This window comes from Streptomyces caelestis, assembly GCF_001279005.1.
Lineage (GTDB): Bacteria > Actinomycetota > Actinomycetes > Streptomycetales > Streptomycetaceae > Streptomyces > Streptomyces heliomycini.
The window spans coordinates 1-47,922 of sequence record NZ_LGCN01000223.1 but is presented as its reverse complement, the minus strand read 5'-3'; the positions used below and the strand labels follow the sequence as shown (position 1 = coordinate 47,922).

46 protein-coding genes are annotated in these 47,922 nt (G+C 73.3%); 15 read left to right on the top strand and 31 right to left on the bottom strand.

Annotated features, from left to right (window positions below):
• Both ADK41_RS27925 and ADK41_RS27920 read left to right on the top strand, forming a co-directional pair.
• Positions 1-265: alpha-1,6-glucosidase domain-containing protein (locus ADK41_RS27925; RefSeq protein ID WP_037805318.1), on the top strand; the 265-nt coding region annotated here is incomplete at its 5' end.
• A 55-nt stretch (positions 266-320) separates the two neighbouring features.
• Entirely contained in the window at positions 321-680 is a 360-nt protein-coding gene (locus ADK41_RS27920) for a 5-carboxymethyl-2-hydroxymuconate Delta-isomerase (protein ID WP_030836578.1), read from the top strand.
• Between the two features lie 3 nt (positions 681-683).
• Here ADK41_RS27920 and ADK41_RS27915 read toward each other — a convergent pair whose 3' ends face one another.
• From ADK41_RS27915 to ADK41_RS27905, 3 genes are all read right to left on the bottom strand, one after another.
• A complete protein-coding gene (locus tag ADK41_RS27915; protein ID WP_030836575.1) occupies positions 684-1,133 on the bottom strand; it encodes a hypothetical protein in 450 nt (149 codons plus the stop codon).
• Positions 1,130-1,825 carry a TetR/AcrR family transcriptional regulator gene (locus ADK41_RS27910; RefSeq protein WP_030836572.1) on the bottom strand — a complete coding sequence of 232 codons (696 nt, stop codon included), beginning with the start codon at positions 1,823-1,825 and terminating at the stop codon, positions 1,130-1,132. Before ADK41_RS27910 ends, ADK41_RS27915 begins: the two co-directional genes overlap by 4 nt.
• Positions 1,826-1,889: 64 nt before the next feature.
• Positions 1,890-3,779 (bottom strand): hypothetical protein, encoded by a 1,890-nt coding sequence (locus tag ADK41_RS27905; protein ID WP_030836569.1) that lies wholly within the window; start codon positions 3,777-3,779, stop codon positions 1,890-1,892.
• Between the two features lie 158 nt (positions 3,780-3,937).
• Between ADK41_RS27905 and ADK41_RS27900 the strand changes: the two genes are divergently transcribed.
• Entirely contained in the window at positions 3,938-4,366 is a 429-nt protein-coding gene (locus tag ADK41_RS27900) for a hypothetical protein (RefSeq protein WP_030836566.1), read from the top strand.
• Between the two features lie 79 nt (positions 4,367-4,445).
• On the opposite strand, the gene ADK41_RS27895 is transcribed toward ADK41_RS27900, so the two are convergent.
• From ADK41_RS27895 to ADK41_RS27860, 8 genes are all read right to left on the bottom strand, one after another.
• Positions 4,446-5,951: a DUF1996 domain-containing protein gene (locus ADK41_RS27895; RefSeq protein WP_030836563.1), complete on the bottom strand. Its 1,506-nt coding sequence runs from the start codon at positions 5,949-5,951 to the stop codon at positions 4,446-4,448.
• A gap of 372 nt (positions 5,952-6,323) precedes the next feature.
• Positions 6,324-6,977 carry a LuxR C-terminal-related transcriptional regulator gene (locus ADK41_RS27890; RefSeq protein WP_030836560.1) on the bottom strand — a complete coding sequence of 218 codons (654 nt, stop codon included), beginning with the start codon at positions 6,975-6,977 and terminating at the stop codon, positions 6,324-6,326.
• The gene (locus ADK41_RS27885) at positions 6,962-8,248 is read right to left on the bottom strand and encodes a sensor histidine kinase (RefSeq protein ID WP_030836557.1); all 1,287 of its coding nucleotides are present in this window, start codon (positions 8,246-8,248) and stop codon (positions 6,962-6,964) included. Before ADK41_RS27885 ends, ADK41_RS27890 begins: the two co-directional genes overlap by 16 nt.
• 69 nt (positions 8,249-8,317) lie before the next feature.
• Positions 8,318-9,325, bottom strand: coding sequence for an NAD-dependent epimerase/dehydratase family protein (locus tag ADK41_RS27880; RefSeq protein ID WP_030836554.1), 1,008 nt, complete (start codon positions 9,323-9,325; stop codon positions 8,318-8,320).
• Between the two features lie 72 nt (positions 9,326-9,397).
• Positions 9,398-9,964, bottom strand: coding sequence for a winged helix-turn-helix domain-containing protein (locus ADK41_RS27875; protein WP_030836551.1), 567 nt, complete (start codon positions 9,962-9,964; stop codon positions 9,398-9,400).
• A gap of 338 nt (positions 9,965-10,302) precedes the next feature.
• Positions 10,303-11,331 (bottom strand): glutamine synthetase, encoded by a 1,029-nt coding sequence (glnII, locus tag ADK41_RS27870; protein WP_030836549.1) that lies wholly within the window; start codon positions 11,329-11,331, stop codon positions 10,303-10,305.
• 272 nt (positions 11,332-11,603) lie between these two features.
• Entirely contained in the window at positions 11,604-12,257 is a 654-nt protein-coding gene (locus ADK41_RS27865) for a hypothetical protein (RefSeq protein WP_030836547.1), read from the bottom strand.
• Between the two features lie 107 nt (positions 12,258-12,364).
• Positions 12,365-12,727, bottom strand: a complete 363-nt coding sequence (locus tag ADK41_RS27860) for an ArsC/Spx/MgsR family protein (RefSeq protein ID WP_030836545.1) — start codon at positions 12,725-12,727, stop codon at positions 12,365-12,367.
• A 232-nt stretch (positions 12,728-12,959) separates the two neighbouring features.
• Between ADK41_RS27860 and ADK41_RS27855 the strand changes: the two genes are divergently transcribed.
• The 6 genes from ADK41_RS27855 to ADK41_RS27830 all read left to right on the top strand — a co-directional run bounded on the left by ADK41_RS27855 (position 12,960) and on the right by ADK41_RS27830 (position 19,301).
• Positions 12,960-13,274, top strand: a complete 315-nt coding sequence (locus ADK41_RS27855; protein ID WP_030836543.1) for a hypothetical protein — start codon at positions 12,960-12,962, stop codon at positions 13,272-13,274.
• Between the two features lie 175 nt (positions 13,275-13,449).
• Positions 13,450-14,682 carry a sensor histidine kinase gene (locus ADK41_RS27850; RefSeq protein ID WP_030836541.1) on the top strand — a complete coding sequence of 411 codons (1,233 nt, stop codon included), beginning with the start codon at positions 13,450-13,452 and terminating at the stop codon, positions 14,680-14,682.
• A complete protein-coding gene (locus tag ADK41_RS27845; RefSeq protein WP_030836539.1) occupies positions 14,682-15,356 on the top strand; it encodes a response regulator transcription factor in 675 nt (224 codons plus the stop codon). Before ADK41_RS27850 ends, ADK41_RS27845 begins: the two co-directional genes overlap by 1 nt.
• Before the next feature lie 170 nt (positions 15,357-15,526).
• Positions 15,527-15,958 (top strand): hypothetical protein, encoded by a 432-nt coding sequence (locus ADK41_RS27840; RefSeq protein ID WP_030836538.1) that lies wholly within the window; start codon positions 15,527-15,529, stop codon positions 15,956-15,958.
• 23 nt (positions 15,959-15,981) lie between these two features.
• A complete protein-coding gene (locus ADK41_RS27835) occupies positions 15,982-16,749 on the top strand; it encodes an ABC transporter ATP-binding protein (protein WP_030836536.1) in 768 nt (255 codons plus the stop codon).
• Entirely contained in the window at positions 16,746-19,301 is a 2,556-nt protein-coding gene (locus ADK41_RS27830; protein ID WP_030836534.1) for an FtsX-like permease family protein, read from the top strand. Before ADK41_RS27835 ends, ADK41_RS27830 begins: the two co-directional genes overlap by 4 nt.
• 6 nt (positions 19,302-19,307) lie before the next feature.
• Here ADK41_RS27830 and ADK41_RS27825 read toward each other — a convergent pair whose 3' ends face one another.
• From ADK41_RS27825 to glnA, 5 genes are all read right to left on the bottom strand, one after another.
• Complete coding sequence (locus tag ADK41_RS27825) at positions 19,308-19,565, bottom strand: hypothetical protein (RefSeq protein WP_030836530.1); 258 nt, start codon at positions 19,563-19,565, stop codon at positions 19,308-19,310.
• Between the two features lie 94 nt (positions 19,566-19,659).
• Positions 19,660-20,238, bottom strand: coding sequence for a PspA-associated protein PspAB (gene pspAB, locus ADK41_RS27820; protein WP_030836527.1), 579 nt, complete (start codon positions 20,236-20,238; stop codon positions 19,660-19,662).
• A 6-nt stretch (positions 20,239-20,244) separates the two neighbouring features.
• Positions 20,245-21,162, bottom strand: coding sequence for a zinc metalloprotease HtpX (htpX, locus tag ADK41_RS27815; RefSeq protein WP_030836524.1), 918 nt, complete (start codon positions 21,160-21,162; stop codon positions 20,245-20,247).
• Between the two features lie 69 nt (positions 21,163-21,231).
• On the bottom strand, positions 21,232-21,492 hold the full coding sequence (locus tag ADK41_RS27810; RefSeq protein WP_030836521.1) for a hypothetical protein: 261 nt from the start codon (positions 21,490-21,492) through the stop codon (positions 21,232-21,234).
• A gap of 128 nt (positions 21,493-21,620) precedes the next feature.
• Positions 21,621-23,030, bottom strand: coding sequence for a type I glutamate--ammonia ligase (gene glnA, locus ADK41_RS27805; RefSeq protein ID WP_030836518.1), 1,410 nt, complete (start codon positions 23,028-23,030; stop codon positions 21,621-21,623).
• A gap of 211 nt (positions 23,031-23,241) precedes the next feature.
• On the opposite strand from glnA, the gene ADK41_RS27800 reads away from it, so the two are divergent.
• Positions 23,242-23,712, top strand: coding sequence for an RDD family protein (locus ADK41_RS27800; RefSeq protein ID WP_030836514.1), 471 nt, complete (start codon positions 23,242-23,244; stop codon positions 23,710-23,712).
• Positions 23,713-23,797: 85 nt separating this feature from the next.
• Here the strand turns inward: ADK41_RS27800 and ADK41_RS27795 are convergent, their stop codons facing one another.
• The 4 genes from ADK41_RS27795 to lipB all read right to left on the bottom strand — a co-directional run bounded on the left by ADK41_RS27795 (position 23,798) and on the right by lipB (position 26,943).
• On the bottom strand, positions 23,798-24,502 hold the full coding sequence (locus ADK41_RS27795; RefSeq protein ID WP_030836510.1) for a DUF4191 domain-containing protein: 705 nt from the start codon (positions 24,500-24,502) through the stop codon (positions 23,798-23,800).
• Positions 24,503-24,539: 37 nt separating this feature from the next.
• A complete protein-coding gene (locus tag ADK41_RS27790; protein ID WP_030836507.1) occupies positions 24,540-24,755 on the bottom strand; it encodes an SCO2195 family GlnR-regulated protein in 216 nt (71 codons plus the stop codon).
• A gap of 267 nt (positions 24,756-25,022) precedes the next feature.
• Positions 25,023-25,988, bottom strand: a complete 966-nt coding sequence (lipA, locus tag ADK41_RS27785) for a lipoyl synthase (protein WP_030836504.1) — start codon at positions 25,986-25,988, stop codon at positions 25,023-25,025.
• A gap of 157 nt (positions 25,989-26,145) precedes the next feature.
• Complete coding sequence (gene lipB, locus ADK41_RS27780) at positions 26,146-26,943, bottom strand: lipoyl(octanoyl) transferase LipB (RefSeq protein ID WP_030836501.1); 798 nt, start codon at positions 26,941-26,943, stop codon at positions 26,146-26,148.
• Between the two features lie 303 nt (positions 26,944-27,246).
• Between lipB and ADK41_RS27775 the strand changes: the two genes are divergently transcribed.
• Positions 27,247-28,713, top strand: a complete 1,467-nt coding sequence (locus tag ADK41_RS27775) for a hypothetical protein (protein ID WP_030836498.1) — start codon at positions 27,247-27,249, stop codon at positions 28,711-28,713.
• Positions 28,714-29,243: 530 nt separating this feature from the next.
• Here ADK41_RS27775 and ADK41_RS27770 read toward each other — a convergent pair.
• Both ADK41_RS27770 and ADK41_RS27765 read right to left on the bottom strand, forming a co-directional pair.
• Positions 29,244-30,629, bottom strand: a complete 1,386-nt coding sequence (locus ADK41_RS27770) for an NAD(P)/FAD-dependent oxidoreductase (protein WP_030836916.1) — start codon at positions 30,627-30,629, stop codon at positions 29,244-29,246.
• 230 nt (positions 30,630-30,859) lie between these two features.
• Entirely contained in the window at positions 30,860-31,762 is a 903-nt protein-coding gene (locus ADK41_RS27765) for a TIGR01777 family oxidoreductase (protein WP_030836919.1), read from the bottom strand.
• Between the two features lie 72 nt (positions 31,763-31,834).
• Between ADK41_RS27765 and ADK41_RS27760 the strand changes: the two genes are divergently transcribed.
• On the top strand, positions 31,835-32,320 hold the full coding sequence (locus tag ADK41_RS27760; protein ID WP_030836922.1) for a GNAT family N-acetyltransferase: 486 nt from the start codon (positions 31,835-31,837) through the stop codon (positions 32,318-32,320).
• A gap of 30 nt (positions 32,321-32,350) precedes the next feature.
• Here the strand turns inward: ADK41_RS27760 and ADK41_RS27755 are convergent, their stop codons facing one another.
• Complete coding sequence (locus ADK41_RS27755) at positions 32,351-33,535, bottom strand: MarP family serine protease (protein ID WP_030836925.1); 1,185 nt, start codon at positions 33,533-33,535, stop codon at positions 32,351-32,353.
• A 315-nt stretch (positions 33,536-33,850) separates the two neighbouring features.
• Here ADK41_RS27755 and ADK41_RS27750 point away from each other — a divergent pair, with 315 nt between their 5' ends.
• Entirely contained in the window at positions 33,851-34,657 is an 807-nt protein-coding gene (locus ADK41_RS27750; RefSeq protein ID WP_078662235.1) for a peptidoglycan recognition protein family protein, read from the top strand.
• A 28-nt stretch (positions 34,658-34,685) separates the two neighbouring features.
• Here ADK41_RS27750 and ADK41_RS27745 read toward each other — a convergent pair whose 3' ends face one another.
• The 7 genes from ADK41_RS27745 to ADK41_RS27715 all read right to left on the bottom strand — a co-directional run bounded on the left by ADK41_RS27745 (position 34,686) and on the right by ADK41_RS27715 (position 45,715).
• Positions 34,686-35,204 carry a DUF4240 domain-containing protein gene (locus tag ADK41_RS27745; protein ID WP_030836931.1) on the bottom strand — a complete coding sequence of 173 codons (519 nt, stop codon included), beginning with the start codon at positions 35,202-35,204 and terminating at the stop codon, positions 34,686-34,688.
• Between the two features lie 176 nt (positions 35,205-35,380).
• Entirely contained in the window at positions 35,381-36,355 is a 975-nt protein-coding gene (locus ADK41_RS27740; RefSeq protein ID WP_030836934.1) for a helix-turn-helix transcriptional regulator, read from the bottom strand.
• 61 nt (positions 36,356-36,416) lie between these two features.
• Positions 36,417-39,119, bottom strand: coding sequence for a pyruvate dehydrogenase (acetyl-transferring), homodimeric type (gene aceE, locus ADK41_RS27735; protein WP_030836937.1), 2,703 nt, complete (start codon positions 39,117-39,119; stop codon positions 36,417-36,419).
• Positions 39,120-39,556: 437 nt separating this feature from the next.
• A complete protein-coding gene (locus ADK41_RS27730; protein ID WP_030836939.1) occupies positions 39,557-40,180 on the bottom strand; it encodes a GntR family transcriptional regulator in 624 nt (207 codons plus the stop codon).
• A gap of 271 nt (positions 40,181-40,451) precedes the next feature.
• Entirely contained in the window at positions 40,452-42,263 is a 1,812-nt protein-coding gene (gene sucB, locus ADK41_RS27725; protein ID WP_030836943.1) for a 2-oxoglutarate dehydrogenase, E2 component, dihydrolipoamide succinyltransferase, read from the bottom strand.
• A 62-nt stretch (positions 42,264-42,325) separates the two neighbouring features.
• On the bottom strand, positions 42,326-43,714 hold the full coding sequence (gene lpdA, locus ADK41_RS27720; RefSeq protein ID WP_030836946.1) for a dihydrolipoyl dehydrogenase: 1,389 nt from the start codon (positions 43,712-43,714) through the stop codon (positions 42,326-42,328).
• Between the two features lie 468 nt (positions 43,715-44,182).
• Entirely contained in the window at positions 44,183-45,715 is a 1,533-nt protein-coding gene (locus tag ADK41_RS27715) for a leucyl aminopeptidase (protein ID WP_030836949.1), read from the bottom strand.
• A 284-nt stretch (positions 45,716-45,999) separates the two neighbouring features.
• Here ADK41_RS27715 and ADK41_RS27710 point away from each other — a divergent pair, with 284 nt between their 5' ends.
• On the top strand, positions 46,000-46,809 hold the full coding sequence (locus ADK41_RS27710; RefSeq protein ID WP_030836952.1) for an endo alpha-1,4 polygalactosaminidase: 810 nt from the start codon (positions 46,000-46,002) through the stop codon (positions 46,807-46,809).
• Here ADK41_RS27710 and ADK41_RS27705 read toward each other — a convergent pair.
• Positions 46,769-47,422 (bottom strand): RDD family protein, encoded by a 654-nt coding sequence (locus tag ADK41_RS27705; protein ID WP_078662236.1) that lies wholly within the window; start codon positions 47,420-47,422, stop codon positions 46,769-46,771. The genes ADK41_RS27710 and ADK41_RS27705 overlap by 41 nt on opposite strands.
• 133 nt (positions 47,423-47,555) lie before the next feature.
• On the opposite strand from ADK41_RS27705, the gene ADK41_RS27700 reads away from it, so the two are divergent.
• Positions 47,556-47,922, top strand: a 367-nt coding sequence (locus ADK41_RS27700; RefSeq protein WP_030836959.1) for a cbb3-type cytochrome c oxidase subunit I, incomplete at its 3' end; no start/stop codon positions are given.

The window sequence follows — 47,922 nt, the reverse complement described above, 5'->3', positions numbered from 1 at the left end:
GTCCGCGCTCTCCTTCCCGCTCTCCGGCACGGACGAGACGCCCGGCGTGATCACCATGAAACTGGGCGACCTGGTCGTCGTCTTCAACGCCACGCCCGAGCGGCAGGAGCAGCGCGTCGCCGCGCTCGCCGGGACCGGCCACCGTCTGCACCCGGTGCAGGCGGCGGGCGGGGACGCGGTCGTGAAGACCTCGTCGTACGCGAAGGGGTCCGGCACGTTCACCGTTCCGGCGCGCACGGTCGCGGTGTTCACCACCGCCGGCTGACCCCGGAAGGAGCTGCGGCTAGTGTGAGCCCTCCTGACCAGGAACAGGAGGGCTCATGCCGCAGATCACCGTCGACTACTCCGGTCCGCTCGCGGACGGCTTCGACCGGCCCGCCTTCGCGCGGGACCTGCACACCGCCGTGGTGGACATCGCGGCCGCCAAGCCGCCGGCGTGCAAGACGCGGTTCCGGCCCGTCGAGGACGTCGTGGTCGGTTCCGACACCGACGTACACGCCCTCGTGCACGTCCACATCGCCCTGCTGGCCGGCCGCAGCGACGAGACCAAGGCCCGGCTCACCGAGGCCGTCCTGGAACTGCTGCGGCAGTACGTCAAGCCGGCCGGGGGGCTGGTGCTGCACGCCTCCGCCGAGGTCCGCGACCTGGACCCGTCGTACCGGAAGTTCGAGGGCGAGTAGGCCTCACGGCAGGTCGCTGCGGCCCAGCCACGACGGCAGCACCGGCACCCCGTCCACGTCCCGCTCGGCCAGTTGCTCCGCCGTCGGGCGAGGAGGGGCGGGGGGCGGCGCCTCGACGACCGGTTCCGGTTCGGGCGGCGCCTCGACGACGGGTTCCGGTTCGGCGGGCGCCGCGGAGTCCTCCAGCAGTTCCGCCACCGTGAACCGGGTGACGAACGAGCTCCACGCCCCGTCGACGACGAGGAGGAACCCGTCGCCGCTCCTGAGGAGGCGACGACGCTTGGGGTTCAGCGGGTGGGTGGGCACATGACCGCGTGCCCGCCGCTCCAGCTCCGCGAGCGCCTCCTCCCGCGTCCCCTCGACGTGCGCCACCACGTGGGCCTCCGTGCGCTTGCGGTCGGCGGCGCCCACGGTCGTCTCGACGACCAGACCCCACGTCGGCACGGCGCTCACCGGGCCGCCAGCGAGATCAGCCGGGTGGCGAGGTCGGTGAACGGCCCGTCGCCCGGCTCGTTCCCGATCAGGCCGCGGAGCAGCGCGGCCAGCTCCTCGTCGCGGGCGGCGGCGACGGCGGCCAGCGCGGCGAAGTCCTGCACCAGCTGGACCTCCAGCTCCTCGCGCGGCACCCGCCGCCCGTCCAGCCAGATCAGCGCCGTCGACTCGACGAGGGAGATCCAGGACCGGACGACCAGTTCCAGCCGCGCCGGCGCCGGGTCCGCCACACCCATGTGCGCCAGCATCTGGTCGTACGCGGCCTGCCGCACGGAGTCGATCAGCGCGTTCGTGGCCGAGGAGCCCACCGCCGGGCCGCCGCGCATCAGGGCGGCGAAACCGGGCCCGTGCTCGTCGACGAAGTCGAAGAATCGGGCCATCACCCGGCGCAGCCGCGACCCCAGCGGGCCCTTTTGCGGCTCCTCGAACCGGGACGCCAGGTCCTCCGCCGCCCGCCTCAACGCGGCCTCGTACAGGCTGAGTTTGCCGGGGAAGTAGTGATAGACCAGCGGGCGGGAGATGCCTGCCCGCGACGCTATCTCGTCGATGGAGACCTCGTCGGGGGAGCGCCGGCTGAACAGTTCGAGGGCCACGCCGATCAACTGCTGCCGCCGCTCCTCCACGCCCATCCTGCGCCGTACCCCGGTAGTCATGCGAACACCTTACCGATCGATTCCGGCCTCGAACGGCCCCGACCGGACGGCGGTGTTCGTCCGGCTAGCGCAGTCCGCCGATCGACCGCCCGTCCTCCAGTCCGGCCTCGAGGTCCGCCCGGGCGCCGGCCTCGGCGCGCAGGGCCAGCAGGTGGCCCCGAGCCGAACCCTCGACACCGCCCGTCGCCCTGATGGACGCCGTGTCGCGGCTGCCGGCGGCCAGCAGGTACCAGTCACCCGTCCCGGACTTCCACAGCACCCCGGCGAGCACCCGCGGCTCCCGCTCCCCGCACGCCGGTACGTCCTCGGCCTTCGCCGCCACCACCCCGAACCGCCCGCCCGGCGTGTGGAACTGCGCCAGTACCCGCGACCCGCCGCCCCGCCAGGTCTCCGCCCGCGTGCACACCCACGCCGCCTCCCCGCTCCCGCCGGGCAGCGGCTGCCCGGCGAACGCCCAGGCGTTCACGCTCCGCACCCCCGCCGAGCGCATCGCGCCCAGCGAGCAGGCGTACGGCGCCCAGGTGCGCAGCGCCCCGGCGCCGGAGACCTCATGTGTCCTGCCCGGCCGCCCGGCGGTGAGGTGGGCCGGGACCAGCTCGCCGAGGTCGGTCACCAGCCGGGTGCCGGTGCCGTCGGTCAGTTCCAGCACGTTCCAGGAGGCGCACGGTCCCGGCCGCCCGGCGGGGCCGGCCAGCGGCGGGGTCACCCCGCCGGTGAGGGCGAGGCCCCTCGCGGCGGAGCCCGGCCTGCGCAGGTCCCGCTCACCCGCCCCGCGCACCCAGGGGGCGGTCAGATAGCGGACGTTGCCGTCGGCCCGGCTCAGCACCACCGCGCCCGCACCGGCCCGCCCGGCGCCGTCGACCCGGGCGAGGTCGAGCGCGGCGCCCCGCGTGCCGTCCTTCGGCTCGGCGTACCTGGCGACGCGCAGACCGTCGTACAGGACCACCACGCGCGCGGTGTCGACCGTCCCCGCGTACAGCAGCCGGGGCGGCCCGGCGGGGCCGCCGGACGGGGTGCCCGGGGTCGCCGACACCTGGACGTCCTTCCCGGGCCGGGCCCAGACGGCGAGGGCGCGGCGCAGCAGGGCCCGGTCGCCGGTGCGGTCGCCGCGCGCCGGCCACACGGAGAAGTCGGTGCGCGCGGAGGTCCGCCACGCGGTGGGGGAGACCCGGGTCAGCTTCCCCGGGTCCAGCGCGGCCTGGGCGGCCGGGTTGCGCGCGTACGGGGGCGCGGCGGCGCCGTCCGGGCCCCAGCCGTCGCCCGGCAGCCCGAGCAGCGTCCCGCACACCGCCAGCGCCGCCCCGGCGACCAGCGCGGCCTTCAGGCGCCGCCGGCGGCGCAGCAGATCGGTCGGCCGGACCTGCAGCACGCAGGGGTCGAACTCCGGTGAGCCGAGCAGCCGGTACGGGTCGGGGATCCGGTCGGCCTCCTCCAGCGCGGCGTCCACGTCGGCGACGCCCGCGGCCCGGAGCACCTCCCGCACGTCCCCGTCCGGGAGCCGCTCCAGGCCGCGCAGGGCGTGGGCGGCGCGGGCCGGTCCGGACAGCGCGGACAGCCGCTGGTCCAGGGCGAGTTCGTCGGCGCCGCCCGAGCGCGGGAACAGCTTCAGGCCCCACACCTGCGGGAGCGGCGGCGGCAGCCCCGCCCCGCGCCTCAGCGCCGTGCGCAGCACCTGGAGGCGGATCAGCGCGTACCCGGGGCCGCCGTCACGGCCGGCCTGCTGGGCGGGGATCGACGGCGCGGGGGCGCGGCCCCGGGGCAGTGCCCGCTGGACCAGGGCGTGCGCGGTGAGCACCCGCCTGCTCCGGCCCCTGCCGGACGGCAGCACCAGGTAGGCGAGCCGGACGAGCCGCGGGTAGTGCTCGACGAGCGCGGCCTCGGCCTGCTCGACGTCCACGACCGGGCCGGCCGCGGAGGAGGCGGGGGAGGGCGGGCCGACATCCTGTGACTGCACGTCCAGCGCAACGAGCGAACCGGCGGATGGTCACCTGACCCGCGCGGTCGTTGAGCGTCGCGGCCGTCGCGGCCGTATCCAAGGCCGAGGGCCCCCGAGCCGGGGCTCCGTGCGGCGTGTCGCCGTCACGATGTCGCCGTCGACGACCGGAGGAACACATGAGGGTGACCCGACCGATGCGCGCGCTGACCGGCGCGGTGGCGGTCCTGGCACTGGCGGGCTGCGGCTCCGGCGGCGGCGAGGAGCAGGCGCCGCCCACCGCGACCGGCAGCCTGGAGCACCTGGCCGCCGAGGCGAAGTGCGAGCCGGACATGCAGACCGACGCCGACACCATCCGCCAGGCGCTGTGCGAGAAGGGCGACGAGAAGTACGTCCTCGCCACCTTCGCCACCGACCGCGGCCAGCGCGAGTGGCTCAACACGGCGAAGGACTACGGCGGTTACTACCTCGTCGGCCGCAAGTGGGTGGCCGTCGGCGAGGAGGGGACCGTCACGGCCCTGCGCGGCATGCTCGGCGGGACCATGGAGGAGGGGTCCGAGCACATGAACCCCGGCGGCAGTCACAACCGGGGCGGTCACCACGGCTGACCCGCCGGACGCGGACGGACGAAGGGGCCGGCGGCGGGATCCCCCGCCGCCGGCCCCTTCCCGTCACCGGGCTACCGGACTACTGGCAGTCCTGGCCGCTGTTGATGCACTCGACCATCTGGTTCATCAGGTTCTCGTCGAAGAAGTTGATGAAGTCGTTGTGGTCGGTGATCGGCTTGTGCAGCTGCTCCGGGAAGGTGTCCACCGCGTACGGGTTCACGAGCCGCCCGTTGTCGATCCCGGGAGCCGGGATGTTGTCGTAGACCAGACGGACCTGGAGCTGGGGGATGGCCCGGAAGCCGTTCGAGCAGGTGCCGTCCGCCTCGACGAAGTCGACGTGCGTGCGGTGGTTGGCGCTGTCGATGTTCTGGCCGTCCCAGCAGCTCTGGAAGCTGGTCGTGCGGACCACGCCGCTGCCCTCGGGGCAGATCGGGTACTTGTCCGTCACCTGCCGGTCCTCGAAGCCGGTGCAGCTCCAGGCGGTGTTGGCGTTGTTCAGGCCGTTGGTGAAGGCCTTCGCGTCACCGGTGATGATGCGCAGCGCCCTCGGCATCGCGACGACGTCGCTCGTGCGGTTGCCGACGAACTTCAGCTCCGCCGCGGTGGGTGCGACGATCTTGCCGACGTTGCCGTCCTGACCGCCGCCCGGTTGGCCCTGGTCGATGTCCTGCGTACCGTCCTGGATGCGCAGGACCGGCCAGAAGTACGACGACCGGTCGCCCTGGTTCTGGCAGGTCGTGTCGCCGTTCGCCAGGTCCTGGTCGCTCGCGAAGGCGGTGTTGGCCTGGTTGCCGACGTAGTCGTGCTGGTGCTGGGCGCCGTTGCTGACGCCGGGGGCGACGATCACGTTGTCCGAGTTGCGCAGCGCGTTCTCGTTGGTGCCGCACACGGTGGTGAAGCTGCCCGTCGAACCGCCGTCGCCGTTCGCGGCCAGACCGTTCGGCAGGTTGCGGGAGTTCGGCTGGACGTCCTCGATCCTGATGAAGTCGTCCGCGACGGGCCCGTTCTGGGCCTGTCCGCCGTTGCCCTGCTCGCCTCCGTTGTCCTGGCCGCCTCCGTTGTCCTGGCCTCCGCCGCCCTGGTCCTGGCCGCCGCCCCCGTTGCCGTCGCCCGGCTGTTCGGCGGGGACGCCCTGGCACCGGGCGAACCGGCCGAGGTCGCGCGGCGCCGTGCCGCCCGCCCGGTTGATGTTGATGCCGATCCGGTCCAGGGTGGCGGTCCGCTTGGACTTCAGCGGCCCGAGGATGGCGTTGTCGACGAAGTTCGCGTCGCCCGCCTGGGCCTGGCGCGTCTCCGCGAGGCGCGTGTAGGCGTCCGTGATCTGCCGGTCCAGCAGGGCCAGTTCCTTCGCCACGCCCCTGCGTGCCTGCCGCGGCACCTTCGTCAGCTTCTGGCCGACGTCGGGACAGTTGATCGTGGCGACCTGCGCCCCCCTCGACTTCGTCCGGTTGTGGCCTCCGTCCTCGTGGGCCGAGGCGTAGAAGTTCGCCCAGACCAGCCCGCCCCCACCGAGCGCCAGGGCCGCCGCCCCGGCTGTCACCTTGGTGGCCAGCGGCATACGGCGTTTTCTCGTGTTGCGTCCCATCAGTCTCCTAGCGAGGGGCCCTCGCCCGGCCTGGGCCGAGGGGGGAATCGCTTCCCTGAGCTCTGGTAATTTGCGCTTCGCCCCGCGGAGGGCCGGTTCGGGCCGGACCGCGGCCTCCGGGTCGGAAGTCCACCGCCTCAGCGGTGGGCGGAGTCACGGAACTCCTCTCGACCTCATCGAGGAGCACCCCCTTACGGGCGTCGAAGTGCCCAACAGAAGCGGAGCGGCTCCCTTGAGTACGGGGGCCGCCCCGGGGATGTTCACCCGTCCCGGAAATCAATGAGAAGTCCGTACGCCCACACTGGTTTCAACAGCCCCTGGGACACCGTGAGTCGTCGATCACCTACCGGGAGTGAAGGGGTGGGTCCGGTTTCACCGGCCGTGGTCGAGATAGGCGAGTACCGCCAGCACGCGCCGGTTGTCGTCGTCCGAGACCTCAAGACCCAGTTTGGCGAAGATGTTCGCGGTGTGCTTCGCGATCGCCCGTTCCGTCACCACCAGCCGGGCCGCGATCGCCGTGTTGGTCCGCCCCTGCGCCATCAGCTCCAGCACCTCCAGCTCCCGGGGCGTCAGCCGCGCCAGCGGCCGGTCGTCCCCCGACTGCCGCGCCAGCAGTTGCTGGATCACCTGCGGGTCCATCGCCGTGCCTCCCCGCGCCACCCTCCACACGGCGTCCACGAACTGCTCCGCGTCGAACACCCGGTCCTTCAGCAGATAGCCCACTCCGCCGCTGCCGTCGGCCAGCAACTCCCGCGCGTACAGCTGCTCCACGTGCTGCGAGAGCACCAGCACCGGCAGCCCCGGCCGCTTGCGCCGTGCCTCCAGCGCGCACTGCAGCCCCTCGTCGGTGTGCGTCGGCGGCAGCCGCACGTCGACCACGGCGACGTCGGGCTCCAGCTCGGCCAGCGCCCGGGCCAGTTCGGGCCCGGACTCCACGGCCGCCGCGATCTCGAAGTCGTGCGCCTCGAGGAGCCGTACGAGTCCGTCGCGCAGCAGGAAGAGGTCTTCGGCTAGGACAACGCGCAAGGGATCTCCAGGGTGACCAGGGTGGGGCCGCCGACGGGGCTGCTGACGGCGAGGACGCCGTCGAATGTACCCAGTCGGCGCTCCACCCCGGTCAGTCCCGAACCCGCCCCGATCACCGCGCCGCCCTTGCCGTTGTCGGTGACCGTCGCCCGCAGACGGCCGTCGGCGTGGTGCAGGTCGACCCAGACGCGGTCCGCCCCGGAGTGCTTCACCGCGTTGGTGAGCACCTCGCTCACCGCGAAGTACGCGGCCGACTCCACGGGCGCCTCGGCCCGGCCGGGCAGCTCCACGGTCACCTCCGTGGCCACCGGCAGCCGCAGCGCCAGCGCCCGCACCGCGTCACCGAGTCCGCGCTCGGCCAGCACCGGCGGATGGATGCCGCGCACCAGCTCCCGCAGCTCGGTCAGCGCCTCGGCGGAGGACCGGCGGGCCTGCGCCAGCAGGTGGCGCGCCTTCGCCGGGTCCTTCTCGATCAGCGCCTCGATCGTCCCCAGGTCCATGCCCATGGCGACCAGCCGCGCCTGCGCCCCGTCGTGCAGGTCCCGCTCGATGCGCCGCAGTTCGGCGGCGGAGGTGTCCACGGCGTCCCGCCGGGTCTCGGTCAGCACCCGCACGCGCTCGGCCAGTTCGGTCTGGTGGGATCCGAGGACGGCCCGGGTGAGGCGGAAGTGGACCTGGAAGACGGACACGGCGTAGCGGTGGGCGACGACGAGCAGGACCGCGCCCAGCGCGCCGGCGCCCAGCGCGGAAGCCTGGTCGCCGACCGGGACGAAGCCGTACCAGTACGGTCCGTACTCGGTGTACGGGCCCCCGGTCATGGTGCGCCACAGCCCGGCCGCCAGTGCGAAGCCCTCCAGCGGGTAGAGCACCAGCACGGCCGGGAGCAGCGCGGTCACGAAGCCCGCCGTCATGTCCACCGGCAGCCACCGCAGGTCCCTCAGGACCGCCGGGTCCCGCAGCATCGTGAAGGTGCGCGTCCACGGGTTGGCGTCCTCGGGAACCGGCCGGTAGGCCGGGGGGATGCGCACGCCGCCCCACTCGGCCGACAGCACCCTGCGCCAGTTCGCGAAGGCGCGGACACCGGTCAGCACCCAGGGCGTGGTGACGAGCCCGATCCCGAGGGGGATGAGGACGACCGACACGAGGGACAGGGCGAGGCACAGCACGGCCAGGGGCAGGGAGACGACCGCCAGCACGAGTCCCCGCCCGGCGGCGCGCACCATCCCCCGGGCCCTCGAAGTGGTGCCGTCCGTCTTCGTGTCGGTGTTCATGGGCATCAGTCTGATCGAGCGCCCCGGCGCGGTCACTGGGCCGGGCCCCCGCCCGGGGGGTGGTGCCGCCTACACCCCCGGGCCCGCCAGCACCTTCGCCTCCACCTCCGCGTCCAGCCCGACGGGCGGGCGGTCCGGGCGTCGGGGCGCGGCGCCGCCGATCTCCCGCAGCCAGCGCCAGGTGTCGGCCACGGTCTCGGCGACCGGGCGGCAGCGCAGTCCGGTCGCGACCGCCCGGGAGACGTCCGCCGAGTGCAGCGCGTCGTACCCCTCGCTGCCCGGCGGCACCCACACCGGCAGCTGGGTCCACGGCTCGATGCCCGCCTCCAGGATCACCTCCGGCGCGGTCCACCGCAGTTCGGCCGTGCCCCCGGTCACCCCGGCGCACGCTTCCAGCAGCTCGCCCGTCGTGGTGTGCCCCTGCGGCGACATCAGGTTGTACGGCCCGCTCAGCTCCCGCTCCGCCGCCCCGAGGATCCACTCCGCGAGGTCGCGGACGTCGACGTACTGGAGCGGCAGGTCACGCGGGCCCGGGGCGAGGACCGGCCCGCCGCGCGCCGTCCGGTTCAGCCACCAGGGCAGCCGGCCGATGTTCTCGTGCGGTCCGAGAAGCAGACCGGCCCGCACCAGCAGCGACCGGTCCGCGCCGAAGGCGTCCACGGCGGCCAGCTCACCGCCCCGCTTGTCCCGCGCGTAGTCCGTGAGGTCCGCGTCGGCGGAGGCGCCCGCCACCACGGGCGCCCGCTCGGTGTACCCGGCGGGCGGGGCCCAGTCGTACACCGAGCAGCTCGACACGTACGCGTACCGGCCGGCGCGGCCCCGCAGCAGCCGCGCCGTGTCCCGCACCGCGCGCGGTGCGGCCGACCAGGTGTCGACGACGACGTCCCACTCCCCGGAGTCCTCGTCGAGCGCGGCCAGGCCGTCGACCGCGGTGCGGTCGCCCAGCAGCGTCCGCGCGCCCTCCGGCGCCTCGTGCCGTCCCCGGTGGAAGACGGTCACCTCCCAGCCCCGCCCGAGGGCCGCCTCGACGACGGCCCGTCCCGCGAACTCCGTGCCGCCCAGCGTCAGAAGTCTCATACCGGTGACTCTGCCCGGCCGGGCGGCCCGGGGGAACGGGGATCTGCTGTCGGCAGACCGGCCGTACGGGGCTCAGCGCCCGGCCGGCGGAACGTACGTGTAGCCGACCCGGCGCACCGTGCGGATCGTGTCCCGGTGCCCGGCGCCCAGTTTGCGGCGCAGCCGGGCGATGTGGACGTCGACGGTGCGGCCGTCGCCGACGTGGCCGTAGCCCCACACCGTGCCGACCAGGTGGTCCCGGGTGTGCACCCGGCCCGGGTGCGCCACGAGATGGGCGAGCAGCTCGAACTCCAGGTAGGTGAGGTCGAGTCGCCGTCCGTCGACGTGGGCGGTGCGCTGCACGGTGTCGACCCGGATCAGCGGGTCGTCGGCGTCCTCGGGGCCGGGGGAGCCGGCCCGGTCCGGGACCGGGAACGGCGGCTGCCGGTCGGCGGGGACCAGCACCAGGTAGCCGACCATCGGGGGGTGGCCGGGCAGGACGGGCAGGGCGTGCTGCGGCGCGGGCAGCCAGGTGGCGCCCGGCGGCAGCAGGTCCGCGACGGTCACCACCTCGTCCCGGTCGACGGCACGCAGCCGGGGGTGATCATGGACGGTGGGGGAGGCGGAGGACGCGGAGGGCAGGGAACGGGTGGTCGCCATGGGTCGTCAGCTCTTTCGCGCGAAGGGCTCGTCGAGGACGTACGCGGTTCGCGCCGGCCGAAGGCCGCCGGGGGTCCGGGATCTACCGGGTGCCCGGGCTGTGGAGGGCCGGCGCGTTCGTCGCGCGACAACACACCCGGTCGAAGTCGTGGTGCTGACGGGAAGGCCAGAACGGTTCCAGGTCACGGCGACCCGTCGCGTCGTACTTCCGGAAGTCGGCCATGCGTCCATTGAAGCAGACACCCGCGGCCGGCAGGAGCCCCCTTCCAGCGCTCGGACAACGCGGAAGGGCGCCCACCCCGATCGGTGGACGCCCCTCGCGCGGACTGCGGTACGGATCAGACCTGGCCGGCCTTCTCCAGCGCGGTGCAGCACGTGTCGACCAGCAGGCGGGTCACCACGTACGGGTCGACGTTGGCGTTCGGACGGCGGTCCTCGATGTAGCCCTTGCCGTCCTTCTCGACCTGCCACGGGATGCGGACCGAGGCGCCGCGGTCGGAGACGCCGTAGGAGTACTCGTTCCACGGGGCGGTCTCGTGCAGACCGGTGAGGCGGTCGTCGATGCCGGCGCCGTAGTTCTTCACGTGGTCCAGCGGCTTGGAGCCCTCACCGAGCGACTCGCACGCGGTGATGATCGCCTCGTAGCCCTCGCGCATCGCCCTGGTGGAGAAGTTGGTGTGCGCGCCCGCGCCGTTCCAGTCGCCCTTGACCGGCTTGGGGTCGAGGGTGGCGGAGACGTCGAAGTCCTCGGCCGTGCGGTAGAGCAGCCAGCGGGCCACCCACAGCTGGTCGGAGACCTCCAGCGGGGCCAGCGGGCCGACCTGGAACTCCCACTGGCCGGGCATGACCTCGGCGTTGATGCCGGAGATGCCCAGGCCCGCCTTCAGGCAGTTCTCCAGGTGCGCCTCGACGACGTCCCGGCCGAAGATCTCGTCCGAGCCGACACCGCAGTAGTAGCCGCCCTGCGCGGCCGGGAAGCCGCCCACGGGGAAGCCGAGCGGGCGGGAGCCCTGGAAGAAGGTGTACTCCTGCTCGATGCCGAAGATCGGCTCCTGCGCGGTGAACTTCTCGGCGACCTCGGCCAGCGCGGCACGGGTGTTGGTCTCGTGCGGCGTCATGTCCGTGTTCAGGACCTCGCACAGCACCAGGACGTCCTCGCCGCCGCGGAGGGGGTCGGGACAGACGAAGACCGGCTTGAGGACGCAGTCGGAGGCGTGGCCCTTGGCCTGGTTGGTGGAGGAACCGTCGAAGCCCCAGATCGGCAGCTCCGCGCCCTTGGCGTCGTCGGCCAGGATCTTCGTCTTGGAACGCAGCTTGGCGGTCGGCTCGGTGCCGTCGATCCAGATGTACTCGGCCTTGAAGCTCACGGTCCACATCCTTCTGGGGTGGGTCTGGGCGCTGGTGCGGATGCTGCGGCGCTGCGGCACTGGGGCGCCGCCGTCGATGTCACGCAGCTTGTCAACAGGCGGTTTCCCGGCCATTGCCCGTGTGTGAACCCCGTGTTACCTGCCCCCGCCGTGTCCGGCCCCACCGTGTGAGCACGCGTGCGGAGAGGGGCCCGGCCACACGGGGACACCGGCGGGCCCGCCGCCCCGGTGGGGGAGCGGCGGGCCCTGGGAATCCGCGACGAACCCCGGCCTCACCCCACCTTCTCGATCACCGCTCGGCGGATCAGGAACTTGCCCGCCTCGCGGACCTGCTCGAAGGCCGCGTCGTTCAGCAGCACGCAGCTGCCGGACACCGAGGTGACCTCCACCGTCGTGGACTTGTCGTTGTCCAGGTTGGTGACCTTCAGCTTCGTACCGGCCGGAAACCGGTTGCTGGACGCGGCCGGGGCGCCGCCCTCGCCGGAGAGGGTGACGGTCGACCCGTTGCACACCTGCTCGCCGGAGGCCTGCCCGCCCTGCCCGCCCTGCCCGCCCGCGGCCGGCTGCGAGGGGGCGGGCTGCTGCGGCTGCGCGGCCTGGGAGTCCTGAGCCGACTCCCCCACCGTGCACCCGGACGCCTCCTGCTGGCGCTGGATCTGGGCGATGACCGCCTCGCGGTTGGCGATCCGCGCCCCGGACTGCGCGTCCGGGGCGGCCCGCTGGCCCTCGATGAACTTCTGGTTGTTGCCGAGCGCCGTGGCGAGCCCCTGGCAGACGGTCGAGTCCGCCGCCGACCTGGTGGTGGCCGCGGGCGGGGTGGCGTTCGACGTGGTCGCCATGGCGAAGGCCCCGCCCCCCGCCACCGTCGCGGCGCTCAGCAACAGCGCGAGCTTCTTCTTCGGGCCGAGGGTTCTCCTGCGCGACATGCGCGCCTCCTGAAGCGGTAGGGGGAGCGTACGGCGCTATGTACGAGATACCGAACGGAGTTGCTCAGCGATCGGGCCGCGCGACCGAAGTGGCCTGCGTCACACGGTCACCGGCGGGAGAGGGCGTCCCGTACGGCGTCCTCCGTGCGGCCCACGACCGCCGTGCCGTCGTCCGCCGTGATGATCGGCCGCTGGATCAGCCCGGGGTGCGAGGCGAGCGCCGCGATCCACCGGTCCCGCGTCCCGGCGTCCCGCGCCCACTCCTTAAGGCCCAGCTCCGTCGCCACGGCCTCCCGGGTCCGGGTGATGTCCCACGGCTCCAGCCCGAGCCGCTCCAGCACCGCCCGGATCTCGTCCTCGCCCGGCACGTCCTCCAGGTAGCGGCGGACGGTGTAATCGGCCCCCTCGGCGTCGAGCAGGCCGAGGGCGCCACGGCACTTGGAACAGGCGGGGTTGATCCAGATCTCCATGCCGCACACGGTACGCCGCACTGCCGTTGTTCGAATTCTCCGCCCCGGTGTGCGTGTCTCGCGGGACTGGTGTGGCGCACCGTCACATCCCATGCTCACCAGGGCTTTTATCGTCTCCTTCGGGTCTGCTGATTGTCAGTGGCGGGCAGTAGACTGGTAGCAGTGTTCGAGGGCGGTGCCGGGGTCGTAGGGGATCCTGGCGGACCGCCCCGACCGCGACAGGAGGATGCCCGTGCCCGCTGCCGCACTCAAGCCGAAGCCCCTGCCCACCCAGTCCACCGCGAAGCGTCCCGTGCCGCTGGAGCTGCCCTGCGCCCCGGTGGAGAAGCGCCCACTCCCGGCGGGCCGCCCGCGCGAGTGGTACGTCACGCACAACCGCCGGCTCAAGGCGATGCGACTCGCCATCGCCCTGCTCGACTCCGGCGTCCACCTGCCCGCCCAGGCCCGCGACGAGAGGATCCGCACCACGGCACGGCTGATCGGCGTCCACCCGCCGTCGGACACCACGTGCCACATGGTGCGCGCGTTCATGCGCTACCACCGCTGAATCCCGGACCGGTGCCGGGCGCCCCGCGAGAGGAGCCGCCCGGCGCCGGTGTGCCGCGCTGAGGCAGTATGGGCGGGCGAGGGAATGCCCTCACCCCGAAGTCCCCGCGGCCCGGCGGCACTTGCGCCGGCAGGCCGCGCGGTCGCGCCCCTGCCGGAGGAGAGAGGTACGACGGTTGGCTGAGGAGAGGACGGTCCCGGTCCCGTCGTCCTGGATGACGCCGTCCGGCCGGTACGGACGCGCCGTCGCCCGGGCGTGCGACATCGGTGTCGCGCTGGTGGTCCTGGCGGCGGCGCAGTACTACGGCGGCGACTACGACCTGCTCCTGGGCGGGCTGATGGCACTGAGCCTGCTGGCCCGCAGACGGTTCCCCGCCACGGTGATGGCGGTCGTCCTGGCGCTGGGCGTCGCCCAGTTCGTCCTGTACGACCTGCCCGACCTCCCGCTGGCGTCGGCGCCCGCCTCGTACGACGTGGCCGTGCTGTTCGCCATGATGTCGGTCGTCCACCATTCCCGGACCACCTGGATGCCGTACCTCGCGGGCGCCGTGGTGCTGCTGGCCACGGCGACCGGGACGGTGGGGGTACCGGCCCTCGGCATCGAGCCGTTCGCCGAGCCCGAATCCCTCCTGATCTTCTGGGGACTGACGCTGACGGTCTGGCTGACGGCCTTCGCCCTGCACACGCGGCGCCTCTACGCCGAGAGCCAGGCGGCCCGCGCCCGGCACGCCGAGCGGGAACAGGAACAGCGCGTCCGGCTGGCCGCGGCCCGGGAGCGGGCCGAGATCGCCCGTGAACTGCACGACGTGGTGGCCCACAGCCTGGCCGTGATGATCCTCCAGGCCGACGGCGCCGGGGCCGTGCTGCGGAAGTCGCCGGACATGGCGGAGTCCGCGCTGAAGACGATCGCCGCCACGGGCCGGGACGCGATCGACGACATGCACCGCATCGTCCGGGTGCTGCGCGAGGGGAACCGGGACTCCGCCGACGGCGGCCCGCCACGGCGCCTGGTCACCCTCGACGAGATCCAGGTCGTCGCCGAACGCGCACGGGCCGCCGGGCTCACCGTGGACGTGTCGGTCGAGGTCGGCGAGGGACGGCTGTCGCCGGCGGAGGAGATGACGGCCTTCCGCATCGTCCAGGAATGTCTCACGAACGTGCTCCGTCACGCCGGGGCCGGGGCGGGGGTCGACATCCGGCTCCACGAGGAGCAGGGCACACTGCTGATCGACGTGGTCGACGACGGAGCGGGCGCCCTCGTCGGCCGCGGCGCCGGCGGCCGCTCCGGAGGGAACGGACTCGTGGGGATGCGGGAGCGGGTGGAGCTCGCCGGCGGCGCCTTCGAGGCCGGCCCCCGGCTCGGCAGCGGATGGCACGTACGTGCCTCGATTCCGACAAGGACGAAGTGATGACGCGGGCGGACAGACGGATCCGGGTGGTCGTGGTGGACGACCAGCCGCTGATCCGGGCCGGTTTCTCCATGGTGCTGGCCGGTCAGGACGACATCGAGGTCGTCGGCGAGGCGGAGAACGGGGCGGACGCCCTCGACCTGCTGCGGAAGGTCGAGGCGGACGTCGTCATCATGGACGTCCGGATGCCCGTCATGGACGGCATCCAGGCCACGGAGCAGCTGATGCGGCGGGACGATCCGCCCGGCGTGCTGGTGCTGACCACCTTCGACGACGACGAGGACGCGTTCGCGGCGCTGCGCGCCGGAGCCGGCGGCTTCCTGCTGAAGAACGCCCCCGCCGCGGAGGTCGTGAACGCCATCCGGGTCCTGGCCGCGGGGGAGTCGGTGGTGGCGCCGCGCATCACCCGGCTGCTCCTCGACCGGGTCTCGGACCGGCTGGCACCGGCGAACGGACAGGCCGAACGGCTGGACGTCCTCACCGCGCGCGAGCGGGACGTGCTCGCCCTGGTCGCCCGGGGACTGTCCAACGCCGAGATCGCGGCGGAGCTGTACGTCGCGGAGGCCACGGTGAAGACGCACCTGGGCAACCTCATGGCCAAACTGCACCTGCGGGACCGCGCCCAGGCCGTCGCGTTCGCCTATGAGTCCGGACTGGTCCGTCCCTCCCCCTGAGGGGGCAGAAGCGTCCCCGGGTTCTGCCCCCAAGGGCGCAGGAGCCGCCCCGTCCGGTGTGCCGGATCCACCGCGTCCGATCTCGGATCCGTGGCCGATGACCGGCGGGCCGCCGGACTCCAGACTTCTCACTGTCGCCGAACGCGGCCGAGAAGACACCGGAGGACCCGATGAACACCACGCCCACCACGCGGAACCGCAAGCGGAACCGTCTCCTCATCGGCGCGGCCACGGCCGCGTTCGCCGCGGCCCTGGCCGCCGGGGCGGGGTACTGGTGGCTGGACCGTGACGAACTCAGCCAGGCGTCCGCCGAGGACTGCCGGCTGGCGCAGCGGATCGTCACCGAGGCCGCGGAGATCTCCACCGGCCCCGTGCCGGACGCGGAGAAGTGGTGGCGGGAAACCGGCGACGAGCGCCGCGCGCAGATGCAGGACGGCTACCTCGGGGCCAAGATCTCCCGGTACGAGGGGTGGGCGCTCGAGACCGCCAGGAAGTCCCCCGAAGCGCCGTCCGCGAAGGACGTGAAGGGCCTCGAGGAGGAGGCGCGGGGACACTGCTCGGACTCCGGTGTCACCCTGTCCATGCCGCCGCTCGGTTCCTGACCCGGACAGCGGGAACCGTCACCATGACTGTCCACACCGCCGCCCGCGGCCACGCACCGGACGACGTCGTCACCGCCACCGCCCTGGTGAAGACCTACCGTCAGGGCGCCGCCGAGGTGCGGGCCCTCGACGAGGTGTCCGTCGGTATCCGGCGCGCCCGGTTCACCGCCGTCGTCGGCCCCTCCGGATCGGGCAAGTCGACCCTGATGCACTGCGTCGCCGGACTCGACACCGTCACCTCCGGCAGCATCGTCCTGGACGGAACGGAGATCACCGGACTGTCCGACCGGCAGCTGACCCGGGTGCGCCGGAAGCGGATCGGCTTCGTCTTCCAGTCGTTCAACCTGCTGCCGCAGCTGACCGCCTACGAGAACATCGTGCTGCCCGTCACCATGTCCGGCGGACGCCCGGACCGCGACCTGGTGGACCACCTCTGCGACGTCCTCGGCATCGCCCACCGGCTCTCGCACCGCCCCGCCGAGCTGTCCGGGGGCCAGCAGCAGCGGGTCGCCGTGGCCCGGGCCCTGGTGGCCCGGCCGGCCGTGGTCTTCGCCGACGAACCCACCGGCAACCTCGACTCCCGGGCCGGCGCCGAAGTCCTCACCATGCTGCGCCGGTCCGTCGACGAGCTCGGGCAGACGGTCGTGATGGTCACCCACGACCCCGCGGCCGCGCGGTACGCGGACCGGGTACTGACCCTCGCGGACGGCCGCGTCGTCGAGGACGAGCACATCACACCCTCCGGGCGGACCGCCGCACTCGCCGGCGACGCCCGGGGGAGGCGGCGATGAGGAACCCGTGGCGCGCGACCGTACTGGGCTCCCAGGTGGCGGAACTCCTGAGACGGCCCGGCCGGTTCGCGGCGACCGGACTGTCGCTGCTGATCGCGGCCTTCGCCGTCTTCGGGGCCGTCACGGCCCAGCGGATCATCACCGCGACCGTCGTCGAGACGTTCCGCGGCACCCCCGAAGCGGTCTCGCTGGTGGTCACGCCCGGCGACGGGGAGGACATCGGCGAGGCCCGCCTGAGCGAGATCCGGAAGACGCCCGGAGTCACCGAGGCCGTCGGCCGGATCGACGGCGGCAGCCCGCTGGACGGCAGCGCCGTCGAACGCTACCTCGCCCTGTCCGCCGACCCCGGCACCGGCGCCCTGGCGCGGGTCCGGCTGCTCGACGGCGCGTACCCCTCCGGCCCGGGCCGGCTCGCCGTCGACACGCGGGCCGCGCGGGAGTACGGCCTCGCTCCGGGATCGTCGCTCACCCTGCTGCGGCCCGGGTCCGACGGCGACGGCACCCGACGGGTGACGGTCGAGGTCAGCGGCATCGTCCGCGGCACCGCCACGAACGACGCGGAACCCACGGGATACGCCCCCGGCCCCGAGCTCGGGGAGCTGCTCGGCGTACGGGGCTACTCCCGCGTCGACATCCGCACCGACACCCCGTCCTCCGAGCCCGCGGAGCTGATGGAGCGGATCCGGCAGGCGGTGCCCGGAGCGCTGGTGCGGTCCGGGGGCGAGGTGCGGGACCAGGAGGCCCGCGAGGCGGTGGCGGAGGCGGGCGACACCCTGGAGCTGGTCACCGTCTTCCTCGCCGTCGCCGTCGGCGCGGCCGTCCTCGTCGCGACCTCCACCTTCCGCATCGTCTTCGCACGGCGCGTACGCCAGCTGGCGCTGCTGCGCGCCCTCGGGGCGACCCCGCGCCGGCTCGCCGCCGCGCTCGTCGTCGAGGGGGCGGTGGTCGGCCTGCCGGCCGGCGCGGCCGGTGTGCTGGCGGCCTGGGGCTGCGGGCAGCTCGTCCCCCCGGTCGCCGGGCGGTTCGGGCACGACCTGTCCGTCCCCGCCCACGTCCCCGCGGCGGAGGCCGTTCTCACCGTCCTCGGCACCGGTCTGCTGGCGGTCCTGGCGGTCCTGGCCCCGTCCCTCACGGCCTCACGGGTCTCCCCGCTGCAGGCCCTGCGCAGCGCGGCGTCCGGGGAGGGCGCGGCGAGCGGCGCCGGACGGACCCTGCTGGGCCTGCTGTGCGCGGCGGGCGCCGCGCTCCTCGCCCGGCAGCAGTACGCCGGGCTGCCCCAGCCGGGCGACCCGGAGTACGACCGGTTCGCGGCGCTGACCGTCGTGGTGCTCTCGGGCGGGCTGGCCTTCCTGGCCCTGATCGCCCTCGGCCCCCGGCTGGTCCGGCCGGTGCTGGCGGTCGTCGCCGTGCCCCTGCGCCGCACCGGTGCGGCCGGCCGGCTCGCGGTCGCGGGCGTCGGGGGTGCGCCGGGCCGGGCGGCCTCGGTCTCGGTCGTCGTGGCCCTCGGCGTCTGCCTGGTCGGCTCGACCCTGACCTGCCTCGCCTCCCTGAACGCCTACGACCGCTACCGGCAGGCCGTGGAGGCGCCCGCGGACTTCCACCTGTACGAGAGGGACGGCGGGACGCTGGACCGGTCGCTCGCCGCCGACCTGGCCTCCCGCCCCGAGCTGACCGACGTGACCGCGTCCCGCACGGCGGAGGTCGTCGAGGGCGCCCGCAGTGCGACCGTCTCCGACCTCGACCTCGGCACCGTCCGCTCCGGCGCCGCCCTGACCGCCCGCACCGGCTCCCTCGACCGCCTCGAAGCCGCCCACGTCGTCGTGGACGCCGATCACGCCCACCGGCTCGGCGTCGAGGCCGGCGACCGCGTGACGCTGGAGTTCGAGGGCCGCCCCGTCCGCTTCACCGTGGCGGCGACGCTGCCCGGGGCCGGTCCCTACGGCGGGAACTTCTTCGTCACCGCCGCGGACCTCACCCGCATGGGAGCGGACGCCGCGCCCACCACGGTCACCGCGAACGCCGCGGAAGACGGCGCCCAGGGGCGGATACGCGCACAGCGGGCCGTCACCGACACGCTGACCGGTCCGGAGCGCGGCGACGGCCGCGTCGTCGCCGAGGACCCGGCCGCACAGGCCACGGGCTCGGACGACCTGCGGACGACGGCCACGACGGTGGTCCTGGTCCTCGGCCTGACCGTCCTGGTCGCGGTCGTCGGCGTCGCGACCACGGCGAGTCTCACCGTCGTCGAACGGGGGCGCGAGTTCGGGCTGTTGCGGGCCCTGGGGCTCAGCGGAGCGGCCGTGCACCGCATGGTCACGGTGGAATGCGCGCTCCACGGCGCACTGGGCGGAGTCCTCGGTCTGGCCCTCGGCCTGCCGTACTCCTGGCTGGTGGTCCGTGTCGCCGAGACGAGCGCCCCGTTCACCGTCCCGGTGGGGCAGCTCGCGGCGGTCTTCACCGCCCTCGTCCTGGTGACCGCGGCAGCGGGAACGGCGCCCGCCCTCCGCGCCTCCCGGACCCCGCCGACGGTCGCCGTCGCCCAGGGTGACTAGCCGGGGTCAGTACGGACGGAGGCCGACGTGGCCGAGCGGCACGGTCACCTCGACGACGCGGCCGAGCACCACGGCCGCCGACACCCACGACGAGCGGCCGGACGGTCCCCGGTACTCCGGTTCGCCGCGGAAGGGGACCGGTCCGGGCGGGTTGTCCCTCCGGCGTGCGGCGAGCGTGCGGGCGCGGGCCGACGGTTCCCCGTGCCCGGCGCCGTCCGCCCACATGAGGCCGGACTCCCGCTCGCGGCCGCCCCCTTCGGACATCCCCGCGACCTTCTCCCGAACAGCGGTGCCGGACCGGGGGATCCCTCTTCGCGTACGGAGTCGGTGAACGCGGCCCGGGAGCGGCGGGCCGGCCCTACAGGCCCGGCGCGCCCCACACGGGGAACCAGCGGCCCAGGTCCCCCTCGACGGGCAGCTCTCCGGCGAGCACCGCACGTATCCGCAGCTCCAGCGCGTTGTCCCGCCGCTGCCGGTCGCCGGGCAGCGGGGCGAAGGGGTAGAACGTGCCGCGTTTGTAGAGGTAGACGAGCGCGAGCCGCCGTCCGTCGTCGTCGCGGAAACCGGCCAGCGAGCAGAGCAGCTGCGGCCCGAAGCCGTTGGCCTCCATGACGCTGTTCACCGCGTGCACGTCGTTCACCAGGAGCGGCAGCTCGTCGGGGGAGCGGTGGGAGACGAGCCAGGAGTAGCCGTAGGAGTCGCGGCTCAGCTCCACCGGGGTCCGGCCGGCGTCCGCGTCCAGCAGGGCGCGGACCTCGCGGTGCGCCTGCTCGAAGGCCGCGCCCTCGACCGTCGCGAAGCACACCGCGCCCCGACCGGTCGGCCGGAAGCCGGCCGCGGCCTCCAGGCTCACCGCCGCCGACGGCAGCGCGAAGAGCCGGTCGAGGTCCGGCCCCACGGCCCTGGACCGGCCGAGCAGGACGTCCAGCAGACCCATGGCCGCTCAGGGCTTCCCGGGCAGCGCCGCCTCGCCCAGCTCCGCGGAGATGCGGCCCAGCTGGTCGAGCCGCTGCTCCAGGCTGGGATGGGTGGCGAAGAACCGGCCGAGACCGGGCTCGGCGCCGAAGGCGGGCGTGAAGTAGAACGCGTTGAAGGCCTGGGCCGTGCGCAGGTCCTTGGTCGGGATCCGGGCGATGTCGCCGGTGACCTTGGTGAGCGCGGACGCCAGCGCCGAAGGGCGCCCGGTGAGCAGGGCGGCGGCCCGGTCCGCCGCCAGCTCCCGGTACCGGGACAGGGCCCGGATCAGCAGGAAGCTGATCGCGTACACGGCCGCGGAGACGCCCATGACGACCGCCAGGACGGCCATGGTGTTCTGGTCCCGCCGGCCGCCGCCGAAGAGCTGCGAGTAGAAGGCGAAACGCACGAGCAGCCCCGCGATCACGCCCAGGAAGGACGCGATCGTGACCACGGCGACGTCCTTGTGCGCCACGTGCGACAGCTCGTGCGCGAGCACGCCCTCCAGTTCGGCGGGCTCCAGCCGTCGCAGCAGTCCCGAGGTCACGCAGATCACGGCGTTGTCGGGATTCCGGCCCGTCGCGAACGCGTTCGGCATGTCCATCGCCGACACGGCGACCACCGGCTTGGGCATGTCGGCCAGCGCCGACAGCCGGTCGACCACTCCGTGCAGCTCCGGACAGTCGTCCCGCTCCACGACCCGGCCGCGCATCGCGAACAGCGCGATCCGGTCGGAGAACCAGTACTGCGCCCCGAACAGCAGCGCCACGATCACCACGACCAGCACCCAGGACTTCAGCAGCGCGATCAGCGCGGCGACGAAACCCACATACAGCAGACCGAGCAGGAAAAGCGTGATCCCCATCCGCACGGTCAGTCCCCGGTCGCTCCGGAAGCGGCTGCGCATCTGCATCACCTCGCAGTCGGGCACTCGTCCCGATGTCCAGTGTGCACCCGCCGAAGCCGGGAGGGGGTCCTAGAACGACCCTCGGGAGTTGACGTACCCCAGCAGCACGATGACCGCGGCCACGCACCCGAGCACGACCGCGGTGGAGACCCACGACGAGCGGCCGGACGATCCCCTGTACTCCGGGTCGGCCCGGAACGGGACCGGTCCGGGCGGGTTGTCCTTCCAGCGCGCGGCGAGCATACGGGCGCGGGCCGACGGTTCCTTGTGCTCGGCTCCGTCCGCCCACGTGAGGTCGAACTCGCGCTCCTCGTCGTCCCTCTCGGACATCCCCGTGACCTTCTCTCGAACAACAGTGTCAAGCCAAGGATCCCTCCCCGGCCGCGCCGAGGGAAGCTTTCCGGACACACGACGGCGCCCCCGCCCCGGATGACCGGGGCGGGGGCGCCGTGGAGGGCTTACACGTCGAAGTAGAGCTCGAACTCGTGCGGGTGCGGGCGGAGCTGGAGCGGGGCGATCTCGTTGGTGCGCTTGAAGTCGATCCACGTCTCGATCAGGTCCGGCGTGAAGACGTCGCCCTGGAGGAGGAACTCGTGGTCGGCCTCGAGGCGGTCGAGGACGGCGCCGAGGGAGGTCGGGACCTGGGCCACGCCCGCGTGCTCCTCGGGAGCCAGCTCGTAGAGGTCCTTGTCGATCGGCTCGGCCGGCTCGATCTTGTTCTTGACGCCGTCCAGACCGGCCAGCAGCAGCGCCGAGAAGGCCAGGTACGGGTTGCCGGAGGCGTCCGGGGCGCGGAACTCGACGCGCTTGGCCTTCGGGTTGGAGCCGGTGATCGGGATGCGCATCGCGGCGGAACGGTTGCGCTGCGAGTACACCAGGTTCACCGGGGCCTCGAAGCCCGGCACCAGGCGGTGGTACGAGTTCACCGTCGGGTTGGTGAAGGCCAGCAGCGACGGGGCGTGCTTGAGGATGCCGCCGATGTAGTAGCGGGCCGTGTCCGACAGGCCGGCGTAGCCCTGCTCGTCGTAGAAGAGCGGCTCGCCGCCCGCCCACAGCGACTGGTGGACGTGCATGCCGGAGCCGTTGTCACCGAAGATCGGCTTCGGCATGAAGGTCGCGGTCTTGCCGTTGCGCCAGGCGACGTTCTTCACGATGTACTTGAAGAGCTGCAGGTCGTCCGCGGCGGCGAGCAGGGTGTTGAACTTGTAGTTGATCTCCGCCTGGCCGGCGGTGCCCACCTCGTGGTGCTGGCGCTCGACCTGCAGGCCGGCCTTGGCCAGCTCCAGGGACATCTCGGCGCGCAGGTCGGCGAAGTGGTCGACCGGCGGGACCGGGAAGTAGCCGCCCTTGTAGCGGACCTTGTAACCGCGGTTGTCCTCCAGCGCACCGGTGTTCCAGGCGCCCGCCTCGGAGTCGATGTGGTAGAAGGACTCGTTCTCGGAGGTCTTGAAGCGGACGCTGTCGAAGACGTAGAACTCGGCCTCGGGACCGAAGTACGCGGTGTCCGCGATCCCGGTGGAGGCCAGGTACGCCTCGGCCTTCCTGGCCACGTTGCGCGGGTCGCGGGAGTACTGCTCGCCCGTGATCGGGTCGTGGATGAAGAAGTTGATGTTCAGCGTCTTGTCGCGGCGGAACGGGTCGACCCGGGCGGTCGACAGGTCCGCGCGCAGCGACATGTCGGACTCGTGGATGGCCTGGAAGCCGCGGATCGACGATCCGTCGAACGCCAGCTCCTCGTCCGGGTCGAACGCCTCGGCAGGGATCGTGACGTGCTGCATCACGCCCGGGAGGTCGCAGAACCGGACGTCGATGAACTTGACGTCCTCGTCCGCGAGGTACTTCTTGGCGTCGTCGGCGTTCTGGAACATCCAGCTCCTCCTACTCCCGACCGTCCCGCCGGGGTGGTAGATCGTTCGTGTGGCCAGTGCGGGTGGCACACGCTCCCCTCGACCCTAGGGACGGGTCATTTCTCGGGCGTGACCCATTTGTTTCGCACAAGTTAACCGGCCCCTCTCCCACGGTAGCCCCCGGCGCACCCCGCCGTCCTGTGGCCGTGCCCGCGCGCAGTACCGTGGACGGGTGGACAACAGGCAGGCAATCGGATCATGGCTCTCCGGGCCCCGCGCGGCCCTGGAGGACGCCGGTGCCGAGTTCGGCTACCGGGGCGAGCAGCTGGGGCTGCCGGAGGACGGACCGGGCTCGATCGCACGCCCCGGCCGCAGGCTCGGCGCCCTCGCCGTGGACTGGGGCCTGTGCGTCCTGATCGCATACGGCCTGATCACCGAGGGCTACGAGGGGCAGGCGACCAGTAACTGGGCGCTGCTGGTGTTCCTCGTGCTGAGCGTCCTCACCGTCGGCACGGTCGGCTTCACGCCCGGCAAGCGCCTGTTCGGGCTGCGGGTGGTCGCTCTCGAGAGCGGCCGGGTCCAGCCGCTGCGCGGCCTGGTGCGCTCCGTGCTGCTGTGTCTCGCCGTTCCCGCCCTCGTCTGGGACCGCGACGGCCGCGGTCTGCACGACCGGCTGGCCCGCACGGTCGAGGTGCGGATCTGACACCCGCTCCCGAAGGGGAGCGACGGAAGACGACGGGGCGCCGGAAGTGATTCCGGCGCCCCGTCGTCGTAGAGGCAGGAGTGGGTCAGCGGCCCCTCGGCCCGCCGCCCTTCGGCAGTTTCATGCCCTTGGGCATCGGGCCCTTCGGCAGCGGCATGTTGCTCATCAGGTCGCCCAGGGCGCGCAGCCGGTCGTTGGTCGCGGTGACCTGCGGACCGGTGAGCACGCGGGGCAGCTTGAGCATGGTCGTGCGAACCTTCTTCAGCTCGACCTGGCCCTCGCCGGTGCCCACGACCAGGTCGTGCACCGGGACGTCCGCGACGATGCGGTTCATCTTCTTCTTCTCGGCGGCCAGCAGGCTCTTCACCCGGTTCGGGTTGCCCTCGGCGACCAGCACGATGCCGGCCTTGCCGACCGCGCGGTGCACCACGTCCTGGTTGCGGTTCATCGCCACCGCGGGGGTCGTCGTCCAGCCCCGGCCGATGTTGTCGAGCACGGCCGCGGCGGCGCCCGGCTGTCCCTCCATCTGCCCGAAGGCGGCCCGCTCGGCCCGGCGCCCGAACACGATCGCCGTCGCGAGGAAGGCGAGCAGGAAGCCCAGGATGCCGAGATAGATGGGGTGCCCGATCAAGAAACCGATCGCGAGGAAGACACCGAAGGTGACGATTCCGACAGCCGCGAGTACAAGACCGATCTTCTTGTCGGCCCTGCGGGTCATCTTGTAGGTCAGGGCGATCTGCTTCAGTCGCCCGGGGTTCGCAGCGTCCGCTGCGGTTTCCTTCCTCGCCATGCCATGAAGTCTACGTGCCCCCGCCGGGGGCGGTGGGTCAGGGGCGGATCGTCAGGGTGGGAGCGGCCGGGGCCTGGTCGAGGACGCGCTGTGCCTCGACCCGGTCCTTGGCGCGGCGGCGGTCCTCCAGCACCGAGGTCCAGGCGTTGCGGCGGGCGGTGCGCTGGCCCCCGCTCATCAGCAGCGACTCGACGGCGCGCAGTGCGGTGGTGAAGGACGGGATGGCGGTGGCGCGGACGGGCGCGGCCTGCATGGTGGAGGTCTCCCTCGGTGCCGGCGGACAGGGGGGTACGTGCTGTGATTCCAGGCTCACTGACTGGTGTTACCAGGACGTGACCGACCGGTCAAACAGGCATGAAGCCTCGGTGGGAGGGGCGGGAACGCCGACGCGGTCCCGACCCGTGCCCTCATCTGCGAGGACGGTCGGGACCGCGTCGTCTCGGCCATTACCGGCAGGTAGGGCCTTGTGCGTGAATTCACACGCCGTCGGCGGTGTGCCGCCGGACGGCTCCGGGCGAGGTCAGACGGCCTGGGAGGCCACGTACGCGCCCCGCCTCTCGACGGCCATCCGGTAGAGGCGGCCGGCGCGGTAGGAGGAGCGGACCAGCGGGCCGGACATCACACCGGAGAAGCCGATCCGCTCGGCCTCCTCCTTCAGCTCCACGAACTCCTGCGGCTTCACCCAGCGCTCCACGGGGTGGTGGCGCACGGAGGGCCGCAGGTACTGCGTGATGGTGATCAGCTCGCAGCCGGCGTCGTGCAGCTGCCTCAGCGCCTCGCTGACCTCCTCGCGGGTCTCGCCCATGCCGAGGATCAGGTTCGACTTGGTGACCAGACCGTGGTCGCGGGCGTCGGTGATGACCTTCAGGGAGCGGTCGTAGCGGAAGCCGGGACGGATCCGCTTGAAGATCCGGGGCACCGTCTCGACGTTGTGCGCGAACACCTCGGGGCGGGAGGAGAAGACCTCCGCCAGCTGCTCGGGGACCGCGTTGAAGTCGGGGGCGAGCAGCTCGACCTTGGTGGGGCCGTCCGCGCGGTCCGCCGTCTGCGCGTGGATCTGGCGCACGGTCTCGGCGTACAGCCAGGCGCCGCCGTCCTCCAGGTCGTCGCGGGCGACGCCGGTGATGGTGGCGTAGTTCAGGTCCATGGTGACGACCGACTCGCCCACGCGGCGCGGCTCGTCACGGTCGAGGGCCTCGGGCTTGCCGGTGTCGATCTGGCAGAAGTCGCAGCGCCGGGTGCACTGGTCGCCGCCGATGAGGAAGGTCGCCTCGCGGTCCTCCCAGCACTCGTAGATGTTGGGACAGCCGGCTTCCTGGCAGACCGTGTGCAGACCCTCGCTCTTGACGAGGTTCTGCATCTTGGAGTACTCGGGGCCCATTTTCGCCCGGGTCTTGATCCACTCGGGCTTGCGCTCGATGGGGGTCTGGCTGTTGCGGACCTCCAGGCGCAGCATCTTGCGTCCGTCGGGTGCGACTGCGGACACGACCGGCTCCCTAGCGATTGATTCTTCGGCGTTCTTCAGGGTACGCCCGTTGTTCTGTCGGCCGGCGTCGGTGCCGACCTTGCCGGGGGCGGCCGCCCCCGGGTCCCCGCCTCCGGCTCCGAAGGGGCCTCGTCCCCACGCGCCGGACCGGCCGGTGCTACGCCGGTGTCCTCTCGACGACCCGGGGCTTCGGGTCCGCGTTCTCCAGGACGTCCCGGAGGTGGCGCTCCACGACGGGGAGCACCTCGGCGATCGTGATGTCGCGGCCCAGCTCGTTCGCCAGGGAGGCGACGCCGGCGTCGCGGATGCCGCACGGGATGATCTTGTCGAACCACTTGTTGTCGGGGTTCACGTTCAGCGCGAAGCCGTGCATCGTGACGCCCTTGGCCACCCGGATGCCGATCGCGGCGATCTTGCGGTCCTCGCGGCGCTGGCCGGCGTTGGAGGGCGCGTACTCCGGGCCGTTGAGGCGGGGGTCGAACTCGTCGTCGGTGAGCCGGGGGTCGAAGTCCAGGGAGAGGCCGCCGAGCGCGGGGCGCTGCTCGACCGGGTCGCCGAGGACCCAGACGCCGCTGCGGCCCTCGACCCGGGTGGTCTCCAGGCCGAACTCCGCGCAGGTGCGGATCAGGGCCTCCTCCAGGCGCCGCACGTGCGCGACCACGTCCACCGGGCGGGGCAGCTTCTGGATCGGGTAGCCCACCAGCTGGCCGGGGCCGTGCCAGGTGATCTTGCCGCCGCGGTCCACGTCGATGACCGGGGTGCCGTCGAGGGGGCGCTCGCTGTCCGCGGTGCGGCGGCCGGCCGTGTAGACCGGGGGGTGCTCCAGGAGGATCACGGTGTCGGGCGCCTCGTCGGCGAACCGCGCCGCGTGCACCCGGCGCTGCTCGTCCCAGGCCACCCGGTAGTCCACGGCCTCGGCCCCGAAGCCCATCCGCACGAACCGCAACTCGCTCACGGCAAGCGCCTCCCTAGAAGGTCGTCAGGCGCGAAACGCGCCCACGCCACTGTACGACCGTTCGAGACGGTCCCGGTCGGCGGCCGTCCGGCCGGGGCGGCCGGGGCGGCCGGGGCGGCCGGGGTCGACCGGGGCCGGACGTCAGCTTTCGGGCAATCCTCACACGATCGGATGAATGCCGGGTAAAGGCTGCGACCGGGCGTTCACTCTCCGCTACATTCGCGCCGTCCGTGTGTCCATAAGGGCTGCTCACGGGCAGTCCGGGCACCTAGCTCAGCCGGAAGGCAGGAGACCGCACCGCAGATGACGGAACGACCCGCGCAGCGCACTCCCAACCGACAGCTCGCCGCGCTCATCGCAGAAGCGGGGTTCTCCAACGCGGGGCTCGCCCGGCGCGTGGACCAGCTGGGTCTCGAACACGGGCTCGACCTGAGATACGACAAGACGTCCGTCACCCGCTGGCTGCGCGGACAGCAGCCCCGCGGCACGACGCCGGCGCTGATCGCCGAGGTCTTCACCCGGCGTCTGGGCCGCCGCCTGACCGCGCAGGACCTGGGGCTGGACGCCTGCGCGCCGGTCTACGCGGGGCTGGAGTTCGCGGCCACCCCCGAGGAGGCCGTCGACATCGTCAGCGGGCTGTGGCGCAAGGACTCCGGCAGCCACGCCGAGCTGCGGAAGATCGCCTTCACCTCGGCGGGGCTGGTCGTGCCGAGCCGGGACTGGCTGATCGGGCGGGCGGACGACAGGGTGGCCCGGACGGAGCCGCCGGCACGCGTTCCGGCGCAGGCCCGGCCGCCGGTCCGGCCGCCGGTCCGGTCGGCCGAACTGCTCGCGCGCCGGCGCGCCACGGCCGAACGCGGTCCGGGGCACCGGGTCACCGGCGGTGACATCGCGGCGCTGCGGTCGGTCGGCGAGCTGTTCCGCACGCTCGACGACGCGTACGGCGGCGGACACGCCCGCCAGGCCCTCGTGCGGTACCTGGAGCACGAGTGCGAGCCGATGCTGCGCGGCACGTACGGCGAGCAGACCGGGCGCCGGCTGTTCGCGGCCGCCGCGGATCTGACCCGGCTGGCCGGGTGGACGTCGTACGACATCGCCGCGCACGGCCTCGCGCAGCGGTACTTCGTGCAGGCGCTCCGGCTGGCGCAGGCGGCCGGGGACCGGCCCTACGGTGCGTACGTCCTGGTCACCATGAGCCGGCAGGCCGTCTACCTCGGGCACGGACGGGAGGCCGTGCAGCTCGCGCGGGTCGCCCAGCAGGGGGCGGGCGGGTCCGGCCCGCCGGTCGTGCAGGCCCTGCTGCACGCGGCCGAGGCACGGGGGCACGGGGTGCTGGGGGAGGTGCGGGCCTGTACGGCGGCGCTGGTGCGCGCGGAGCGGGCGCTGGAGGGCGCGCGGCCCGGGGACGAGGTTCCGCACTGGGCGCGCTTCTTCGACGAGGCGCAGCTCGCCGACGAGTTCGGGCACTGCCACCGGGACCTTCAGCAGTTCCGGGCCGCCGCGCAGCACGCGGAGCGGTCGCTGCAGTTGCGGGCGCCGGGGTACGCCCGGAGCCGGCTCTTCTGCCGGATGGTGCTGGCGACCGCCCGGCTCGGTCTGGGGGAGCTGGAGCAGGCGTGCCAGCTGGCCGCCGAGGCGGCCGGTCAGGCGGCGGAGATGCGGTCGGTGCGGGCCGTCGAGTACGTCCGCGACTTCGAACGCAGACTGGAGCCGTACCGGGACGCGGCCCCCGTGCGCACGTACCGCGACAAGGTCGCGGCGTACGGCTGAACGGCGCGGGTGCGGGTCTTGTGCCCGCGGCGCAGGGTTCGGTCCGGTGGGGGCGGGCGTGGCGCCTGCGGTCGGTGGGTGGGTCGGGGCCGCGTCGGTGGTGTCCGTCCTCGGACCGGCGCGGATCACGTCTTCCGGGAGGGCGAGGGCGCGGACGCGCCGGCCGCTGCGGGCGGCCACCCCCGCCCCGTCCCCTTCCCGCCGTACGCGGCCACCCCGCCCCGTCTCCTCCGCGCCGCAGACGGCCCCCGCTCCCGCCTGCCGTCTGCCGCGTCAGCCGCGGCCAGCCACCCGCCGCGTCAGTCGCGGCCAGCCACCCGCCGCGTCAGCCGCGGGCGGCCGCGTGCCGCGTCAGTCGCGGGCAGTCGTGCCGCAGGGCGGCACGGGTGGGCGCGACGGCACCCCGCAAGCGCCGGGCCGCGCGAACACCCCCCGGCCCGCACCCACGCCGGGCACCCGCGAACGCGCTGGGCCGTGCGACCGCACCGACGCGGGGCGCCCGCGAACGCGCCGCCCGACCGACCGTCAGGTCACGCCGCCCGAGCCGTCGGCACCGGATCCGCCGCGTGCAGGGACCGGTTCGTCCCCAGGTCCGTCAGGATCGCCGCCGCCGCCCGATGCGCCGAGTGCAACGCCCCCTGCACCGTCCCGGTGTCCCGGTGGTCACCGCACACGTACAGCCCCGCCAGCAACCGCACCGGCCGCCGCAGATCGTGCGGTGGCCGCATCGCCGGTACCGCCTCCGCGGTGTGGTGCACCCCCAGCGTCTCCCAGCGCGCCGTCGACACGCCGTACAACCGGGCCAGGTGCATGCGCACGGCCGTGTCGATCCCCGGTACGGGCGGCCCCAGGACCGTCGAGCTGACCAGCGTGCGTCCGGCCGGGGCCCGGGACGGATCGACCCGGCTGACGACCGCCGTGTGCGCGACCGGCCCGCCCCGCTCGGCGTCGAGCAGCAGCGAGGCACCGGTCCCCGGGGTCTCGTCGGTGCTGTGGTGCACCACCGTCACGGGGTGGAAGTCGGGCACCCGCAGTCCGGGCAGCAGTTCGGCGGCGGCCCGCGCCCCGGTCGCGATCAGCACCGCGCCGCACCGGAACTCCCCGTGTTCCGCGGTGGTCACCGAGGTCGTCGACACGGAGGTCACCCGGACCCCCGTGTGCACCGTGCCCGGCGGCAGCGTCCGCGCCAGCCGCCGCGGCAGCGCCTCGGCACCGCCCTCCGGCACGCACAGCCGCCCGCTCGCGAACGCCCGCAGCGCCAGATCCGCGCACCGGCTGGAGGTGGTGAGATCCGGATCGCACAGCAGGGCGGCGAGCAGGGGACGCAGGAAACCGTCGATGGTCCGGACGGGCAGGCCCCGGGCCGGCAGCGCCTCGGCCGCCGTCGTCTCGGGCCGGGCCAGCAGCCGTTCCACCGGCGTGCCCGCGAGCTTGCCGAACGCGACGCCCAGGCGGGCCTGGTCGACCGCCGTGCCCAGCGGGGCGCCGGTGCGGCTGCGGGGCACGGACACCTGCCGTCCGGGCACGGCCACCGGCCTCCTGGGCCCGCCCCCGGGCCTCGGGGCGCTCGCCAGGGCGCGCACGGCATGGAGTGCGCCCCTCGCGCCCGGCTGCACACCCGCACGGTGGTGCCGTCCGTCGCTGTGCAGCAGGACGCCGGGCGCGAAGGGCCGCAGCACCAGTCCGTCGAGGCCCGAGGCCGGCCGTAGTTCGGGATACGCCGTGGACAGCAGCCGTCCGATCCGGTCGAGCCGGAAGCCGTCGACCTTCTCGGTCGCCATCCGGCCGCCCACCTCATGGGCGGCCTCCAGGACCATGGTGGTGACTCCTGCGCTGGTCAGTCGTCGTGCCGCGGAGAGTCCGGCGACCCCGGCTCCCACGACGACGACGTCCGCCTGGTACGTGGGCTCAAGCACGTGCACCTCCTCGAGGTTGCGCGGGCGCTGGAGACGTCATGCCCTCAACAGGCCCCAGGGATACGCGAGTTCGGGTCGAGGTTAGGGCCGTGGTCGAGCGCCCGGTCAGTCGCGCATGGACAGAGCACGGGCGCACGACGGTCGCATACGCGCCCCGGATGGGCGCGATGTGGTCGCAGAGGGCTCGGAGACGGACCGGTCCCGGGCGGACCGTGGCCACGCGGGCGCGTTCACAGCGCCGCCCGGACCGCCCCCTCGATCCGGGGGAACGCGAACCGGAAGCCGGACTCCAGCAGCCGCGCCGGCAGCACCCGGGCGCTGCCGAGGACGTCCCCGGCCATCTCCCCGAGCGCCGTCCGCAGCACCGGCGCCGGCACCGCGAACACCGCCGGCCGGTGCAGCACGCGCGCCATCGCCCCGGTGACCTCACGGTTGGTCGCCGGATGCGGCGCGGTCAGGTTGAACGGTCCGGACAGCCCGTCGGTGTCCAGGAGATGGCGCAGGGCCGCCACCTCGTCGTGCAGGGCGACGAACGACCAGTACTGGCGCCCGTCGCCCAGCCGGCCGCCAAGACCGGCCCGGAAGAGGGGGAAGAGCCTGGCCCACGCCCCGCCCTCGCGCGCCACCACCAGTCCGGTGCGGGCGAACACCGTCCGCACGCCCGCCTCCCGCGCCGGCGCCGCGGCCGCCTCCCACTCGACGCACACCTCCGGCAGGAAGCCCTCGCCCGGCGGTGCGCTCTCGTCCACCGGCCGGTCGCCGGTCTCGCCGTAGTAGCCGATCGCGCTGCCGTTGAGGAACACCCGGGGCCGTACGTCCTCGGGCAGACCGGCGACGGCCTCGGCGAGCGCGGTCGTGCCCCCGACCCGACTGGTCCTGATCCGCGCCTTGTAGTCCGGCGTCCAGCGGTGGTCGCCGACGCCCGCCCCCGCCAGGTTGACCACGGCGTCGCACCCGGCGAGACCGGCCGCGTCCACCGACCCGTGCTCCGGGTCCCAGCGGACCTCGTCCGCCGCCCGTGGCTCCTTCCGCACCAGCCGGACCACCTCGTGCCCGTCCGCCGTCAGGGACCGCGCCAGCGCGCCACCGATGAGCCCGGACGCACCGGCCACCGCGATTCGGGAACGTTCCATGGTGTCCATCCTGCCCCTCCCGGCACGGAAACCGCGGCCGGGACACCGGGACGCGGCCGTACAGTTGCGCTCATGTCCGAGCTGTCCATACGCATCGCCCGTTCCGGCGACGAGGGGGAGCTGGCCCGCCTCGACCGGGAGACCTGGTCCACGGTGCACGCCGTCGTCCCGCGGCCGGCGCACGACTCGTTCTTCGGCGAGCGGGCCGGGCCCCGGGAGCATCTCGTCGCCGAGTACGGGGACCGGATCGTGGGGTACGTCCGCCTCGGCTTCGCCACCGACCTCGCCACCAACGCGCACGTACGGCAGATCCGCGGCCTCGCCGTCGCCGAGGAGGCGCGCGGCCGGGGCGTGGGCCGGGCCCTGGTGCGGGCCGTCGTCGCGGAGGCGCGGGAGCGCGGCGCCCGCCGGATCACCCTGCGCGTACTCGGCCACAACACCGCCGCCCGCACGCTCTACGAGTCCGAGGGCTTCGTCGTGGAGGGCGTGCAGCCGGAGGAGTTCTTCGTCGGGGGCGAGTACGTCGACGACGTCATGATGGGACGGTCGCTGGTCTGACGGGGTGTACGGGGTGCGGGACCGTCAGGACTACGACGTCACCGGCTCCCCGGTGTCCACCGGCGCCGTCGCGTCCGCCGCGCGCCCGGCGTCGCCGGCCACCTCGTCCGCCGTCAGCACGTAGCCGGTCTCCGCGTCCGAGGTGGAGCGCGCGAACACCACGCCGTACACCCGGCCGTCCGTGGTCAGCAGCGGGCCGCCGGAGTTGCCGGGGCGGACGGTCGAGCGGATCGAGTAGATCTCGCGGGTGACCGCCGCGTCGTTGTAGATGTTCTGCCCCCGGGCCTGGATCCGGCCGGCGACCGTCGCCGCCTGCAGGTTGAGGTCGCCGTCCTGCGGATAGCCCGCGACGACCGCCGAGTCGCCCCGCCCGGCGTCGTCGTCGAACTCCAGGGCGGGCGCCCGCAGATCCGGCACGTACAGCACGGCCACGTCCTTCTGCGGGTCGAAGAGCACCACCCGCGCCTCGTACGTCCGTCCCGCACCGCCCACGCGCACCGTCGGCTCGTCGATGCCGGCCACCACGTGGGCGTTGGTCATCACGTGCTCCGTCGCGTACACGAAGCCGCTGCCCTCGCGGCCCTGGGCGCCGGCGACGCCCTCGACCTTCACCGTGCTGCGCTGCGCGGCCCGGGTGGCGGCCGCGGTGACGCTGTCGCCGGTGGGCGCGGCGACCTCGGCGGTCGACTCGTTCTCGAACGGGTTGAAGACCTGCGGGAAACCCGCCTCGGTCAGCGCCGACGTGGCCCGGGAGAACCAGCCCGGGGTGGTGTCCGGCATCACGTCCTGCACCGCGCCCAGCAGCCGCGAGTCCCGGATCGCCGACGTCACCAGCGGCGAGGAGGACGCGCCCAGCACGCTCGCCGCCACCCACGCCACGATCAGCACGGCCACCGAGTTGGCCGCCGCCCCGCCGACCCCGTCCGCCACCCGCAGCGGGCCCCGGTCCAGCTCCCGCCGCAGCCGGAGCGCCAGCCGCCCCGCCAGCTCGTGGCCCAGCACGGCCGGCAGCAGCACCGTGAACACCGCCGTCACCGTCGCCCGGGTGGTCCCCGGCGTCACCAGGTCCATCATCCACGGCAGGATCCACACGCCCACGACCGCGCCGCCCACGAAACCGGCCAGCGAGACGCAGCCGGCCAGCAGCCCGCGCCGGTAACCGGACGCCGCGTAGGCCAGGACGACCAGCAACAGCAGGATGTCGAGCAGGTCCACGCACGCCGCCTTTCTCTCGGGACCACCGGCCCATCAGTACGTGGGGGAGGGGCCCGGTGATCAGCCACGCGCGCGTGACCGCCGGGAAGCGGCCGCACGCGCGTGTACCCGGAAGAACGCCGAGGACCCGGACGATGGTTCCGCCGCGGACCGGACGGCGGGTCCACCGGTTGGCACGGCCGCGTCGCGGGCCCGCTCGACCGGACCCACAGTGAAGGCATGCGTGTCCTCATGAGACCGAGGGGAGCGCGGCCGCGCCATGCTTCCCGCATATCCCGCACGACCGGCCGCGTACACCTGCCCAGGACCGCCCAAGTGCTCCTCGGGTGCGTGCCGGGCATCGCCGCGGCGGTCGCCCTGGTGCTGTGCGCGTACGGGGTCGAGCGGGCCGCGGAGTCACCGGGCGCCGCCTCCGCGGGCAGGACGGCCGCCTACACGGCGCCCCGGCCGCCCATCGTGCCGAGAGCGGTCTGGGTGGGCGACGCCAGCCGCGCACAGCCGCCCCCGCGCTACGACGACAAGGTCGTCGCCGTCTTCGTCCACCACACCGACTCGCCCAACGACTACGACTGCGCCGAGGCCCCCGCCCAGATACGCAACCTCTACGAGGGCCAGACCAACGCCCGGGACTGGGACGACATCGGCTACAACTTCCTCGTCGACCGCTGCGGCACCGTCTACGAAGGCCGCGCGGGGGGCCCGGACCGCCCCGTCACCGGCGCCCACACCCTGGGCTTCAACCACCGCAGCACCGGCGTGGCCGCGCTCGGCACCTTCAGCGCCGGGGTGCCCGTGCCGCCCGCGATGGAGCGCGCGATCGCCGCGCTGGCGGCCTGGAAGCTCGGCCTGTCCGGCACCGACCCGCGATCCGACGTCCGGCTGGTCTCCAGCAACGGCGGCAGCCGGTACGCGAGCGGCACCACCGCGACGCTGCCCGCCCTCGCGGGCCACAGCGACGGCTTCATGACCAGCTGTCCGGGCGCCGCCCTGCGAGCCCGGCTGCCGGTGATCAGGGAGATGGCGGCGGAGCTGCAGGGCCGGACGCCGGACGCCGGACACCGGCGGGAGCGGCAGAAGAAGGCGCAGGAGGAGAACGGCCGGATCGCGGGGGCCCCGAGGTGAGCGCGGCCGAGGCGAGCGGCTCCCCGGCTCAGGAGCGGAACCGGTCCCAGAGCCGGGGACAGCGTTCGGCGAGCAGGGCCTCGTCCTCGAGGTCGAGCGGCGTGCCCTCCGGCTCCGCGGGGGCCGGGGGCAGGTCCAGGTCGGGCGCCACCGTGCCGGTGAGCTGCTCGTACGCCTCGTCCGCCGCGTAACCGAGGTCCTCGCCGTCGCCGTCGATCTCCTCGTCGAAGTCGTCCAGCAGATCGGCCAGCGCGTCCGGGTCGTGCAGCGCGCCCTCGAACACCTCCCGGCCCTGGCCGATCAGCCAGCACCGGAAGGAGTCGAAGGCGTCGTCGCTCGCCCCGTCCAGCAGCAGCCACGCGGCGCCCCACAGGTCCCAGCGGTAGGCGCGGTGGTAGCGGGACTCGAAGTGACGGGCGAAGTCCAGGACCGCCTCCGGGTCCAGCCGCACGAGCCGCTCCACCAGCAGGTCGGCCTGCTCCTCGGGATCGCCTCCGGCGTCCTCCCGGGCGGTGTCCACCAGCTCCCAGAACTCCGTCTCGTCCATCACGAGGTCCAGCATCGGCCCTGCGGCCCACGGACGCACCCGCAGTACGCGCACGGGGGTCCGGGGGCGCAGCCCCCGGGGACGATGGGGGTCCCCCGCTCGAGCGAAGCCGGGAGCGGGGAAGGGAGGGGGCGGCGGGGGGCGACACACCAGGGATCGGAGAGGGGCGCCCCCTTTCACCGCCCGTACAGCTCCGCCAGCCGCGCGGCCTCCGCCGCGAACCGCTCCCGCAGGGACGCCGGCGCCAGCACCTCCACCTCCGCCCCCAGCGCCGTCAGCTGGTCGTGGGCGACCTCCTCGGACTCCACCGGCAGGGTCACCGTCACCCAGCCGCTCCCGTCGGGCCCGCCGGCCCGCGCCAGCGCCTCCCGCGCGGACAGCGGGTCCACGGTGTGCGGCAGCCGGCGCGCCCCCTTCGCCGACAGCCGCACCACGACCTCCGCCCGCAGGATCGAGCGCGCGAACTGCTCCGCCCGCTCCTCCCAGAACGCCGGCAGATCGAAGTCCGCCTCCCGTTCGAAACGCTCCGCACCCGCCTCCACCGCCGTGAACCGGTCGATCCGGTACACCCGGAAGGACCCGTGCCCGGAAACCCGCGCGCACAGGTACCAGACGCCCGCCTTGAGCACGAGCCCGTACGGCTCCAGCTCCCGTTCCGCAGCGTGCTCGCCGCGCCGGTAGCGGGCGGCGATCCGCCGGTCGTCCCACACCGCGTCCGCGACCGCCGGCAGCAGCTCGGGCGTGTCCGGCTCGTGGAACCAGTTCGGCGCGTCCAGGTGGAACCGCTGCGCGGCCGTGCGGGACGCGTCCCGCAGCGACGGCAGCAGGGCGGCCGACACCTTCAGCCGGGCCGCCGAGGCCGTGTCCTCCAGGCCCATCTCGCGCAGCGCCCCCGGCACCCCGGACAGGAACAGCGCCTCCGCCTCACCGCGCGCCAGCCCGGTCAGCCGCGTCCGGTACCCGCCGACCAGCCGGTACCCGCCGATCCGCCCCCGGTCCGCGTACACCGGCACCCCGGCCTCCGACAGCGCCTGCGCGTCCCGGGTGACCGTGCGCTCCGACACCTCCAGCTCCCGCGCCAGTTCGGCGGCGGTCATGGAGGGCCGGGACTGGAGCAGCAGCACCATCTTGATCAACCGGGCAGCGCGCATGGGCTCATCATGCAGGAGGCCCCCCGCCGTCACGGCGGGGGGCCTCCTGCACGACCGTGCCCTACAGGCCGTACTTCTCGCGCGCTTCCTTCACGGACGTGGCCTGGACCTCGCCGCGCCGGGCGAGCTGGGCCAGGGCCGCGACGACGATGGACTCGGCGTCCACGCCGAAGTGGCGGCGGGCCGCGTCACGGGTGTCCGACAGACCGAAGCCGTCGGCGCCCAGCGACGAGTAGTCCTGCTCGACCCACTGCGCGATCTGGTCCGGGACCTGGCGCATGTAGTCGGAGACCGCGAGCACCGGACCCTCGGCGCCCTGGAGCGCCTGCCGGACGAACGGCACCCGCTCCTCGCCCCGCAGCAGCGCCTCGTCCGCCTCCATGGCGTCCCGGCGCAGCTCGGTCCACGAGGTGGCGGACCACACGTCGGCGGCCACGCCCCACTCCTCGGCGAGCAGCCGCTGCGCCTTCAGCGCCCAGTGGATCGCCGTGCCGGAGCCGAGCAGCTGGATGCGCGGCGCGTTCGCGGCCGGGGACAGGCCCGCGGACTCCGCCGTGTTGAAGCGGTACAGGCCCTTGACGATGCCCTCGTCGATGCCGGCCGCCGACGGCTTGGCGGGCTGCGGCAGCGGCTCGTTGTAGACCGTCAGGTAGTAGAAGACGTTCTGGTCCTCGTCCGGCTCGGCCTCGCCGAACATCCGGCGCAGACCCTCCTTGACGATGACGCCGATCTCGTACGCGAACGCCGGGTCGTACGTCAGGGCCGCCGGGTTGGTCGCCGCGATGACCGGGGAGTGGCCGTCGGCGTGCTGCAGGCCCTCGCCCGTCAGCGTCGTGCGGCCGGCCGTGGCGCCGACCAGGAAGCCGCGGCCGAGCTGGTCGCCGAGCTGCCACATCTGGTCGCCGGTGCGCTGCCAGCCGAACATCGAGTAGTAGATGTAGAACGGGATCATCGTCTCGCCGTGCGTCGCGTACGACGTCGAGGCGGCGACGAACTCGGCCATGGCGCCGGCCTCGGTGATGCCCTCGTTGAAGATCTGCCCGTTCTTGGCTTCCTTGTAGTACATCAGCTGGTCGCGGTCGACCGGCTCGTACGTCTGGCCCATCGGCGAGTAGATGCCGAGGGACGGGAAGAGGCTCTCCATGCCGAAGGTGCGCGCCTCGTCGGGGACGATCGGCACCCAGCGCCTGCCGGTCTCCTTGTCGCGGACCAGGTCCTTGACCAGGCGGACGAAGGCCATGGTGGTGGCCACGTTCTGCGAGCCGGAGCCCTTGTCGAAGGCGGCGAACGCCTTGTCGGCGGGCTGGGGCAGCGGGGCCACCGGGTGCACACGGCGGGCCGGGGCCGGACCGCCGAGGGCGGCGCGGCGCTCCTGGAGGTAACGGACCTCGGGGGAGTCGGCGCCCGGGTGGACGTAGGGGACCTGGCCGTCGACGAACTGCGCGTCGGAGATCGGCAGTTCGAGCCGGTCGCGCATCGCCTTGAACTCGTCCACCGTCAGCTTCTTCATCTGGTGGTTGGCGTTCTTGGAGGCGAAGCCCTCACCGAGGGTGTGGCCCTTGACCGTCTGCGCCAGGATCACGGTCGGCGCGCCCTTGTGGGCGAGCGCGGCCTTGTACGCGGCGTACACCTTGCGGGACTCGTGGCCGCCGCGGGAGAGGTGGAAGCACTCGAGGATCTTGTCGTCGCTCAGCAGCTTCGCCATCTCGACGAGCGCCGGGTCCTTGCCGAAGAAGTCCTCGCGGATGTAGGCGGCGTCGCGCGTCTGGTACGTCTGCACCTGCGCGTCCGGCACCTCGCGGAGGCGGCGTACGAGGGCGCCGGTGGTGTCGAGCCGGAACAGCTCGTCCCAGGCGGTGCCCCACAGGGTTTTGATGACGTTCCAGCCGGCGCCGCGGAACTGGGCCTCCAGCTCCTGCACGATCTTGAAGTTGGCGCGGACCGGACCGTCGAGGCGCTGCAGGTTGCAGTTGATGACGAAGGTCAGGTTGTCCAGCTGCTCGCGGGAGGCGAGGGTGAGCGCGGTCGTCGACTCGGGCTCGTCCATCTCGCCGTCGCCGAGGAAGGCCCAGACGTGGGAGTCGGAGACGTCCTTGATGCCGCGGCTGGTCAGATAGCGGTTGAACCGCGCCTGATAGATCGCGGAGATCGGGCCCAGGCCCATGGAGACGGTGGGGAACTCCCACAGCCAGGGCAGCCGGCGCGGGTGCGGGTACGACGGCAGGCCGTCGCCGCCCGCCTCACGGCGGAAGTTGTCGAGCTGCTGCTCGCCGATCCGGCCGTCGAGGAAGGCGCGGGCGTAGATGCCGGGGGAGGCGTGGCCCTGGATGTAGAGCTGGTCGCCGGAGCCGTCACCCTCCTTGCCGCGGAAGAAGTGGTTGAAGCCGGTCTCGTAGAGCCAGGCCGCGGAGGCGAAGGTGGCGATGTGGCCGCCGACGCCGTACTTGCTGCCGCGGGTCACCATGGCCGCCGCGTTCCAGCGGTTCCAGGCGGTGATCCGCTGCTCCAGCGCCTCGTCGCCGTCCACGGTGGGCTCGGCGGAGGTGGGGATGGTGTTGACGTAGTCCGTCTCGAGGAGCTTCGGCAGCGCGAGGCCGGCTCCCTCGGCACGCTCCAGCGTGCGGCGCATCAGGTACGCGGCACGGTGCGGCCCGGCCGCCTTGGTGACGGCGTCCAGGGAGGCCTGCCACTCGGCGGTCTCCTCGGGGTCGCGGTCCGGGAGCTGGTCGAGCTCGCTCGGCTGGATGGCGTTGGGGTCGGTCATGTCGCCGCCTTCCTCAGTCGAAGGGGGGTGCCCTTGTGTCTTTGGCAGGACAGGGCGGAGGGCTCGGGTGGAAGCCCGCTGGCGACTGTAACTCCCTGATCGATGATCGATCAAAGGGTTGAGGGACAAAATCTCTCGATACCGAGAAAGTCGGCACGCGGTGCCTCTGCTTGTGGCACGGGGTGACTGTCCAGTCGGAGTGTTTGCGCAGGTGAGGGGATGTACGCGCGGATGAGCCCGGGTGGGCCGGTCGTATGGCGGCTGCGGGCCGGCGGTGGCTGATCGCGCAGTGCCCCGCGCCCCTTCAGGGACGCTTCCCCCAGGGGCGCGGGGCTGTGTCGACATGCGGCTCACCGCGTGGGCGCGGAGGGGGTCTGGGGGCGCGGCCCCCAGGGACAGGACGGGAAGGGGCGGCGGGGGCGAAAGAACTCCCGACGCTACGCCCGAGGCGCACACCCCAGCACGTGCGCCTTGACCAGGTCCGCGATCAGGGGGTCCCGCCGCCGGAACGCGGCGACGAGCTCCTCGTGCTCCTCCGCATAGGACTGCTGCACCGTCCCCAGCCACCGTATCGACAGCGCCGTGAACACCTCGATCCCCAGCCCCTCCCACGTGTGCAGCAGCACCGAGTTGCCGGCGGCACGCACCAGCTCCCGGTGGAACGCCACGGTGTGCCGCACCTGCCCCGTCCCGTCCGCCAGCCGGTCGGCCTCGTACAGCGCGGCGACGTGCGGCTCCAGCGCCGAGCAGTCCTCCGCCAGCCGCGCCGCCGCCAGCTCCGCCGCGATCGCCTCCAGACCGGCCCGGACGGGGTAGCTCTCCTCCAGGTCGGCGGCCGTCAGATTCCGCACCCGCACGCCCTTGTTCGGCGCCGACTCGATCAGCCGCAGCGACTCCAGCTCGCGCAGCGCCTCCCGCACGGGGGTCTGGCTGACCTCCAGCTCGGTGGCGATCCGCCGCTCCACGATCCGCTCGCCCGGCTGCCAGCGTCCGCTGATGATCCCTTCCAGGATGTGCTCGCGGATCTGTTCGCGCAGCGAGTGGACGACGGGCGCGGTCATGAGGGGCTCCTTAGCGGGGCCCAGGGGCCCCCGGGGGGCTTTGACGCTTAGACAATACGGCGGTCGGCCCGCCCGCGAGGGGCGCACGGGGGCGCTTACCCCCAGGTGAGACGAGACTTACACGCTCCATACGCCGGTGCCCCCGCCCGGGAAGCCACGAAGGCCTCCCCGACGGGGGCACCGTACGACCGTGTCGGCGACCGCGGATCACGGGGTCACGGACCGGGCTCGACCTCGTTGAGATCCTCGGCCCCTGGCGGGGCCGCCGGAACTACAGACCGAGCTCGACCTCGAACTCGCCCGCCTCAAGGATCGCCTTGACCGCCGTCAGGTAACGGGCCGCGTCGGCGCCGTCCACCAGGCGGTGGTCGTAGGAGAGGGTCAGGTAGGTCATGTCGCGGACGCCGATGACCGTGCCCTCCTCGGTCTCGATGACGGCCGGACGCTTGACCGTGGCACCGATGCCGAGGATCGCGACCTGGCCCGGAGGCACGATGATCGTGTCGAACAGCGCGCCGCGCGAACCGGTGTTGGAGATGGTGAAGGTCGCGCCGGCCAGCTCGTCCGGGCTGATCTTGCCGGCCCGCACCTTGCCCGCCAGGTCGGCGGTCGCCTTGGCGATGCCGGCCAGGTTGAGGTCACCGGCGTTCTTGATGACCGGGGTCATCAGGCCCTTCTCGGAGTCCACCGCGATACCGATGTTCTCGGTGTCGAAGTAGGTGATGGTCCCCTCGGCCTCGTTGATCTTGGCGTTGATCGGCGCGTGGGCCTTCAGCGCCTGGGCCGCGGCCTTGACGAAGAACGGCATCGGGGAGAGCTTGACGCCCTCACGCGCCGCGAACGCGTCCTTGGCGCGGGCGCGCAGCTTCATCAGGCGGGTGACGTCGACCTCGACCACCGAGGACAGCTGGGCCTGCTCGTGCAGGGCCTTGACCATGTTGTCGCCGATGACCTTGCGGATCCGCGGCATCTTCACGGTCTGACCGCGCAGCGGGGAGGCCTCGAGGGACGGGGCCTTCTTCGCGGCGGGCGCCGCCGCGGCGGCCGGGGCCGGGGCCGGGGCCGGGGCGGGGGCCTTCGCGGCCTCGGCGGCCGCGATGACGTCCTGCTTGCGGATGCGGCCGCCGACGCCGGTGCCCTTGACGGTGGACAGGTCGACGCCGTTCTCGGCGGCGAGCTTGCGCACCAGCGGGGTCACGTAGGCGCCCTCGTCCGTGGCCTGGGCGGCGGCGGGAGCGGCGGCCGGGGCCGCGGGCGCCTGCGGGGCAGGGGCCGGAGCCGGGGCGGGCGCCGGGGCGGCCTGCTGCGGGGCCGGGGCTGCCGGAGCCGGAGCCGGGGCGGCCGGGGCCGGGACCGGGGTGGCAGCCGGAGCCGGGGTGGGCGCGGGCTGCGCCGGGGCCTCGGGGGCGGCCGGGGCGGGGGCGGCGGCCGGGGCGGCGCCCGCCTCACCGATGACGGCGAGCTTGGCGCCGACCTCGGCGGTCTCGTCCTCGCCGACCACGATCTCCAGCAGCGTGCCGGAGGCGGGGGCGGGGATCTCGGTGTCGACCTTGTCCGTCGACACCTCCAGCAGCGGCTCGTCGGCCTCGACGGTGTCACCGACCGACTTCAGCCAGCGGGTGACGGTGCCCTCGGTGACGGACTCGCCGAGCGCGGGCAGGACCACGTCCGTGCCCTGCGCGGAGCCGCCGCCGGCCGCGGCCTCGGCGGTGGGCGCCGGGGCCGGGGCGGGCTGCTCGGTGGAGGGCTCGGCCTGCGGCTCCGGGGCGGGAGCCGGCGGGGCGGCCTGCTCGGCGGCCGGTGCCTGCTCGGCGGCCGGTGCCTGCTCGGCCGCGGGGGCGCCGCTGCCGTCGTCGATCAGCGCCAGCTCGGCGCCGACCTCGACGGTCTCGTCCTCGGCGACCTTGATGGAGGACAGCACGCCGGAGGCGGGAGCGGGGATCTCGGTGTCGACCTTGTCGGTGGAGACCTCGAGCAGCGGCTCGTCGGCCTCGACGCGCTCGCCCTCGGCCTTCAGCCAGCGGGTGACAGTGCCCTCGGTGACGCTCTCGCCGAGCGCCGGAAGGGTTACGGAAACCGCCATGGTTTCGGTTGCTCCTTTAAAAGTGCGGAAGTCTGTGTCGTCGCGCCCGATGACCGAGAGCGTCAGTCGTGGGAGTGGAGGGGCTTTCCGGCCAGCGCCAGGTGGGCCTCGCCCATCGCCTCGTTCTGCGTCGGGTGGGCGTGGATGAGCTGGGCCACCTCGGCCGGCAGCGCCTCCCAGTTGTAGATCAGCTGGGCCTCGCCGACCTGCTCGCCCATACGGTCGCCGACCATGTGGACGCCGACCACCGCACCGTCCTTGACCTGGACGAGCTTGATCTCGCCCGCGGTCTTCAGGATCTTGCTCTTGCCGTTGCCCGCCAGGTTGTACTTCAGGGCGACGACCTTGTCCGCGCCGTAGATCTCCTTGGCCTTGGCCTCGGTGACGCCGACGGAGGCGACCTCCGGGTGGCAGTACGTCACCCGCGGGACACCGTCGTAGTCGATCGGGACGGTCTTCAGGCCGGCCAGGCGCTCCGCCACCAGGATGCCCTCGGCGAAGCCGACGTGCGCGAGCTGGAGGGTCGGGACCAGGTCGCCGACGGCGGAGATGGTGGGAACGTTGGTGCGCATGTACTCGTCGACCAGGACGTAGCCGCGGTCCATGGCGACGCCCTGCTCCTCGTAGCCCAGACCCTGCGAGACCGGGCCGCGGCCGATGGCGACGAGCAGGACCTCGGCCTCGAACTCCTTGCCGTCCGCCAGGGTGACCTTGACGCCGTCCTGGGTGTACTCGGCCTTCTGGAAGAAGGTGCCCAGGTTGAACTTGATGCCCCGCTTGCGGAAGGCGCGCTCCAGCAGCTTGGAGGAGTTCTCGTCCTCGACCGGCACGAGGTGCTTGAGGCCCTCGACGATCGTGACGTCGGCGCCGAAGGACTTCCACGCGGAGGCGAACTCGACGCCGATGACGCCGCCGCCCAGGATGATCGCGGACTTCGGCACGCGGTCCAGGACGAGGGCGTGGTCGGAGGAGATGATCCGGTCGCCGTCGATCTCCAGGCCCGGCAGCGACTTCGGCACGGAGCCGGTCGCCAGCAGGACGTGGCGGCCCTGGACGCGCCGGCCGTTCACGTCGACGGAGGTGGGGGAGGACAGCCGGCCCTCACCCTCGATGTAGGTCACCTTGCGGGAGGCGACCAGACCCTGCAGGCCCTTGTACAGACCGGCGATCACGTCGTCCTTGTACTTGTGCACGCCCGCCATGTCGACGCCCTCGAAGGTCGTCTTGATGCCGAACTGCTCGCTCTCGCGGGCCTGGTCGGCGATCTCGCCCGCGTGCAGCAGGGCCTTGGTGGGGATGCAGCCGTTGTGCAGGCAGGTGCCGCCGAGCTTGTTCTTCTCGATCAGGGCGACGTCCAGGCCCAGCTGCGCCCCGCGCAGGGCCGCGGCGTAGCCACCGCTGCCACCGCCGAGGATCACTAGGTCGAAAACGGTGCTGGCGTCGTTCGCCACGTCACGTCCTCCATGCATGTGCGCCACGCCGGTCTCCAGTGACCGGTCGGCGGCTGGTGTCCGGCCGCTCAATGTTCTCGGCCCTTGGGTGGGGCCCTGTCCTGCCGAGCCCCATCTTCGCACTTGCGGGAGCCGAACGAGACGCCGGGCCGTGGTGTGAGACACCCCACTTCCGCAAGAGGGGGCTCCCCCTCGGCCCCCGGCCGCCCGGGTCGGTGGGGCTTCCCCACACCCTGAGGGCGCCGCCCCTGTCGTCCCGTCGGTGCGGGTCGGTGCGGGTTGCTCGCGCAGTTCCCCGCGCCCCTGAAGGGGCGCGACCGGTTGGCCGCGCCCGTCAAGAAGGCCGGCCGCAGCCAACCGATAGGGGCGCGGGGCCGTGCCCGGTCTGCGGCTCCGCCGCGCGGGCGCGACCAGCCACGACGGACCCGCAGTCGCGCATTTCACCGCACCCCGACCCATCAGGCGCTCTCAGCCAAGATCACCCGCGGCCGCAAGCTCCGCGAGCCGGACCAGCGTCCGTACCGCCGATCCCGTCCCGCCCTTCGGCGTGTACCCGAACGGCCCGCCCTCGTTGAACGCCGGCCCGGCGATGTCCAGGTGCGCCCAGGTGATCCCCTCACCCACGAACTCGCGCAGGAACAGCCCGGCGACCAGCCCGCCGCCCATCCGCTCACCCATGTTGGCGATGTCGGCGGTCGCCGAGTCCATCCCCTTGCGCAGGTGCTCCGGCAGCGGCATCGGCCACGCCGGCTCGCCGACCTCCTCCGCCGCCTCGTGCACCGCGGAGCGGAACGCGTCGTCGTTCGCCATGATCCCGAACGTGCGGCTGCCCAGCGCCAGCATCATCGCCCCGGTCAGCGTCGCGACGTCCACGATCGCGTCCGGCTTCTCCGCGGAGGCCGCCCACAGCGCGTCCGCGAGGACCAGCCGGCCCTCGGCGTCCGTGTTGAGCACCTCCACGGTCTTGCCGCTGTACATGCGCAGCACGTCGCCCGGGCGCGTCGCCGAGCCGGACGGCATGTTCTCGGCCAGCGCCAGCCAGCCGGTCACGTTGACCTCCAGGCCGAGGCGCGCGGCGGCGACGACCGCGGCGAACACGGCGGCGGCGCCGCTCATGTCGCACTTCATCGTCTCGTTGTGCCCGGCCGGCTTCAGCGAGATGCCGCCCGAGTCGTAGGTGATGCCCTTGCCGACCAGCGCGAGGTGCTTCTTCGCCTTGGACGAGGTGTACGACAGCTTCACCAGCCGCGGACCCGACGCCGAGCCGGCGCCCACGCCCAGGATGCCGCCGTAACCGCCCTTGGCCAGCGCCTTCTCGTCGAGCACCTGCACCTTGATGCCGTGCTCCTTGGCCGCCGCCTGGGCGATGGCCGCGAACGCCTCGGGGTCGAGGTCGTTCGGCGGCATGTTGATCAGGTCGCGGGCGCGGTTCAGCTCCTCGGCGACGGCGGTGGCGCGCTCGACCGCGGCCTTGTACGCCTTGTCGCGGGGTTTGCCGCCGAGCAGCACGGCCTCGGCGAGCGGCGCCTTGCCGTTCTTCCCGTCCTTGCCGTTGTCCTTGTAGGCGTCGAAGGAGTACGCGCCGAGCAGCACGCCCTCGGCGACCGCGCCGGCGCCGGCGGCGTCCGTCAGCGGCAGGGCGAACGCGGCCTTCTTGGCGCCGGCGAGGGTGCGGGCGGCCACACCGGCCGCCTTGCGCAGCGCCTCGGTGTCGTAGCCGGAGTCCTTCTCGGGCTGGGCGCCGAGGCCCACCGCCACCACGAGCGGCGCCTTGAAGCCGGACGGCGCGGGGAGCTTCGTCACCTCGCCCTCGGCACCGGACGCGCCGAGGGTCTCCAGGACGCCGGCGAGCCCGCCGTCGTACGCCTGGTCCACGGCCTCGGCGCCCGGTGCGACGACGGGCCCCCCGGGCTTTGACGCGGAGCCCTTGGCGACACCGATCACGATCGCGTCGGCCCGCAGGCCGGGGACCGCGGCGGTGCTGAGAGTGAGAGCAGTCACGGTGGTGAAATCTCGCTTCCGATGTGGAGTTGCTGTGGCCGAAGGGTGTGGGTCGACCGGGCCCGGCAGCCGACCCTAGTTGCGACGTGCGGGTACGGTCCCGCCGGGGTCGTCCCCGGTGCGGCGAACACTCGGGACGAGACTACGCGCGTGTGTGCGTTCGCTCATTCCCGTGGTGTCCACCCCGCGGTGCGCCGCGGCCGTGTTCCGGGCCCCGCCGCACCCGGAGGCGGCGACGATCATCCTTGAGGTTCCTGTGTGCCGCCCGTTCCGGAGACCGCCCGGTGAGACGACCTTTCCTCCTGGCCCCGCTGCTCGTCCTGTTGCCGGCGGCCTGTACGGCCGCGCCCGGACCCGGTGCCGACGACCCGGCCGGCGCGAAGACGCCGGCCGGCGACCGCCGGCGGCCCCGGCCCGGCGCCGACTGGCAGTGGCAGCTCAGCGGACGGCTCGACACCTCCGTCGACGTCCCGGTCCACGACATCGACGGCTTCGACCACTCGAAGGGGACGGTCGCGAAACTGCACCGCGACGGCCGGAAGGCCATCTGCTGCCTCTCCACCGGCGCCTGGGAGGACTTCCGCCCGGACGCGGACGACTTCCCGGCGTCGGTGATCGGCCGCGGCAACGGCTGGGAGGGCGAGCGCCGGCTCGACATCCGCCGCACCGACGTACTGGAACCGCTCATGGCGCGGCGCCTCGACATGTGCCGGGAGAAGGGCTTCGACGCGGTGGAGCCGGACGACATGGACGGCTACCGCGACCGAACCGGCTTCCCGCTCACCGCGGACGACCAGCTCCGCTGCAACCGGCTCCTCGCCCGGCTCGCCCACGAGCGCGGCATGGCCGTCGGCCTGAAGAACGACCTCGACCAGATCCCCGAACCGGTCGACGACTTCGACTTCGCGGCCGACGAGCAGTGCGCCCCGTACGACGAGTGCGCGGAGCCGACCCCGTTCGTCGAGGCGGACAAGGCCGTCTTCCACGTCGAGTACGAGCTGACCACCGACCGCTTCTGCGCCGACTCCCGGCGGCTGGAGCTGAGTTCCCTGCTCAAGAAGTACGAGCCGGACGCATGGCGTCGGGCCTGCTGAGGCCCGGCCCCGTCACCGACGTGCCCGCCACCCGGTCGGCGAGGGAGCGGCGGCCGGGGCCCGGCACGGGCAGCGCGAACCGCCCCTCGACCAGCAGGACACGGGCCACGGCGTACACGGCGACGTCCGCCGCCGTGGTCACCGCCGCCCGGTGCGCCGCCGCGCCGGTTCCGCGCGGTGTGATCCGCAGCCCGGTCAGCCCTTTGCCGGCGGTGCGCCCGAGCAGGGCCCGGCACGCCCACCGGTAGAGGAACGCGGCGACGACCAGCAGCCCGAAGGCCTGTTCCACGTACAGCACGGACATGCTCCACGGCGACAGGCCGAGGCCCTCGGAGGCGTCGAGCACGTCACCGCGCGAGGTCAGCAGGTCCGAGCCGCCGCGGGCGGCGAGTTCGGGCACGCCCGTGACGAGGGTGGACACGCGGTCGGAGGTGAGCACCGCGAGCACCGCGGCCGGCGTCACCACCAGCGCGAAGTCGACGCACCAGGCCACGGCGCGACGGAATGCCGGCCTCGGCGTCCCCTCCGTTGTCCTGTCGGTCCGGCGGCTCGGACCAGCGGCGCGGACCGCGGGGTCACAGGGGGCGGGGAGATCGTTTCGGCCCGGCGACACGACGGCGGGAAACCGGCGTCACCCGATTGCCGAGTGGAAAGTGCGCCACAACGCCCTGTTTCGCGTGAAGTCGGGAATCGTCCCGTCATGCTGCCTTCGGAACTCTCCCCGGGCCCATAGGAGGACTTGGACAGTGGCGGACAAGAGCACGGTGGGCTCACTCCACAAGGAGTCCTACGAGGACGAGCTGCCGGTCAGGCGCCAGAGCCGTGGCAACGTGGTCGTCAAGTGGCTGACGACCACGGACCACAAGACGATCGGCACGCTGTACCTGGCGACGTCGTTCGGGTTCTTCGTACTGGGCGGGATCCTGGCGCTGGCGATGCGCGCCGAGCTGGCCCGGCCGGGCCTGCAGGTCCTCTCGAACGAGCAGTACAACCAGTCGTTCACGATGCACGGCGCGATCATGCTGCTGATGTTCGCGACGCCGCTGTTCGCCGGTTTCGCCAACTGGATCATGCCGCTGCAGATCGGCGCGCCCGACGTGGCGTTCCCGCGGC

Excerpts from the sequence above, each read along its gene's own strand:
- ADK41_RS27920 (WP_030836578.1), top strand. The coding sequence starts at position 321 with ATGCCGCAGATCACCGTCGACTACTCCGGTCCGCTCGCGGACGGCTTC.
- ADK41_RS27910 (WP_030836572.1), bottom strand. The coding sequence starts at position 1,825 with ATGACTACCGGGGTACGGCGCAGGATGGGCGTGGAGGAGCGGCGGCAG.
- ADK41_RS27900 (WP_030836566.1), top strand. The coding sequence starts at position 3,938 with ATGAGGGTGACCCGACCGATGCGCGCGCTGACCGGCGCGGTGGCGGTC.
- ADK41_RS27895 (WP_030836563.1), bottom strand. The coding sequence starts at position 5,951 with ATGGGACGCAACACGAGAAAACGCCGTATGCCGCTGGCCACCAAGGTG.
- ADK41_RS27885 (WP_030836557.1), bottom strand. The coding sequence starts at position 8,248 with ATGAACACCGACACGAAGACGGACGGCACCACTTCGAGGGCCCGGGGG.
- ADK41_RS27880 (WP_030836554.1), bottom strand. The coding sequence starts at position 9,325 with ATGAGACTTCTGACGCTGGGCGGCACGGAGTTCGCGGGACGGGCCGTC.
- ADK41_RS27875 (WP_030836551.1), bottom strand. The coding sequence starts at position 9,964 with ATGGCGACCACCCGTTCCCTGCCCTCCGCGTCCTCCGCCTCCCCCACC.
- ADK41_RS27865 (WP_030836547.1), bottom strand. The coding sequence starts at position 12,257 with ATGTCGCGCAGGAGAACCCTCGGCCCGAAGAAGAAGCTCGCGCTGTTG.
- ADK41_RS27860 (WP_030836545.1), bottom strand. The coding sequence starts at position 12,727 with ATGGAGATCTGGATCAACCCCGCCTGTTCCAAGTGCCGTGGCGCCCTC.
- ADK41_RS27845 (WP_030836539.1), top strand. The coding sequence starts at position 14,682 with ATGACGCGGGCGGACAGACGGATCCGGGTGGTCGTGGTGGACGACCAG.
- ADK41_RS27840 (WP_030836538.1), top strand. The coding sequence starts at position 15,527 with ATGAACACCACGCCCACCACGCGGAACCGCAAGCGGAACCGTCTCCTC.
- ADK41_RS27835 (WP_030836536.1), top strand. The coding sequence starts at position 15,982 with ATGACTGTCCACACCGCCGCCCGCGGCCACGCACCGGACGACGTCGTC.
- ADK41_RS27830 (WP_030836534.1), top strand. The coding sequence starts at position 16,746 with ATGAGGAACCCGTGGCGCGCGACCGTACTGGGCTCCCAGGTGGCGGAA.
- ADK41_RS27825 (WP_030836530.1), bottom strand. The coding sequence starts at position 19,565 with ATGTCCGAAGGGGGCGGCCGCGAGCGGGAGTCCGGCCTCATGTGGGCG.
- pspAB (WP_030836527.1), bottom strand. The coding sequence starts at position 20,238 with ATGGGTCTGCTGGACGTCCTGCTCGGCCGGTCCAGGGCCGTGGGGCCG.
- htpX (WP_030836524.1), bottom strand. The coding sequence starts at position 21,162 with ATGCGCAGCCGCTTCCGGAGCGACCGGGGACTGACCGTGCGGATGGGG.
- ADK41_RS27810 (WP_030836521.1), bottom strand. The coding sequence starts at position 21,492 with ATGTCCGAGAGGGACGACGAGGAGCGCGAGTTCGACCTCACGTGGGCG.
- glnA (WP_030836518.1), bottom strand. The coding sequence starts at position 23,030 with ATGTTCCAGAACGCCGACGACGCCAAGAAGTACCTCGCGGACGAGGAC.
- ADK41_RS27795 (WP_030836510.1), bottom strand. The coding sequence starts at position 24,502 with ATGGCGAGGAAGGAAACCGCAGCGGACGCTGCGAACCCCGGGCGACTG.
- ADK41_RS27790 (WP_030836507.1), bottom strand. The coding sequence starts at position 24,755 with ATGCAGGCCGCGCCCGTCCGCGCCACCGCCATCCCGTCCTTCACCACC.
- ADK41_RS27775 (WP_030836498.1), top strand. The coding sequence starts at position 27,247 with ATGACGGAACGACCCGCGCAGCGCACTCCCAACCGACAGCTCGCCGCG.
- ADK41_RS27765 (WP_030836919.1), bottom strand. The coding sequence starts at position 31,762 with ATGGAACGTTCCCGAATCGCGGTGGCCGGTGCGTCCGGGCTCATCGGT.
- ADK41_RS27760 (WP_030836922.1), top strand. The coding sequence starts at position 31,835 with ATGTCCGAGCTGTCCATACGCATCGCCCGTTCCGGCGACGAGGGGGAG.
- ADK41_RS27745 (WP_030836931.1), bottom strand. The coding sequence starts at position 35,204 with ATGGACGAGACGGAGTTCTGGGAGCTGGTGGACACCGCCCGGGAGGAC.
- ADK41_RS27740 (WP_030836934.1), bottom strand. The coding sequence starts at position 36,355 with ATGCGCGCTGCCCGGTTGATCAAGATGGTGCTGCTGCTCCAGTCCCGG.
- aceE (WP_030836937.1), bottom strand. The coding sequence starts at position 39,119 with ATGACCGACCCCAACGCCATCCAGCCGAGCGAGCTCGACCAGCTCCCG.
- ADK41_RS27730 (WP_030836939.1), bottom strand. The coding sequence starts at position 40,180 with ATGACCGCGCCCGTCGTCCACTCGCTGCGCGAACAGATCCGCGAGCAC.
- sucB (WP_030836943.1), bottom strand. The coding sequence starts at position 42,263 with ATGGCGGTTTCCGTAACCCTTCCGGCGCTCGGCGAGAGCGTCACCGAG.